Raw genomic sequence first — 54,189 nt, 5'->3', positions numbered from 1 at the left:
TGAAGGTCTTCGACAGGATCACCGCCGAAAAGTCGCGGCGGGCGATGACGAATGCGACGCGCAGAACCTCGCTCATGCGGCTGTCTCCTCCGCTTTTTCTTCCATCTGGCGGGCGGCGGCGGCTCCGGCGATCGACACGAAGGCGTCGTGCAGGCCAGGCCGTTCGATCGACAGGCTTTCGATCCCCGCCTGCCCGTCCAGCAGGGCACGGAGCAGCGGCTCTATGCCTTCATCGGGCATGTCGAAATGCCATGCGCCATCCTCCGCCAGCGTCTCCGCAGGCAGCACTCGCCGCCATGGGCCGTCGCTCGCCCTTGTGCGCAGCCGCACCTGGGGGCGCAGCCTGTCGCGGGCTTCGCCCACCGACCCTTCGAACCGGATGCGGCCGCCAGCGACGATCGCGATACGCTCGCACAGCCGTTCGGCATGGGCGATGACATGGGTGGAAAACAGGATGGTGACGCCGCGCCGCGCCTGATCGCGGATCAGCGTTTCCAGCTTCCCCTGATTGATGGCGTCGAGGCCGGAAAAGGGTTCGTCCAATACGATCAGCCGCGGTTCGTGCACGATGGTGCCGAACAGTTGGACCGTCTGCGCCATGCCCTTCGACAATTGCCGGATCGGCTGGCCGATCGACGCGCCCATGCCATGATCCGTCAGCAGCGCGCGGGCGCGTTCCCGCCCCAGCCTGAGCGGCAGGCCGCGCAGCGCGCCCATGAAGGCGATCGCGTCGGCCGCCTTCATAGACGGGTAGAGGCCGCGTTCTTCGGGCAGATAGCCCACGGACCGCGCCTGCCGCAGCGGCGCGGGGTCGCCCAGCAGGGTGCGGTGCCCCTCATCCGGGTCGATGATGCCGAGCAATGTGCGCAGCAGCGTCGTCTTGCCAGCGCCGTTGGGACCGAGCACGCCATAGATCGATCCGGCGGGCACGGCGATGTCGATGCCGTCGACCGCGCGAAAATCGCCGAATGTCTTGACAAGACCATGGCCTTCGAGAGCATGTAGGGGGGATGGAGCCGGGGTGTCGCCGATCATCCGATCCTGATAGTCGCACGCCATGCCAACGCAAATGGAAACCTTCGAACAACGCCTTAAGGCGGAAGCGCTGCGGCTGGGCTTCGCCGCCTGCGCCATCGCGCGCGCCGGCGCCGCGCCGGAGGCGGGGCGAAGATTGCGGGAATGGCTGGACGCGGGCCGCCATGGCGACATGCTGTGGATGGAGGAACGGGCGGAGCAGCGCGCATCCCCCGCCGGTCTGTGGCCTGACGTGCGCAGCGTCATCATGCTGGGGATGAGCTATGCGCCCGGCCGCGATCCCTTGGCGCTGGCGGAAGCGGGCGGGCGCGGGCGCATATCCGTCTATGCGCAGGGGCGCGACTATCATGACATCGTCAAGAAGGGGCTGAAGGCGCTGGCCCGATGGCTGGTGGAGCAGCAGCAAGGCGCGCTCAAGGTGTTCGTCGATACCGCGCCGGTGATGGAAAAGCCGCTGGCGCAGGCAGCGGGCCTTGGCTGGCAGGGGAAGCACAGCAATCTGGTGAGCCGCGCCCATGGAAGCTGGCTGTTCCTGGGCGCGATCTACAGCGAGATCGCGTTGGAGCCCGATGCGCCCGAACGGGATCATTGCGGAAGCTGCGCCGCCTGTCAGGCCGCCTGCCCCACCGGCGCCTTTCCCGCGCCCTATGTGGTCGATGCGCGGCGCTGCATATCCTACCTCACCATAGAGCATAAGGGGCCGATCCCCGATGCGCTGCGCGTCGGCATCGGCAACCGCATCTATGGCTGCGACGATTGCCTGGCGGTGTGCCCGTGGAACAAGTTTGCCGACAGGGCGGCGGCGAACAGGGCCTTTGTCGGGCGGGCCGAGCTGGCCGCGCCTTCGCTGGCCGACCTGCTCGACCTGGACGATGCAGGCTTTCGCGAGGTTTTTTCAGGCTCCCCCATCAAGCGGATCGGGCGCGGGCGCATGGTGCGCAACGCCGCGATCGCCGCCGGGAACAGCGGGGACAAGGATTTGCTGAACCGGCTGCGTCCCCTGCTGGCCGATGCCGATCCCGTGGTGGCCGAAGCCGCCGCCTGGGCGATCGGGCGGCTGACCGCCCCGCCCGCCTGACGGATCAGCGGCCGCGCAGCGTGGCGGCGCAGGCGGCGGGATCGATATCCGTCCCGGCGGGCGTGCGCGCGTCGACATGGGTGACCACCGGCTCCTTGCCACGCGCCGGGGCATAGAGATAGGTGTCGAGGACGCAGCGGCCATTGGCGAATTGCAGCTTGTGCGCCGTGCTTTCCCTGATGTCGAGGCGGGGCGTGCCGAACATCTGCGTCAGGCCGCGCGCGTCCATGCCCATCAGCGGCCCCGGCTTGGTAAAGGCGCTCGCAGGCGGGCCAGGCGGCGGATTGATCGCCGCGGGCGGCACCATCTGTCCGGCGCAAGCGGCAAGCGGCATGGCGAGCAGGGCGGCCGGTATCAGCCGGGCGTGGGTCATGCGAGCGTCCTCCTGCCATGCAGCATATGCACCGCCATAGCCGCGCTCCAGACCGGCGCAAGCAGGTTGAGCAGCGGAACGAGGAAGATCAGGGCCGAAACGAGGCCCATGAGCCACCGGTTGACGCTGGTGATGGGCGGCAGCGCCGGATGGCGCGGCTCCACCATGTCGGCAAGGTCGCGGCCGAGCAGATAGGCGTTGAGCAGCAGGAACAGCCCCGCCGTGCCCACGCCCGTCGCGAGCAGGGCGAGATAGGCAGGCAGGGCCAGCAGGTTCCAGCCGATGGTCCGCGCCGCCGACGCCAGGGCATAGCGCAGGCTGCGCGCGAACCCCACCGGCCGCGCGGTGGCAGCGGCATCGGGATAGCTTTCCCGCTCCACCGCCTGCACGATGTCGTCGGCGAACAGGTTCATGACGGCCATGGCCGCCGTACGGAACAGCAGCCAGCCCAGCGCGATCGCGCCCAGGGCCGTTGCCGCCGCCTCCGCCATGCCGCCGCCACCCCAGCCGAAATAGACGCGCACGGCATGCACCGCGCTCCACAGGCCCAGCGCCGCCATGGCGAACAGCAGCAGGGTCAGCAGCAGCGTCTTGCCCAAAAGGCGCAGCGCCGACCGGTGGAAGATCGCGGGAAAGGCGCGCAGGGCGGCGATGATGACCATGTCCTGCCTATCCCGCTCCGCCGCCGCCACGTCAATCAGCGCCGTTGCGCCGGGCCGCGCCGCCCGATAGAGACCGCTGCCAAATTCGCTTGTTTTCCGTTCCCCATGCAAAAGGATATCGCGTGACCGCTGCCCCCACGCTTGATGTTGTCGCCATCGGCAACGCCATTGTCGACGTGCTCGCCCCCAGCGATGACGCGTTCCTTGCCGAACATGCGCTGACCAAGGGCGGCATGCAGCTGATCGACGCCGCGACGGCCGAAAGCCTCTATGCCGACATGGCGGCTGGCAAGGAAGTGAGCGGCGGATCGGCCGCCAACACGCTGGCGGGCCTTGCGGCGCTGGGCAAGAAATGCGGCTTCATCGGGCAGGTGTGCGACGACCAGCTTGGCGCGGTGTTCGCCCATGACGTGCGCGCGCTCGGCATCCGCTACGACACGCCCGCCGTGAAGGGCGACGTGCCGACCGCGCGCTGCCTGATCCTGGTGACGCCCGATGCGCAGCGGACGATGAACACGTTCCTGGGCGCGTCGCAGTTCCTGCCAGCATCGGCGCTGGACATGGGCCTGATCCGGTCCGCCTCCATCCTCTATCTGGAAGGCTATTTGTGGGACCCCGAACAGCCGCGCGCGGCGATGCGGGCAGCGATCGACGCGGCGCGGGGCGCAGGGCGCAAGGTCGCCTTCACCCTGTCCGACAGCTTCGTGATAGACCGTCACCGCGATGACTTCATCGACCTGATCGACAAGGGGCTGATCGACATCCTCTTTTCCAACGAGGGGGAAATCCAGTCGCTGGCGCAGATCGACGATTTCGAAAAGGCGGTCACCGCCATCGCCGCGCGCGTGCCGGTGCTGGTGTCGACCCGCAGCGAAAAGGGCGCGATCGCGCTGGTTGACGGCGTGCGCTACGAAACATTGGCCGCGCCGGTCGAAGCGGTGGTGGACACGACCGGCGCGGGCGACCTGTTCGCCGCCGGTTTCCTGGCGGGGCATCTGGAAGGGCTGGATGTCGAGACGTGCCTGAAGCTGGGCGCTGCGGCGGCGGCGGAGGTGATTTCGCACTGGGGCGCGCGGCCGGAGCAGGATCTGCTGGCGATCCGCGCCAGCGTGCTGGGCTAGGCGGCCGCCGGGGCGTCCGGCTTCGCCTTCTGGCGGCGGAACAGGGCCCGGTCGTCCGGGCCGAAGCCCCAGCGCCAGATGACGAGGCCGTAGACGCCAAGGATCGTCACGACGCCGAAGACCAGCTCGACCCATTCCAGGCTGGGCGGCAGCGCGACGAACCCGGCTCCCACCGCGCAGGCCACCGCCGACGCGCCGAGCAGGGGCCAGCGCCACGCATTGACCCGCGCGCCCAGCAGGCGGGAGAGCAAGCGCGCTTTCACGATCGCGCCCACGCCCAGCGCGATGCACAGCGCCAGCGCGGGGGCGGCGGCGATCATCATCTGCGACAGGCCGATGTCGCGCGCCAGCAGGATAAGGCCAAAGCTGAGCAGGGCCTGCAATGCGATCATCAGCAGCGAGATCATGAGGTTGCGGTGGCGCGCGATATAGACCAGCGCCGATTCGCTGACCACGGCGGTGGCGGCGACCACCTCCGCCAGCAACAGGAAGGCGAGCGCGCCGGTGCCGCCGACGAAGTGCGGCCCGACCAGGCCCATGACCGCCTCCCCCGGAATACCCAGCGCCAGCGCGATCCCCGCCTGCGCGGCGATGATCCAGAAGCCGACCTGGCTCACCTGCCGGGCGATGGCGGCCAGATTGCCTTCGGCCAGATTGCGGGTGATGACGGGGCCAAGGATCGGGTCGAAGCTGGTCTTGAGCTTCTGCGGCAGGGACGCAACCTGCTGCGCGACATAATAGATGCCGACCGCCGCCGGGCTGACGAACAGGCCCAGGATCGCTAGGTCCAGCCTGCGCGACCCCCATTCTATGCCGTCCGCCGCCGCCAGCGGCAGATTGCGCCGGGCGAGCCTCCACAAGCGCCCCAGGTCGGGACGCCAGCCATAGGGGATGCCGTAATGGCGCGTCATCGGAATGATCGACGCGACCAGCGCGGCGACCATCGACAGCACATAGGAAAGGATCAGGCCGTCACGCGTCGAATAGAAGGCGAAGGCGAAGGCGCCGATGCTGATCGCCCAGGGTTCTATGATCGATCGCGCACGCACGGTCGCGCCGATGTCGAAGCGATAGGCGCAGGCCGCCAGCGCCACGTCCGACCCGGCGACCGCGATTACGATCAGCGCCAGCAGCCGGTCGAGCCCGTTGACCCCGCTATTGGGGAACATGGCGTGGGGAAAGGCGACCAGCAGCCCGGCGGCCAGCAGCGACGCGGCCAGCGTCACCACCATCGCGTCGGTGACGACATGGCTGTGCGGCCGCTCCGTCTGCGCCAGCGCGCCCGCCAGCCCGCGCTTCAGCCCCAGCGTCGCAAGCTGCGCCGCGAACTCGACGACGAGCACCGCATAAGCGAAACGGCCCAGCGATTCAGCGCCATACCACCGCCCGGCGATGAACAGGAACGGCAGGCGCGCGGCAAGGCGCAGCAGGAAACCCAGAAGGTTCGTCCGGCCGCCCCTGGCAAGAGCCGCAATATCATCCTCTTGCGGAGAAGGCGGGTCCGTGACCGGCAAAGAACAGGAATCCCCTCGTCGCTTCATGTCTGTGGCCGGAATGGTAAACGATAAATGATAGTGGGGCGACGAGATTATTCAGGCCGCAACGGACGCGTGAGCAGCGCGTCGATGACCTGGGCGAGTGGCGATGCATCCTCCAGCAGGGCGCATACGGCCTCCACCACGGGCATGTCGACCCCGGCGGACCGCGCCGCTTCGCGCAGCACGGGCGCGGTGAACGCGCCTTCCGCCACCGTCCGCCGGTTCGCCAGCAATTCGGCGGCCGGACGTCCCTCGCCCAGCCCCTTGCCCAGCGAAAAGTTGCGCGAGTTGGTGGAGGAGCATGTCAGCACGAGATCGCCCAGACCTGACAGGCCCGCCAGCGTTTCGGCGCGCGCCCCACGGGCAAGGCCGAAGCGCGTCATTTCGGCAAAGCCCCGGCTGATGAGCGAGGCGCGGGCGTTGAGGCCGAGGCCCGCCCCGTCCGCCACGCCGCAGGCGATGGCAAGCACATTCTTGACCGCGCCGCCAATCTCCGCCCCCACAACATCGTCGGAGATGTAAGGGCGGAAGGCGGGCCGGGCGATCCGGGCGGCGATGCGCGCGGCAAGATCGGCGTCGGCGCAGGCGAGCGTGATCGCGGTCGGCAGGCCCTTTGCGACTTCATGCGCGAAGGTCGGGCCGGACAGGACGGCGATGGGTGACGCGCCCTGCGCCTGCTGCGCCACTTCCGACATCAAGAGGCCCGTGCCCGCCTCTATCCCCTTGGAACAGAGGATCAGCGGCACGCCCGCCGGAGCGCTGCCCGCGACGCCGCGCAGATGCTGGGCCGGGCTGACGATCAGCAGCATGTCGCGATCAGCCATGTCCGCCATGTCACCGCTGGCGCGCACAGAAGGATTGAGCGTCACGCCGGGAAGATAGAGCGGATTGACCCGGTCGCGATTGATCGCCTCCACCACTTCGGGTTCGAGCGCCCAGAGCCGGACATCCTGCCCATCCGCGGACAATGTCTGCGCAAGGGCGGTGCCCCATGCCCCCGCGCCGATGACTCCTGCCTTCATGCCTTCACCCCCGCCCCACGCGCCTTTTCCGCCGCCGGGTCCAGCGGCCAGCGCGGCCGGGCCGGAACCGTCAGATCATCGACCAGACCCGCAGCATAGCGTTCCGCACCGGCCCAGGCGATCATCGCCGCATTGTCGGTGCACAGCCAGAGCGGCGGCGCGACGAAGGGCAGGCCATGCTGACTGGCAAGCGATTCGAGCGCCGCGCGGATCGACTGGTTCGCGGCGACCCCGCCAGCGACGACCAGCGCGGTGATGTGCCCATGGCTTGCAAGCTGCCGTCCGGTGCGGTCGACCAGGCAATCGATCACCGCCTGCTGGAAGCTGGCGGCGATATCTTCGGTCGAATAGCGGTCCGATTGCGCCGCGCGCATCACGGCGCTCTTAAGCCCCGCGAAGGAAAAATGCGGTTCGGCCGTGCCCACCAGCGGGCGCGGCAGCGGCACCGCCCTGGGATCGCCCCCGGCAGCGGCCTTTTCCACCGCCGGGCCGCCGGGATAGCCAAGGCCGAGCAGCTTCGCGGTCTTGTCGAACGCCTCGCCCGACGCATCGTCGATGGTGGTGGCGAGCCGGGCATAGTCGCCGGGGCCGCGCACGAGAAGCAGCTGGCAATGGCCGCCCGACACCAAGAGGAGCAGATAGGGAAATTGCAGCGCGGGATCGGCAAGCCGTGGGGAAAGGGCATGCCCTTCCAGATGGTTGACAGCGACCAGCGGCTTGCCCGCCGCATGGGCAAGCGCCTTGCCAGTCACAAGCCCCACCATGACGCCGCCGATCAAGCCCGGTCCCGCCGTCGCCGCGATCACGTCCACCTGACCCAGGGCCATGTCCGCATCGGCCAGCACCGCCTCCACCAGCGGGCTTAACGCTTCCACATGGGCGCGGGCGGCGATTTCCGGCACGACGCCGCCATAGGGGCGATGCGCATCTTCCTGCGTGGCGAGGCGATGGGCCAATATCCTGCCGTCTGCCGTAACCAGCGCTGCCGCAGTTTCGTCGCAGCTTGATTCCAGGCCCAGGATGATCGTCATTGCTGCTTCCATCTAATGCCCGCGGTCATTAGAGCAAGCGGGATATGACGCTGCCTTCATCCCTTCCCGGCCGCCCCCTTCGCCTCGGCACCAGAGGCTCCCCGCTCGCGCTGGCGCAGGCCAGGATGACGGCGGAGGCGCTGTGCGCCCGGCATGGCTGGGAAAGCGCCATGATCGAAACGGTGGTGGTGCAGACGAGCGGCGACCGCATTCAGGACCGCGCACTCGCCGAAATCGGCGGCAAGGCGCTGTGGACCAAGGAGCTGGACCGCGCACTGCTGGCGGGGGAGATCGACTTCGCCGTCCATTCGATGAAGGATGTGGAGACGCTGCGCCCCGATGCCATCCGCATCGCTGCCATGCTGCCCCGCGCCGACGTGCGCGACCGGCTGGTGGGCGTGGACAGCTTTGCCGCGCTGCCGGAGCGGCCGGTGGTGGGCAGCAGTTCGCCGCGCCGCGCGGCGCAGGTGAAGCGCCTGCGGCCGGATGCGAAGGTAATTCTGTTCCGGGGCAATGTCGCCACCCGCCTTGCCAAGCTGGCGGCGGGGGAAGCGCATGCGACCTTGCTGGCGGCGGCGGGGCTGGACCGGCTGGGGCAGCATGATGTGGGCACGGCCATTCCCCTTGACGTCATGCTGCCCGCGCCATCCCAGGGCGCTGTCGGCATCGAGACGTTGGGCGATAATGGGGAGATGCTGGCGCTGCTGGCCGCGATCAGCGCCGCGGATACCTATGATTGCGTCATGGCCGAACGTGCGGTGCTGAAAGGCCTGGGCGGCACCTGCCACTCCCCGATCGCGGCGCTCGCGCAACTGGACAGCGGAGCCATCGCCCTGCGTGCCGAGATATTGAGCCCCGATGGCCGCGAGGTGGTGCGCGAGGAGCGCGTGATCGCGCGCGGCGCATCGGCGGATGCGGAAGATCTTGGGCGATCGCTGCTGGAGCGCGCCAGCCCGGAGCTTCGCGCCCTGTTCGAAGCGTGACGCGGGTCATCATCCTGCGGCCTGAACCCGGCGCGGGGGAGACCGCCGCGCGGGCGGCGCGGCTGGGGCTGGACTATCGCCTGTGCCCGCTGTTCGAAGCCAGGCCCGTGCCGTGGACGCCGCCGCCGCCGGAACAGTTCGACGCGCTGCTGCTGACCAGCGCGCAGGGGGCGCGGCTGGCAGGGCCGCAACTGGCCGCCTATCGCGCCTTACCCGCCTATGCGGTGGGCGGGGCGACGGCGCGGGCGTTGCAGGCGCAGGGATTTGAAGAGGTGGTTCCGGGCGATCAGGACGGCAACGCCATCGCGGCCCGCATCGCGGCGGACGGACACCGCCGGGTGCTGCATCTGGGCGGGCGCACCGTGGCTTCGATCGCGCAAGGCCCGCTCTCCATCCAGCGGACGGTCATCTATGAGATGGTCAGCCGCGCGGGGACCGAACTGACGGGGTTGCTGCAACCCGGCGCGGTGCTGCTGATCCATTCGCCGCGCGCGGGGGAGAAGGCCGCGATGCTCGTCCCCCCGCATGAGCGCGCGCAGTTGCACATCGTCGCCATCAGCCCCGCCGCGATCGCCATGTGCGGGAATGGCTGGGCGAGCGCGCAGGCCCCCGATTTCCCGGATGATGAGAGGATGCTGGCCCTGGCCGCCCAATTGTGCGAATGATCCCGCCCGATGGAAGATAGTCTTTCGATGAGCGACGAGGGCGCTGGGGCGAACGCCACGATTCCGCCGCCGCCCCCCGCCAAACGGCGCGGGCCGTGGCTGGTGCTGGCCCTGGCGCTGCTGGCCTTCATCGCCGGTATCGTGATCACCCTGTTTGCCCTGCCCTATTTTCAGGGCCGCTGGGGCAGCGGCGCGCGGCAGACGGCCGTTGCGCCGGACCCTTATCTGCGCGGCATGGCTGCGCCGGGCGCGCCCATGCGCCCCCTGTCGAACGACGCGGCGCAGATGCTGGACGGGCGCGTGGTGCAACTGGAACAGCGGCTCAATCGCATCACGGTGGAGGCGCAGGCCGCGTCCAGCAACGCCGCGCGCGCGGAGGGGCTGCTGGTCGCCTTCGCCGCCCGGCGCGCGCTGGATAGCGGGACGCCGCTTGGCTATATAGAAGGGCAGTTGCGGCTTCGCTTCGGCCAGGCACAGCCGCGCGCCGTCGCCACCATCATCAATGCCGCGCGCGAGCCAGTGACGCTGGGCGACCTGCGCGGCGGCCTTGCGGGCATTGCCGACCGGCTGACGACGCCCGGTCCGAATACGAGCTGGTGGGAAGCATTGGAGCATGAGGCGCGCGAGTTGATCACCATCCGGCGCGCGTCCACGCCTTCCCCCCGCCCGCAGGCCGCGATAGACCGGGCCATCCGCTTCATGGATGCGGGCCGCGTCGCCCCGGCCCTGGCCGAAGTGGAGCAACTGCCCGGCCGCGCCGCCGCCGACCGCTGGATGCAGCTCGCCCGCCGCTATCTGGAGGCCCGCCGCGCGCTCGACCTGATCGAAACGGCGGCAATATTGGAACCGCGCCAGTTGCGGGCCGTTGATGGAGAGCCGGTCGCGCAGACATCCCCGCTCGCGCCCTGACCGTTGTCATAATCGGCGAACCGTTTGCCAAAGGGGTGAAACCTCTGGACGCGCGGTGCATTTGTCATGAGAACGTCATCTTTCGCCATCGTGCTGGAGGATTATCGTCTCGTGCCGCCTTATGCCGACGCCATTGCAAGTTTCTGGAAAGGGCGTTTCGCTGGCGGGCCTCCTGCGGCGGAGCGGCCGCCGCTCCAGCATCTGCTGGGCAATGCGTCCATGCCGTTCGACCTGGCGCGCACCAAGGCGCAGGCCGCGTCACTCGCCGCCACGATAAAGGGTGACGGGCGGCAATTATTGCTGCTGCCCGGCCTGCTGGCGTCGGAGCACAGGATGGAGCCGCTGCGCGCCATATTGGAGGCAGCCGGATTCGAAGCGCATAGCTGGGGCATGGGCCGCAATTTCGGGCCGCGCGTCGACAGCCTGCACCAGATCGACCGCCGCGTGGACCAGATACGGCGCAGCAATGGCGAACCGGTGACGCTGATCGGGTGGAGCCTGGGCGGCCTGTTCGCGCGGGAATATGCCAAGTTCGCGCGCGGCAAGGTGGGCGGCGTCGTCACCATGGGCACGCCCTTTTCCGGCGACCCGCGCGCCAATCACGCCTGGCGGATCTATCAGCTGGTGTCGGGCTTTCCGGTCGACCGGCCTCCCTTCACCTGCCGCAGGGAAGAAAAGCCGGAGGTGCCCACGGTCGCGCTCTGGTCGCGCCGCGACGGGGTGATCCTGCCCGAATGCGCCAGGGGCCGGGCAGGCGAGCGGGATCATGCGATCGAGGTGGACTGCACCCATATGGGCTTTGCCGTCGCCCCCGAAGGCATATTGGCGGTGGGCCGCGCGCTGGAAACTATGCGCGGCTGAGCCGCCGCACCGCTTCTCCCCGGCCGATCAGCGGCAATAGCTGACCCATGTCCGGGCCGTGATCGAGACCCGTGAGCGCCCGCCGCAATGGCAGGAACAGCGCCTTGCCCTTGCGGCCAGTCTCCGCCTTCAATCGATCCGTCAGCCTGCGCCAGATGTCCGCGTCGAAACTCAGCTCCGCAAGGATGGTGGAGGCGAGGTGTAGAAAATCGCCATCCTCCGGCGCGGGCGCGGGCGCCTCGACGGGTCCGGTGACGATGCGCCACCAGTCGCCCGCCTGATCCACCCTTTCCAGATTGGGGCGGATCGCGTCCCATACGGCGGCGTCCATCGCGGCGGGGAGCCTGTCCGCCACCGCAGCATAAGGCAGCATGTGGACGATCTTCTGGTTGAGATGGGCAAGCTCGCCCTCATCGAAGCGCGCGGGGGCGCGGCCGAAATGGGCGAAATCGAAGCTGTCGATAAGCGGCTGGGGACCGGTGAAGGGCTCGATCGCCATGCTGCTGCCCAGCCGCGCCAGCATCGACACGACCGCCATGGGCTCAAGGCCGATCTCGCGGAAATGCGCGACGCCCAGCGATCCCAGCCGCTTGGACAGCTTGCCCTCGCTTCCGGTCAGCAGGGCCTCATGCGCGAAATGCGGCAGGGGCGCGCCCAGCGCGGCGAACATCTGGATCTGCGCCGCCGTGTTGGTGACATGATCCTCTCCGCGCAGCACATGGGTGACGCCCATGCCGCTATCGTCGATCACCGAGGGCAGCATGTAGAGCCAGCTGCCATCCGCGCGGCGGATAACGGGATCGGACAGCAGCCGGGGATCGAAGCGCTGCTCGCCGCGAATAAGGTCGGTCCAGACGATCGGCTGGTCATGATCAAGCCGGAAGCGCCAGTGCGGCCGGCGTCCCTCTGCCTCATAGGCGGCGATCTGGTCAGCGGTCAGCGCCAGCGCGGCACGATCATAAACGGGGGGAAGGCCGCGCCCCAGCAGTATCTTGCGGCGCAGTTCCAGTTCCTGGCTGGTTTCATAGGCGGGGTAGACGTGACCCGATGCCTTCAGCGCTTCGAAGCGCTCCTCGTAAAGGGCGAAGCGGTCCGACTGGCGCTCCTCCCCATCCCAGTCCAGCCCCAGCCAGCGCAGGTCGGCGCGGATCGCATCGGCATATTCGGGGCGCGAGCGCTCCTGATCCGTGTCGTCCAGCCGCAGGAGGAAGCGGCCGCCGCTTTTCCTGGCCCACAGCCAGTTGTGGAGCGCGGCGCGGATGTTGCCGACATGGAGGTGCCCGGTCGGCGAAGGGGCGAAACGGGTGGTGACGGTCATGGGCTTACAGCGTCCGGAAGGCGTTGGTGATCGGATATCGGCGGTCGCGCCCGAAATTGCGGCTGCCGAGCTTCACTCCAGGGGGCGACTGGCGGCGCTTATATTCCGCGACGTAGAGCAGCCGTTCGATGCGCGCGACCATGTCACGCTCGAAGCCGCGGGCCACGAGTTGCTCGACGGACAGTTCCTCCTCCACCAGGCCGTAGAGGATGGGGTCGAGCAGCTCATAGGGCGGCAGGCTGTCCTCATCCTTCTGATCTTCGCGCAGTTCGGCGCTGGGGGGCTTGGTGATCACCCGGTCTGGCATCACCGGACCAGCGGGTCCCTTGCCCAGCGAGGGCATGTGCGCGTTGCGCCAGCGGCTGAGGTCGAACACGGTGGTCTTGTAGGCGTCCTTGAGCACCGAATAGCCGCCCGCCATGTCGCCATAGATGGTGGCATAGCCGACCGACATCTCGCTCTTGTTGCCGGTGGTCAGCAGCATATGGCCGAACTTGTTGGAGAGGCCCATCAGCAGCACGCCGCGAATGCGCGACTGGATATTCTCCTCGGTCAGGTCGCGCTGCCGTCCGGCGAAGACGTCCCCCAGCATGGCGTCGAACGCGTCCACGCCTGGTTCGATCGGGATGACGTCATAGCGGACGCCCAGCAGCCGGGCGCATTCGACGGCGTCGTCCAGACTGTCCTGGCTGGTAAAGCGCGACGGCATCATCACGCACCACACCCGGTCCGGCCCCAGCGCATCGACCGCGACGGCGGCGGACAGCGCCGAATCGATGCCGCCAGAGAGGCCCAGCACCACGCCGGGGAAGCGATTGCGGTCGACATAGTCGCGCAAGGCGATGACCATGGCGTTGTAGATGTCGGCGGGCCGCTCATCCAGACTGTGGCGCTCGCCCGGAAGGCACAGCCACTGGCCGTCCCATTTCTCCCATTCCGTCAGCACCAGCGCCTCTTCCCAATCGGGAAGCTGGTGCGCAATGGAAAGGTCCGCGCCCATGACGAAGGACGCGCCGTCGAAGGCCAGTTCGTCCTGGCCACCGACGCGGTTGACGTAGATCAGCGGCAGGCCGGTTTCCCGCACGCGCGTGCCCGCGACGGCGTTGATACGGCGGTCGTCCTTGTCCACTTCGAACGGGCTGCCATTGGGACTGATCAGCAATTCCGCCCCTTCGGCCCGCAGATGGGCGGTGACGAAGGGAAACCAGATATCCTCGCAGATGGGCACGCCGATCTTCACGCCGCGAAAGTCGATCGGCGCGGGCAGCGGACCGGGCGCGAACAGCCGCTTTTCATCGAACGTCCCATAATTGGGCAGCTCGCGCTTCTGCCGGATCGCCGTGACCGCGCCATTTTCCAGCAGAGCGACGACGTTGAACAGCACGCCCTGCGACGCGACGACCGTGCCCACCAGCATGGCGGGGCCGCCATCGGCCGTCGCCTGCGCCAGCCGGTCAAGCTCCCGATTGGCCCTGTCGACCAGAGCGGGCTTGAGCACCAGATCCTCAGGGGGATAGCCGATCAACTGCAATTCGGGGAAAATGATGAGGTCGGCGCCCGCCGCCCGTTCGCGCCATTGCAGCATCGCATCGGCATTGGCGGCAAGATCGCCCACGGACTGCGTGGTCTGGGCCAGGGCGATCACAAGTTTGTCGGTCATGGGCGAGCGCCCTAGTGCATTTTGCCCCAAGGCGCAAAAGCGCCTTTCCAGCCGCCGCAACCACCGCTAAAGGGGCCGCGTTTCAAGCAGCGTCATCAATTCGTCACGGGGGTCAAGGCCATGAAACTCATGACCGGCAATTCCAACAAGCCGCTCGCGGCCGCCATTGCCGACTATATCGAGATCCCCCTGACCGACGCGAGCGTCCGCCGCTTCGCCGACGAGGAAGTTTTCGTGGAAATCCACGAAAATGTGCGCGGCGAAGACGTGTTCGTGATCCAGTCGACCAGCTATCCCACCAACGACAATCTGATGGAATTGCTGATCATGATCGATGCGCTCAAGCGCGCGTCGGCCAAGCGAATCACGGCGGTCGTCCCCTATTTCGGCTATGCCCGGCAGGACCGGAAGCCCGGCCCCCGCACCCCGATTTCCGCCAAGCTCGTCGCGAACCTCATCACCACGGCGGGCGCGAACCGCGTCCTGTCGGTCGATCTGCATGCCGGGCAGATCCAGGGCTTTTTCGATATCCCGACCGACAATCTGTTCGGCGCGCCGGTGATGTCGGCCGATATACAGGCGCGCTTCGGCGACCGCAACCTGATGGTCGTGTCGCCCGATGTCGGCGGCGTGGTGCGCGCCCGCGCCCTTGCCAAGCGGCTGGACAACGCCCCCCTCGCCATCGTCGACAAGCGGCGCGAGCGGGCGGGCGAATCGGAAGTGATGAACATCATCGGCGACGTGAAGGGCCGTTTCTGCGTGCTGATCGACGACATCGTGGATTCGGCGGGGACGCTGTGCAACGCGGCTGGCGCATTGAAGGCAGCGGGCGCCGAGGATGTGGTCGCCTATGTCAGCCATGGCGTGCTGTCGGGCGGCGCGGTGGCGCGCGTCGAAGCGTCGGAACTCAAGGAACTGGTGATCACCGATTCGATTCAGGGGACTGATGCCGTGTGCACCGCCAAGAGCATCCGCCACCTGCCGATCGCGCCCCTGCTGGGCGAAGCGATCAAGCGCATCGCGGATGAGAGTTCGGTTTCCAGCCTGTTCGACTGAAGGGAGAGCAGGCTGGCGGACGATCCGGGGGATCGTCCGGCCGAACTCTTTCGGTTTCCAGCCTGTTCGACTGATCAGGAAGTTGCGCCGCGCGACTTTGCGGTGGGTGGATGCTGGAGTGAGTTGATACCGGCCTAAGCGGAGGGCAGCAGGATCAGCGGCAAGCAGAAGCACAGGATCAGTCCGCTGACGATCCGCTGCTTGCGCGAAATGCCCAAGGGCTTATCCTGCCAGACCATCGGGCAGGCCAGCAGCGCCAGCAGGAGGAGGATGTTCGACAGGCTGGCCGATCCGCCCACCGGCATGTCCTGCCGCAGCGCCAGCGCGCCCAGCAGCGCGGCAAACGCGAATGTCCAGCCGATCAGCGCCACGTGAAAACTCCCTCTTCGCCGCCCATGTCTAGCGAAGGGGCGTTGCCGAAGGCTTAAGCCTGTCCGGCCCAGGGATCGTAGCTGCCAAAGCTCCAGAGATTGCCTTCGGGGTCGAGCGCTTCATAGCCGCGCCCCGGATAGCCCGCATTGTCATGCGGTTCCGACACGATCACCGCGCCTTCATTGCGGGCGTGGAGGCAATGGGCGTCGGCATCGGGCACGACGACATAGATGCAGCTGGTGACGCCGCCCAGGTTGCGCGCTGTCGTCCAGTTATAGAGGGACTCGGCCTCTCCATCCCGCGCGCTGCCCAGCATGATCATGCCTTCGCCCAGCACCAGTTCGGCATGGTGGATAATGGCCGGATCATGCTCATCTTCGTAGGAAGCGCGCACTTCAAAGCCGAAGGCGGCGCACAGAAAGGCAATGGCGGCGGGCGCATCGGCATAGCGCAGGCCGGGGATGATGGGTGAGCCGGGCATGCTTCTCTCCTTCATCGTCGCGGGCCACAGCCTAGCGCGCGCGGCGCTTTGCCGCTAGGGCCAAGAGCCATGACCACCCGCGATGACCTGGCCCTCGCCAACCGCCTTGCCGACGCCGCTGCAACGGCGATCCGCCCCTTCTTCCGCGCGCGCTATGACATGGAATTCAAGACCGACCAGTCGCCGGTGACGGAAGCGGACAAGGCAGCCGAAGCCGCGATTCGCGCGATATTGGAAAAGGAGCGGCCGCATGACGGCATCATCGGCGAGGAATATGGCGCGACGCGGGACGATGCGGAGCGGGTGTGGATACTCGATCCGATCGATGGCACGCGCAGCTTCATCGCCGGGCGGCCCATCTTTGGCACGCTGATCGCGTTGACGCAGGCGGGCTGGCCGACCATCGGCATCATCGACCAGCCGATCGCCAGGGAGCGCTGGGCCGGAATGGCGGGCCAGGCGGCGACCTTCAACGGGCAGCCGGTCAGGACCCGCGCCTGCCGGTCACTGGAAGACGCGATCGTCGCCAGCACCGGCCCCCAATATTTCCCCGGCTGCACGGGGGAGCATTTTTCCCGGCTCGCGGGCCAGTGCCGCGACACGGTGTGGGGCGGCGACTGCTATAATTACGGGCTGGTGGCGTCGGGCCATGTCGACATCGTCGTCGAAGCGGGGCTGAAACTGCACGACATCGCCGCGCTGGTGCCGGTGGTGGAAGGTGCTGGCGGGCGGATGTGCGACTGGGCAGGCGATCCGGTCACGATGGAAAGCGACGGCCGCGTCATCGCGATCGGCGATCCGGCCCGGCTGGATGACGTGCTCGAAGCGCTGGCGGAGGGGCATCACCAGCATTGAGAAAGTCTGGATAATCGCCCGCCCTAGAAAATTCCCAGAAACTTCTTCTTCTGCTCCTTGCGTTCCTTGCCGCTGCCCTTGCCCTCTTCATCCTTGGCGGTGGTGCCGCGGCCCACATCGTCGCGGGGCTCGCCGCCCTTGGTCCGCTGGGCCGCCGCCGTCGCTCCGGCCAGCACCGGCCCGCACGCCGCGCTCTTGGCGTCGCCCACATCGACAAAGGCCAGCACCGATGCAAGCGGCGTCGCGGCGATGCCAAGGGCAGCGGCCGCTCCACCGCGCGCCATCAGTTCGGGGCTGATGACGTCGATGCCGGGCTTGGCGAAATAGCCGTTGATGCCGACAGGGGACTGGCCGGAAAAGAGGCTGAACTTCTTGCCGTCGGCGCGGAAGGCAAGGTCGAGGCTTTCGTTGCGGAAGGAAAAGCCGCCCCGGCCGAGCATCACATTCTTCTTCGTGTCGATGATGATCGGGTCGGCCGCGGCGATGCCGTTGCGCACGGTGAAGGCGATGAGGCCGCAATTGATCTGGACCGGCTCCTTCAGCTTCTTTTCGAACATCTTGGTGATGAAGGTGCCGATATCCAGTTCCGATAGCTGGACGTTGCGTGCCCACATGGTCCCGGCAGGCAGGATCACGGCGATGCGGCCGTTGGAGGTGCCAAGCGATTCATGGACGGTGTCGCCCAGCCCCGTCATCTGCACCCGCGCCTTGATGGTTCCGGTCGTGCCCGATTCCTCCACGCCCCAGCGGCCGAGCAGCTTCCCCATCGGGGTGGGCGACAGGCGTATGTCATAGCTGGTGCGCACGGGCGTCCCCCGCGCGTTGATCTCTATGTCGGAACTGACATGCCCGCCCGACATATCGAAGGTCAGCGGCGACAGGGTGAGCAGGCTGCGTTGCAGCGCCAAAGTGAGGCTGACATTGGAAATGGGGACGTTGGGCGCGCGGATGCGCCGGACGTCATAGCGCACATCCGCATCGAAATTGCGCAGCGCCTCGACCCGGAGCGGCGCGTCCGGCAGCACGCGTGGCGCGCCGCCCACCGTCTGGATCGCGCCTGCCTTGCCCTGCGCTTCTAGCCTTTGCGGATCATAGCCGATGAAGGGCCCCACATCGATGATGTCGAGCGTCTGTGTGGTGAGGTTCGCCCGCAGCAGCAATCGATTGCCGGGCAGGGACACGGTCATGCGCCCGGCCAGGTCGCTGTCACCAAAACGGCCCTTGAGGTGCGTGAAGCGCCATTCCTCATCCTGCTTCGTCAGCGCCGATGTGAAGCGATAGGCGCGTGTTTCGGGAATGGCGACGCCCAGAAAGTCGAACAGCAGCGCCAGATTGGGTCCATAGGCGGTGAGCCGCAGGTCCGCGCCCTCGATCTGGGTGGCGCCGGGCAGCGTGCCGCTAACTTCAAGATTAGTCGCGCCCGATCGGGCATGGAGCACCAGGCTGTTCTTGCCGCCGGTCACCATTTCGTCGGGCGACAGCAGGCCGCCGCGCAGGGTGAAGGGCCGCGACCGCATCGATCCGTCGCCCTGGAAGCGAATGTCGTTGGCGAAGCGCGTGTCCTGCGCCTTCACCGTGTCGAACCGGATGTCCGCGCTCAACTGCATGCGGGGATCGCGATAGCGCAGCGTGGTGCCCGCCAGCATCGCCCGCTGGATCAGCGGAAGATTGAGCGGCTCGCCCTTCTTGTTCGGATCGCCGAAGGTCCAGCTATTGCTTTTTCCGTCGGGCGACCATTCCAGATCGGTCGCGGCGTTGCGCAGCTCCAGCCAGCGGATGCGATATTTGTCGCCGAAGATAAGGCTGAGCGGCGCGATGCGCATGTCGATAAGGTCAGCGCGGAAGAATTCCGGCCGGCTGGCCCAGGGCGTGTTGGCGACGCGCATCCCTTCGGCCAGGAACTTGATGGTGATGGGTGCGAAATAGAGCTGGAAATCGCCATCCACTTCGACCGGCCGCTCCAGCCTGCTGCTGAGGAAGCGTTCGAACGGATGCTTGAGGAAGCGGCCCTTGGTGATGAAGAGGATCAGCCAGAGGGCGAACAGGACGCCCGCGATCCACAGCAATATGCGCACTGGCAGCGGCAGCTTGCGCCAGCGTTCGCGCGTCTGCGACCAGTAATGATGCACGCCGCCTGCGCGCGAAGGAACTTCGCTCGCCGGGGGAGCCGGACGAAGGGGATCGGCATCGGCCATGCCGCGAACAACGCCGGTCATGCCCTTTGGCTCCCGAATCACCTTGCTTTCCGGCGGCTGGGCGACTATGCGCGCCCCTTCGCGATATTTGGAAGGACCGCCCGGCTAACGAGGGCTGCCGTGGCTGTCCGTAATCGTCGCGCTGTAAAAGGAGACGAAAATGCCCAAGCTCAAGACCAAGAGCGGTGTGAAGAAGCGCTTCAAGTTCACCGCTTCCGGCAAGGTCAAGCACGGCGTCGCTGGCAAGCGTCACCGCCTGATCAGCCACAATGCGAAGTATATCCGCCAGAATCGCGGCACTTCGGTCATGTCCGACGCCGACGTCGCTCACGTGCGCCTCTGGGCGCCCTACGGCCTGAAGTAAGGAGTAGAGGCACATGGCACGCGTAAAACGTGGTACGACCACCAAGGCGAAGCATAAGAGGATTCTAGATCAGGCGAAGGGCTATTATGGCCGTCGCAAGAATACGATCCGTATCGCCCGCCAGGCGGTCGAAAAGGCTGGCCAGTACGCTTATCGCGACCGCAAGGTCAAGAAGCGGACCTTCCGTGGCCTGTGGATCCAGCGCATCAACGCTGGCGTCCGCGCCGAGGGCCTGACCTATTCGCAGTTCATGCACGGCCTGAAGCTGGCTGGCGTGGAATTGGACCGCAAGGTCCTGGCCGACATTGCGATGCACGAAGGCGAGGCGTTTAGCGCCATCATCGCCCAGGCAAAGGCTGCGCTGCCCGCGGCCTGAGCCGGATCGATCGCAAGATCGTCCAAAGGGGCGCCGGGGCAGATGCTTCCGGCGCCCTTTTTGTTTTCCATCACCTTTCGTTTCGAGCGCAGTCGAGAACGTGCCGGATGCACCAGCCGCTTCTCGACCTCCCTCGAAGCGAACGTAGTTGGTGGCTGCCATTTACCAGGACACACCCATGTCACTCCATCTCTGGTGGCTATACGTCACGGCGGTTTTCCTGATCTCGGCCACGCCGGGGCCCAATATGCTGCATGTGATGAGCCAGAGCATCGCCCATGGGCCGCGCAGGGCGCTTGCGGCCATGGCGGGGTTGATGAGCGCGGTGCTGCTGTGCCTGACGGCGTCGGCTCTGGGCCTTGGAGCGTTGCTGAAAACTTCGCCGCTGCTGTTCGATGTGCTGCGCTATGCGGGCGTCGCTTACCTCATCTGGCTGGGCGTGAAAGCCTGGCGGGCACAGGTTACTACCGGAGAGGAAGGGATCAGCCCGCGCCCGGTGCCAGCGCGCGCGCTGTACGGCACCGCGCTGCTGACGGGGCTTTCCAACCCCAAGCTCATCATCTTCGCCGCCGCGCTGTTCCCGCAATTCATCGATACCGCCCGTCCCTTCGGCATGCAGCTTGCCATACTGATCGCCAGTTTCGTGGCGATCGAGAGCTTCTGGTACGGCGCCTATGCGCTGGGCGGCATGAAGCTCAGGCGCTGGCTGGAACCGGCCAACCGGCAGCGGCTGTTCAACCGCGCGACCGGCCTGCTGTTCATAGGCTTTGGCGGCGCGCTGCTGGGGGCGCGGGCCTGACCCTTTCCTTGGGCTGCGCGCCCCGCTAAGGCGCAGCCAGACTTTCCGCCGTCCGGGACCGACGAAGCATATGAGTGAAATTGCCAATCTGAAAGCCGGCCTGATCGCCGATATCGCCGCCGCCGACACGCTGGACGCGCTGGAAGCCTTGCGCGTCGGCGCGATGGGCAAGAATGGCGTCGTGACCGGCCTGCTCAAGACGCTGGGGCCGATGAGCCCGGAGGAGCGGCTTGAAAAGGGTCCGCCGATCCAGGACCTGCGGGAAAGCGTCACGGCCGCGCTGGCGGAAAGGAAAGTGGCGCTGGAGCAGGCCGCGCTCGACGCCAGGCTGGCATCCGAAAAGATCGACATGACCCTGCCTGCCGACATCGGTCCGCAGGGGTCGGTGCATCCAGTGAGCCAGGTGATGGACGAGCTGGCGGAAATTTTCGCAGACCTTGGCTTTTCCGTCGCGACCGGGCCGGAGATCGAGGACGATTGGCATAATTTCACCGCGCTCAACATTCCGGAGACGCATCCGGCGCGGGCGATGCACGACACTTTCTATTTCCCCGGCAGTGAAGACGGGAAAAAGATGCTGCTGCGCACCCACACCTCGCCGGTGCAGATCCGCACGATGATGAATGGAGAGCCGCCGATCCGCATCATCGCGCCGGGGCGGGTCTACCGATCGGACAGCGACGCGACGCACACGCCGATGTTCCATCAGATCGAGGGGCTGGTGATCGACAGGGGCATCACCCTTGGGCACCTCAAATGGACGCTGGAGACGTTCCTCAAGGCGTTCTTCGAGCGGGACGACATCGTGCTGCGGTTGCGGCCGAGCTACTTCCCCTTCACCGAGCCGTCAGTGGAGGTCGATGTGGGCTATACGCTGACTAATGGGCAGCGGGTGATCGGGGGCGATGGCGACAGCCCAGGCGGCGGCTGGCTGGAAGTGCTGGGCAGCGGCATGGTCAACCGCCGGGTGATCGAGGCGTGCGGGCTCGACCCGGACGAGTGGCAGGGCTTTGCCTTCGGTACGGGCGTCGACCGCCTTGCGATGCTGAAATATGGGATGAACGACTTGCGCGCTTTCTTTGACGGCGATCTGCGCTGGCTGAAACATTATGGCTTTTCGGCGCTGGATGTCCCCACGCTGAGCGGAGGAGTGGGCGCATGAAGTTCACGCTGAGCTGGCTCAAGACGCATCTCAACACCGATGCCGGCCTGCCGGAGATTCTGAAAGCGCTGACCAACATCGGCCTTGAGGTCGAAGGGGTGGAGAATCCGGCGGAGAAGCTGGGTGATTTCCGCATCGCCAGGGTGCTGACGGCGAAGCGCCATCCGCAGGCGGACAAGTTGCAGGTGCTGACGGTGGACGCCGGTGAGGGCGCGCTTCAGGTCGTGTGCGGCGCGCCCAATGCGCGCGCTGGCCTTGTCGGCGTGTTCGGCCGCGAGGGCGCGGTGGTGCCGGTCAATGGCATGGTGCTCAAGAAAGCCGCCATTCGCGGGGTCGAATCCAACGGCATGATGTGTTCGGCCCGCGAACTGGAACTGGGCGAGGACCATGACGGCATCATCGAACTGAGCCCGGAAGCGCCGGTTGGGCAGGTCTATGCGCAATGGGCCGGGCTGGACGATCCGGTCATCGACGTGTCGATCACGCCCAACCGGCAGGATTGCATGGGTGTGCGCGGCATTGCGCGCGATCTGGCGGCGGCGGGGCTGGGGACGCTGAACGCCATCGTCATTCCCACCGTCGAAGGAAGCGGCCCCGGCCCGGATGTGCGGGTCGAGGATGCGGACGGGTGCCCCGCCTTCTTCGCGCGGACGGTGCGCGGAGTCGCAAACGGCCAGTCGCCCGAATGGATGGCGAAGCGGTTGAAGGCGATCGGGCAGAAGCCGATCAGCACGCTGGTCGACATCACCAACTATCTGATGATCGATCTGGGGCGGCCGCTGCATGTCTATGACATGGCCACGCTGAAAGGCCCGCTGACGGCGCGCCGGGGCAGGGCGGGCGAAGAGGTGCTGGCGCTCAATGGCAAGACCTATACGGTCGATGAGACGATGACGGTCATCGCCGATGATGTCGCGGTGCACGATATTGGCGGCATCATGGGCGGCGAGCATTCGGGCGCGCAGGACAGCACGACCGACGTGCTGATCGAATGCGCCTATTTCACGCCGGAGCGGATCGCGGTGACGGGGCAGAAGCTGGGGCTCACCTCCGACGCGCGCGGGCGGTTCGAGCGGGGCGTGGACCCGGCTTTCCTGGACGATGGCCTGTCGATCGCGACCGACCTGGTGGTGAAGCTGTGCGGCGGCACGCCGAGCGAGGCGACGCGAGCGGGTGAGCCGCCGGTCGCGGTCAAAACGGTGACCTATGATCCGGCGCAATGCCTGGCTCTGGCGGGCGTGGATGTCGCGGGAAGCGAGCAGCGCCATATTCTCGAAAGCCTGGGCTTTGGCGTCGAAGGCAATGACGCGGCCTTCGGCTATGAAGATGGCCTGCCGGTCGCGACTCCCGCCAACTGGACCGTAACCGTGCCAAGCTGGCGGCGTGACGTCGATGGCTGGCCCGATCTGGTCGAGGAAGTGGTGCGGATCGTGGGCCTGGATCAGGTGCCCTCCACGCCCCTGCCCCGGGCCCCCGGCGTGGCCCGGCCGACGGCGACGGCGGAGCAACTGGTCGAGCGGCGGGTACGCCGGACGGCGGCAGCGCGCGGGCTTGCCGAAGCGATCAACTGGTCGTTCATTTCGGAGAAGGAAGCGGCTTCGGTCGGCGGCGCCGCATGGACGCTGGCCAATCCGATTTCGGAGGATTTGAAGGTCATGCGGCCTTCGCTGCTGCCTGGCCTGTTGTCGGCGACGCGGCGCAACATGGATCGCGGCGCGGCTTCGGTGCGGCTGTTCGAAGTGGGGCGGCGTTATTTCGCGGACAAGGAACGGGCCACGATCGGCTTCGTGCTGGCGGGCGAAAAGGTCGCGCGCGGCTGGCAGACGGGCAAGGCGCAGCCCTTTTCCGCTTTCGATGCCAAGGGGGAAGTGATCGCCCTGCTGGCGGCGGCGGGCGCGCCAGTCGGTAATTTGCAGAATCACGGCGAGGCATCGGCGGCCTATCATCCGGGCCAGTCAGGGACGCTGAGGCTGGGCCCGAAGACGATGCTGGCCGAATTCGGCCTACTGCATCCTTCGCTGGCTAAGCAATTTGGCCTGACCGGCATAGCAGTCGCGGGCGAGATCTTCCTGGATGCCATACCGGCCAAGCGGGCAAGCGGCTTCATGCGTGCGCCCTATGCGCCGCCCCCATTGCAGGCGGTGAAGCGCGATTTCGCCTTTATCGTCGATGAGGCGGTGGAGGCCGATGCGCTGGTCCGCGCGGTCAGGGGCGCGGACAAGAAGGCGATCACCGACGTGCGGCTGTTCGATGTTTTCGTCGGGCCGGGCGTGGATGAAGGGCGCAAGAGCATGGCCGTCGAGGTGACGTTGCAGCCGGGGGAAAAAAGCTTTTCGCAGGAAGAACTTGATGCGATCAGCGCTGCGGTGGTGAAGGCGGCGGAGAAGCTGGGGGGGACTTTGCGGGGCTAAGTCTTTCTCCATCGTCATTCTGGACTTGTTTCAGGATGGCGATGATCGATGGGTTTCTTGACAGGGGGTATGCTGTGGACGAGTTGGTGACAATCGCATCCGGCACGCTCACCGCCGCCATCAACCCTCTAGGCGCAGAGCTGTGGTCGCTTACCGACGCGCAAGGGCGCGAGCTGATGACCGATGCCGATCCGCGCTGGTGGACCGGGCATGCGCCTTTGCTCTTTCCCTTTGTGGGGCGGTCGCGGGGGGATGTGTACCGGGTGGACGGGCGCGAATATGCGATGCCGCAGCACGGCTTTGCGCGGCGCATGGCCTTTGCGCAGGTGGAGCATCTGCCTGAATCGGTGACGTTCCGGTTGGAGGCGGATGCGGCTACGCGGGCGGTCTATCCGTTTGATTTCCGGCTGGACATGCGGTTCGCGGTTGCTGGCGGGACGCTGATGATGACGGCGTCCCTGATGAACCTGGGCGAAGCGGACATGCCTTTTTCCTTTGGCTATCATCCCGCCTTTGCGTGGCCGCTGCCCTATGGCGGGGCGGCGGAGGAGCATCTGATCGAGTTTGAAAAGCCGGAGCCTGCGCTGCTGCGTCAGGTTGGGGACGAACCGGGGCTTATTGCGCGGGATCGCATCCCGTCGCCGGTCGATGGCAACGTGCTGAGGCCGACCTATGCGATGTTTAAGGACGACGCGCTGGTTTGGGATGAGCTGGAGAGCCATAGCCTGATATGGGGTGTGCCGGGACGGACGCGGTTGAAGATCGACTTTCCTGATACGCCCTGGCTGGGGCTGTGGCAGAAGCCGGGCGCGCATTATCTGTGCGTCGAGCCTTGGGCGGGAATGGCGGACCTGGTAGGATTCGAGGGCGATGTCTGGGAGAAGCAGGGTGTCATGCGCCTGTTGCCGGGGGATGAGCGGCGGTTCCGCATGGACGTGACGCTGGTTACCGACTAGTGAGCCGGTGAATCCGTTCGTCCCGAGTAGCTGCTGAGCTTGCCGAAGCAACGTATCGAAGGGCTGATTTGAGCGCGCGGTGCTTCGATACGGCCCTTCGACTTCGCTCAGTCTCTACTCAGCGCGAATGGCTGTTGGAATATCTGGACAACCGAATGACCATCCCATCCCGCCGCACCTTCGCGATCATTTCCCACCCTGACGCCGGCAAGACCACGCTGACCGAGAAGCTGTTGCTGGAAGGCGGCGCGATCCATCTTGCGGGCGAGGTCAAGGCGCGCGGGGCGAACCGGCGGGCGCGGTCGGACTGGATGAAGATCGAGCAGCAGCGCGGCATTTCGGTGACCAGCTCGGTCATGACGTTCGAGCGGGGCGGCATTACCTTCAACCTGCTCGACACGCCGGGGCACGAGGATTTTTCGGAGGATACCTATCGAACGCTGACGGCGGTCGATTCGGCGGTGATGGTGATCGACGCCGCCAAGGGCATCGAGCCGCAGACGCGCAAGCTGTTCGAGGTTTGCCGGTTGCGCAACGTGCCGATCATCACCTTCGTCAACAAGGTGGACCGTGAGGGGCGCGACACCTTTGCCCTGCTGGACGAAGTGGCGGACGCGCTGGCGCTGGACGTATGCCCGATGAGCTGGCCGGTCGGCATGGGCGGGACGTTCGAGGGGATCTACGATTTCGCCAAGAACCGGCTGCGGCAGCCGAGCGGTCCTTCCAAGGAATTTGAGGGCAGGGAAGTGTTTGTCGAGGGCATCGCTGACGATGCGCTGGCCGAGCATATTTCCGCGCAAGGGCTGGAAAAGCTGCGCGAGGAGGCGGAGCTGGCCGTGGGCGGCTATGCCGACTTCGATCTGGCCGCCTATCGCCATGGCGACCTGACGCCGGTCTATTTCGGATCGGCGCTCAAGCTGTTTGGCGTGACAGAACTGATCGACGCGCTCGCCGCCCATGCACCGCCGCCGCGTGCGCAGCCGGCTGAGCCCGCGCCGGTGGAGCCGGAGAATAGCGAAGTCACCGGCTTCATCTTCAAGGTGCAGGCCAATATGGACCCGCAGCATCGCGACCGCATCGCTTTCATGCGGCTGTGTTCGGGCAAGTTCCGGCGCGGCATGAAACTGACCCCTTCGGGCAGCGGCAAGCCGATCGCGGTGCATTCGCCGATCCTCTTTTTCGCGCAAGATCGCGAGATTGCGGATGAGGCCTTTCCGGGCGACATTATCGGCATTCCGAACCACGGCACGTTGCGGGTGGGCGATACGCTGTCGGAGAAGGCGGGGGTGCGGTTCACCGGCCTGCCTAACTTTGCACCGGAAATCCTGCGGCGCGTGGCGCTCAAGGACCCGACCAAGACGAAGCAGTTGCGCAAGGCGCTGGATGACCTGTCCGAAGAGGGCGTGATCCAGGTTTTCTATCCGGAGATCGGCAGCAGCTGGGTGGTCGGCGTGGTCGGGCAGTTGCAGCTGGACGTGCTGATTTCTCGGCTGGAGGCGGAGTATAAGGTCGCGGCTGGGCTGGAAGCTTCGCCCTTCGATACGGCGCGTTGGATTTCAGGCGATGAGGCGGCGGTGAAGGAATTGGTGTCGTTCAACGGCGCGAATATGGCGCGGGACCGGGACGGCAATCTCGTCTTCATGGCGAAAAGCGCGTGGGATGTGGGATATCAGCAGGAGCGGCATCCCAAGGTGAAGTTCAGCGCGACGAAGGAGCGTTGAGGCTTCTCTGATTTGTTCGCGCAGAGGCGCAGAGGACGCAGAAGAGTATTTTTCTCTGCGCCTCTGCGCCTCTGCGCCTCTGCGCGAAAAGATTTTTGAATCACGCGGAGGCGCGGAGAAGCCGCAACAAATCTCCGCGCCTCCGCGTAAATAATGATTTTCGCTGCGCGGCTATTTTCGGAGCAGGAAAACGGCGTGCTCGGCGAACAGGTTCGCGTTCGCGTGGGTGGTTTCCTTGTCGCCCTTGAGGAACCACTGACCATCGATGGTCCAGCCGCGTTCCTTCACCAGGGCGCGGAAATCGTCGACCGTCACATGGTGGATGTTGAGCGTGTCATACCATGTGTCGGGCAGCAGGCGCGTCACCGGCATGCGGCCGCCCCAAAGCAGGGACAGCCGTCCGCGCCAATGGGCGAAGTTGGGGAAGGATACGAACGCCTGACGGCCGATGCGCAGCAGTTCCTCAACCACCAGATCCGGGCGGCGGGTGGTCTGGAGCGTCTGGCTCAAGATCGCATAGTCGAAGCTGGCGTCGGGATAGTAAGTGAGGTCAGTGTCGGCGTCGCCCTGCACGACCGACAGGCCCCGGCCTACGGCGGCGGCGACGTTGCTGGCGTCGAGTTCAAGGCCGCGGGCATCCACTTGCTTGGCATCGCGCAGCGCCGCCATCAGCGCGCCGTCGCCGCAGCCTACGTCCAGCACGCGGGCTCCGGGAGTGACGGTGCGGGCGATGAGGGCAAGGTCGGGCCGCAACCCCTCTTCGCTCATGCGCGGCCGCCCTTGAGGAAGCCGTCGACAACCCGGTTCAGTTCCGGGCATTCCAGCAGGAAGGCGTCATGGCCAAAGGGGCTGGACAGTTCGACAAAGCTCGCCTGAGCGCCGCTGGCGTTGAGGGCGTGAACGATGGCGCGGGACTCCGCCGTGGGATAGAGCCAGTCGGTATCGAAGCTGACCAGACAGAAGCGGGCCTTGGATGGCGCGAAGGCCTTGGCGAGGCTGCCGCCATGATCTTCCGCAATGTCATAATAGTCCATGGCGCGAGTGATGTAGAGATAAGAGTTGGCGTCGAACCGCTCAACGAAGCTGAGGCCTTGGTGGCGCAAATAGGATTCGACCTGAAAGTCGGCGTCGAAGCCGAAGGTCTTGGCGTCGCGGCCCTGCAAGCGGCGGCCGAATTTTTCGGTGAGCCCCGCTTCGGACAGATAGGTGATGTGCGCGGCCATGCGGGCGACGGCCAGGCCAGCGCCCGGCACTCGGCCATCACCATAATAATCACCGCCGCGCCAATTCGGGTCCGCCATGATCGCTTGGCGGCCGACTTCATGGAACGCGATGTTCTGCGCACTGTGGCGGGCGGTGGAGGCGATGACGACGCAGCTTTCGACCCGCTCGGGGAAAATAACCGGCCAAGTCAGCGCCTGCATGCCGCCCATCGATCCTCCAATGACCGTAGCGAGTCGATCGACGCCTAGATGGTCTAGCAGCAGCGCCTGCGCCCGCACCATATCGGCGATGGTGAGAACCGGAAAACGCATCGCATATGGCTCGCCGGTTGCAGGATCGATGCTGGCGGGACCGCTGGAACCCATGCAGCTGCCAATAACATTTGCGCAGATGATGAAATGACGCGCCGGGTCGATGGGCTTATCTTCGCCGACCAACCGCCACCACCAGCCGGGCCTGCCTGTCACGGGATGCTCGGACGCCACATATTGGTCCATAGTCAGCGCATGACAGATGAGGATGACATTGCTCTTGTCCTCATTCATCGCCCCATAGGTTTCATAGGCGATGTCGACGGGCGCGAGCGTTGCGCCGCTGTCCAGCCGCAAGTGGCCGGGCAGGCGTACCTGACGGCGGAGACCGAAACGGCTGTCATCGGGAAGCAGAGCGCTGGCCATGGTGGATGCGGGCTAGGACTGCGGAGGCATGCTGTCAATCGCGCGGCGTCCACCCACTTGCCGGCCAGCGGCGCTTTGCCTTTGGCGCGGATGACGCTAAAGCCCCGCCATGACGAAACCTGCACCCAAGGACTGGATACTCGGCATTTCCCCCTATGTGCCGGGCAAGGCGGCGGCGGATGACGGCCGCCCGCTGATCAAGCTGTCGGCGAATGAGAACCCGCTGGGGACAAGTCCGGCGGCGCGCGCGGCCCTGAACGCTGCGACGGCCGACCTTGCCACCTATCCCGATCCGGGCGCAACGAAGATGCGGGAGGCGATCGCCGCCGTGCATGGGCTGGACCCGGCGCGCGTCATATATGGCACGGGTTCGGACGAACTGCTGCACATCGCCGCGAGCGCCTATGCCGGGCCGGGGGACGAGGTGCTGTACGTACATTACGGCTTTTCCGTCTACGACATCGCCGCGCGGCGGGTGGGCGCGACGCCGGTGATCGCGCCGGACGCGGACTATGCGACCGATGTGGATGCGCTGCTCGCCTGCGTGACGGAAAAGACGAAGGTCCTCTTCCTGGCCAATCCCAACAATCCCACCGGCACCATGACGCCCCGGGCGGAGATTGCGCGCCTGCACGCCGCGCTGCGCCCCGATATCCTGCTGGTCCTGGATCAGGCCTATGCCGAATATCTGGATGCGGATGAGGAAGATGGCGGCATGGAGCTGGCGAAGAATGCGCCCAACGTGCTGGTGACGCGCACCTTCTCCAAAATCTACGGCCTTGCCGCCGAGCGCATCGGCTGGGGCTATTCCAGCGCGGAGATCATCGATGCGCTGCACCGTATTCGCGCGCCTTTCAACGTGACGACGGCGGGACAGGCTGCCGCGGTCGCGGCGATCGGCGACAGCGCCTGGGTGGAGGCGAGCCGCGCGCATAACCGGCAGTGGCGCGAATGGCTGGCGGCGGAGGTCGCTTCGCTGTCCAATCATGGCCTGCGCGCGGTGCCCAGCAAGGCCAATTTCCTGCTGATCCTGTTCAACGGCAGGCTGACCGCGGAAGCGGCGATGAGGGGGCTGTGGGACGAAGGCTTCGCCACGCGATGGCTGCCGGGGCAGGGCCTGCCCAACGGGCTGCGCATCACCATCGGTACGGAGGAGCAGATGCGCGCCGTCGCGGCGAAGCTGCGGGCGATGGCGGAGGCGGCCTGAACCATGCTGCCATTCGCGCGCGTCACCATCATCGGCCTTGGCCTGATAGGCTCATCGCTCGCGCGGGCAATCCGCGAATATATGCCGGCGGTGCGGGTGACGGGGCATGACGCCGACCCGCATGTGCGGCAGATCGCGCGGGCGATCGGCCTGTGCGACGATGTGACCGACACGGCGGGCGCAAGCGTGACCGATGCCGATCTGGTGGTGCTGTGCGTGCCGGTGCGGGCGATGGGCGCGGCGGCGGCGGAAATCGCCGACGACCTGCCCGCCGACGCCGTCATCAGCGACGTCGGATCGTGCAAGGCGGACGTGCTGGCGCAATTGACGGCAGCGCTGCCGGGCCGGGCGATCATTCCCGCGCATCCCGTGGCGGGGACGGAGAATAGCGGGCCGGAGGCGGGTTTCGCATCGCTGTTCCGGGGCCGCTGGTGCATTGTCACGCCCCCGGCCGGTGCCGATCAGGTGGCGGTGGAGCGGGTCGCCGAACTGTGGCGGCGCGTGGGCGCGGATGTCGAGATGATGGACCCGCAGCATCATGACCTGGTGCTGGCGGTGACGAGCCATCTGCCGCACCTGATCGCCTATACGATTGTCGGCACGGCCAGCGATCTGGAGGATGTCACCCAGTCGGAGGTGATCAAATATTCGGCGGGCGGCTTCCGCGACTTCACCCGCATCGCCGCGTCAGACCCGACCATGTGGCGCGACGTGTTCCTGGCGAACAAGGATGCCGTGCTGGAAATGCTCCAGCGCTTTTCGGAGGATCTGTCGGCTTTGCAGCGGGCGATCCGGTGGAATGACGGCGACACGCTGTTCAACCTGTTCACCCGCACCCGCGCCATCCGCCGGTCGATCATCGAACAGGGGCAGGATGATCCCAAGCCGGACTTCGGACGGTCGCATTGATCTGATCCGCTGATGTCCTACGGGCTAATCTGGGCTCCTGCCCTCACAGGAGCATGGCCTTCCTTCGGTCCGTTCAGCGCGTTGATCGCGGCATGGACGCGTGCCTCCGCTTCCCTGCGGTCGAGACCGGCGGGCACCACCTCCCCCACCTTGTAGGTGATGACCCCGGAGCGCTTGAGGAAGCTGCCGCGCGGCGACAGCCGGCCGCTGTCCACCGCGATCGGCACGACCGGCAGGCCCAGCAGGGCATAAAGTCCGGCGAAACCCGCTTTCAGCGGCGGCGCTTCGCCATGGGGGACGCGGGTTCCTTCGGGGAAGAGGCACAGGGGGCGTCCTTCCCCCACCGCCTTGCAGGCGGCCGTGCGCAGGGCGCGCATCGCACTGGCCCCGGCGCTGCGCTCCACCGGGATGAGGCCGTAGCGGCGCGCGACCCGGCCCCACAGCGGAATGTCGAACAACTCCCGCTTGGCGGCAATGGCCGGGCGGTCGAACAGGCAGAGCATGTCGATCGTTTCGAACATGGATTCATGCTTGACGATATAGAGATAGCCGCCGCGCGGCAGGTCTCCTTCCACCCGCACCTTCTGCCCCAGCAGCCAGCGCGCGCAGAAACGGTGGAAATAGGCCCAGGCCGTCGCCACCGGCTGAACGGCGCTGGGCGCGACAAAGGCGGCGGCCAGCGCGGCCAGCACCAGCAGGACGGAGATGCCGTAGAAGACCAGCATATAGGCGAGCGACCGCAGAAGCGTGATCATGTCCCGCCTATATCCCGATCAGGGCCGCGCCGCGCCGCAGCAGATATTTATTATATTCGCGCGCCAGCATGGTGAGGCTGGGGCGGCTGGGCACCGCGTCATAGACGATCGTCACACGTTCCGGCAGCGCCTGCCGCAGTTCCAGCGCTGACCGGCGCATGTGCCAGTCGGTGGTGATCAGGCGGACCGTGCGGTAGTCCCGCCGCTCCAGCCAGTGCGCGGTTTCGATGGCGTTGGACCGCGTGTCGATCGCTTCCCGGCCCAGGGTGATGCAGCAGGAAAACAGCCGTTCGGGCACGTCATATTGGGCGGCGAGTTCAGCCGGGCGGACCGACCGGTCGACGCCGGAAATCAGCATGCGCTTCGCCGCGCCCTCCTGGAGCAGGGCAAGGCCGCGATCGATCCTGCCCGCACCCCCTGTCAGCACGACGATGGCGTCGGTCGGGCGGCCGTCCAACGGTTGGGGAAGAAAGATCGCGAACCATGCGAAGCCCAGCATCCATCCCAGCAGGGTGATCGCAAAGAGCCGGACGATCACAGCAGCCGCCCCAGCGAGCGCAGCACGGTCCAGCGCGCGGCGAGCGTCGCCAGCAGCACGCCGCCCAGCGGCAGCGCGGCCAGGATCAGCCAGCTTGTCCAGGGCAGGCTGATCGCGGCAAGCAGGTCGGAGCCGGTAGCGGTCAGCCGCGCGCCGAGCAGCAGGATCACCAGCAGCGCCACGGCAAAGCCCAACAGTCCGCCGAACAGCACGTCCAGCCCGATCCGCCGCTGGAACAGGCGGGCGATCTGGACATCGGTCGCGCCCATCAGATGCAGAACGTCGATGGTGCCGCGATGGCTGTCATGCGCAGCACGCGCCGCCAGCACCACGATCGCGGCGGTGGCGATGGCCATGAGCAGCACGATTCCCGCCGCCAGCCCGCCGAGCGCGGCGAGCAACCGCCCAAGCGGCTGGAGGAAGGCGGCATGCGGTTCGATACGGATATTGGGGGACAGAGCGGCCATTGCCTTGCGCAGGCGATCCACGCGGGCATGTGCCGATCCGGGCGTGAGTTCGACGTCGATCAGCGCGGGAATGGGCAGGTCGCCGCTCACCGCCTCTTCGCCCAGCCAGGGCTTGATCTGGTCGGCGAGGGCGGCGGGATCGACCGGATGCACCGCCTGCACATCTCCGCTTTCCCGCAGCAGGCGGGCGGCGCGTCCGCTCAGCTCCTCACGCCGGTCGGCATTGGCTTCGACGATCTGCACGGTCACCCGCCCGGCCAGTTCAGCGCCCACCGACTTGACCGCCGTGCCAAGGCCCAGTCCGGCGGCGGCGGCGAGCACGGTCAGGAACATCATGATCGCGATGACCCAGGGCATGGGGCCCGCTACCCGGCCTTCGGGCAGCAGCCGGTGCCGCGCGGCGGCGGCGGCGCGGCGGTCCGCGCCGGTCATGATTCGGCCGCCGCTTGGCTGCGCGGCGGGTAGCGCAGCAATCCGGTTGGGTCCGACAGCCGCCCCTTGTCCAGCCGCATCATCTGCGCGCCTTCCACCTGACCGATCAGCGGCAGGTCGTGGGTGGCGACGACGATGGTGGTGCCAAGGCGGTTGAGCGCTTCGAACAGGGTCAGCAGGCGGCGGGCCATATCAGCGTCGACGTTGCCGGTCGGCTCGTCCGCCACCAATATTTCAGGCCGGGCGATGACCGCGCGCGCGATGGCGACGCGCTGCTGCTCTCCGCCCGACAAGGTCGCGGGACGCGCTTCGCCCCGGTCGCCCAGCCCTACCCAGTTCAGCATTTCCGACACCGACGCATGGGTTTCCGCCTCCGCCATGCCGGCGACGCGCAGGGGCAGCGCGATATTGTCATAGGCGGACAGATGCGGGACCAGACGGAAGTCCTGGAAGACGACGCCGATGCGGCGGCGGAAACCGGGCAAGCGGCTGCGGGGCAGCGTCACCACATCCTCACCGAACAGGCGGATGACGCCCCTGCTGGGCCGCTGCGCAAGGTAAAGGAGCTTCAACAGCGACGTCTTGCCCGCGCCCGATGCGCCGGTAAGGAAGTAGAAGCCGCCGCCGTGCAGGGAGAAGCTGACGTCGGACAGGGTCTCGCTGTCCAGACCATAGCGCAGGCCGACATTTTCGAACTGGACGATCGCCGACATGGTTCAATGAATGCGCCTGCGCGCTCCCTGCTTCCCCGTGGGTTCAGCCATGGCACAGCGGGCAGGGAGCCGTAAAGCCCAAGCCGCGCAGGCTGGCGAGTCGCGGCATGTCGCGGCCCGCTGACGATGCTGCTTGCCCTCGAGTCCAAGCCATGCCTATGAAGCGTCATGATCCTGGTGTGTCCCAATTGCGCCACGCGCTATATTGTGCCGGACAGCGCCGTCGGCCCCCATGGCCGCCAGGTTCGCTGCGCCTCCTGCAAACATAGCTGGTTCCAGGAAGGACCGGCGCTGGACATGCGGAAGGAGATGGCGCCTGCCACCGTCCCGGCCGTTGAGGACGCGCCGCCGCCAGCCCCGCCACCGCCGCCTCCACCGCGTCCGGCCGCCCCCCCCGTTTCTCCTGCGCCATCCGTGGAACCAGAGGCAGAGGAACCGGCGCGCCCGGCACCTTCCGCAGCTCGAACGCCCGCGCCGCAGGCCGTGGCGGAGGAGCCCGCGCGGGCTCCGGCGGCCGCTGCCTATCGCGACTATCGCACCGACGATATCTATGGCCGCGCCGCGCCGGAAGAGGTGGAGGAAGCCGCGCCCCCTGCCCGGCCGCACCGCAATCGCCTGAAACTATGGACCTATGCAGCGGTCGCCTTCTTCCTGGCCGTGGGGGCGCTGGGGGGCAGCCTCTGGTATTTCGGCGCGCCGAGTTGGGCCGTCAACCTTGGCCTTGTGGCGGAAGAGGGCGATCCCGACCTGCTTTTCTACCTGTCCAAGCCTGCCGAGCGCCGGAAGCTGCCGACCGGCGAGGAATATTTCGCGTTCGGCGCGCGGATCGTGAACAGCGGCAAGGAAACGCTGCCGGTGCCGCCGGTGCTGGTGCAACTGCGCGACCAGCAGAACCGGCTGGTGTTCAGCTGGACAACGAAGGCGGATCGCAACAGCCTGAAACCCGGCGAGGAAGCGTCGATCAACGAAAGCCGGATCGATATCCCTAAAAATGCCGAAAATCTGTCGCTGACCTTCGTTCAGTAGCTGCTTTGCCGGGGAAGCAGGGCGGCATGCCGTCAAGCGCTGTACCGGATCTGCCCTAATCAACGGGTAAAATGCCGCCTGGAGGGCTCTTGCGCAGGCATCGGAACCGGGCTCCCGCCTGCGCAGGAGCGCGGTTCTCATATTCCCATTAGTGAGGTTGCGCTAAGGATAGCTCACCGTCTTGGGGCGGCCTTTCGGGATCGGGATGAATTCCTGATCGTCGCCGGGGATCAGGGGGAAGCGCATCGCTTCCCAATCCTCGCGCGCCTGATAGAGGCGCTCGGTGGTCGATGAGACGAAATTCCACCAGACATGGCGCGGCGTTTTGAAGGCTTCCCCGCCGCAATAGATGACCCTGCCGCCATCGACGCTCATCAGCGTGGCGCGCGTGCCTGGGCGCAGGACATAGAGGGTCTGGGGCAGCAGGGCCACGCCGTCCAGCGCCGCGTCGCCGCCCGCGACATATATTGCGCGCTCATCGGCATCGGTGTCGATCGGAACCTTGCCGCCGGGCGATAGCTGGATATCGGCATAGATGGTCTCCGCATAGGTCGTGACCGGCGCGCTTTCGCCCCATAGCGTGCCCATGATCACCCGCGCGCGGGCGTGGCCGCAATCCACGATGGGCAAGCCGCCCTCGCTCACATGCTCGAAAGCGGGCTCCATCTCCTCCCGCCCGTCGGGAAGGGCAAGCCAGGTCTGGATCGCCGAAAGCTTGGATTGCTTCGCCCGCTCGGCATCCGGCGATCGTTCGGAATGGACGATGCCGCTGCCCGCCGTCATCAGATTGACCGCGCCCGGCTCGATCAGCTGCTCCGTACCCAGCGAATCGCGATGCAGGAACGCGCCTTCGAACATATAGGTGACGGTGGCGAGGTTGATGTGCGGGTGGGGCCGCACATCGATGCCCTGCCCCGGCCCGATCCGCGCCGGGCCCGCCTGATCGAAGAAGATGAAGGGCCCCACCATCGTCCGCTCTCGCGCTGGCAGCGACCTGTGGACACGAAAGTCGCCCAGATCATGCGTGGTGGGCGTGATCGTCTGGATGATGAGTTCGTCAAGGATCATGGGGCGTCCAGTTCGGGATAATGGCGGAAGACGCCTTGATCGTTGAACGAAAGACGCCGGTTGCTGCCGAAATAATCCTGCAATTCGGGCAGCGCGGCAACCCGCCCATGCAAATCCTCGACGCGGGCATAGCGTCGCGCCAGCGTCGCCATGCGCAGCGGGAAGGCGTAGCGCAGCCCTTCGACCAGATGGAAAAGCGACAGGTCCGCATAGCTCCATCGCTCCCCAGCCAGCCATCCGCCCGCTTCGCTGGCGAGCGCATGGTCGAAATAGGCCAGATATTTGGGAATGCGCTGATCACGAAAGCCATGGGCGGCGCGCAGCGCTTCGGCCTTCTGCTCCTCATAATAGAGCGCGGAGGACAGGGGATGGTGCACGTCATGCGCTTCGGCCACCATGTCCATGATGGTCAACTGCACCTGCAACAGCCAATAGCGCGCCTTGAGACCGGAAGGCCCGCATTCATGCCGTTCGGCAAGGTAGAAGAGGATATTGGCCGTCTGGGCGATCGTCCGTCCGTCGGTGGCGATATAGGGCGGCGCGAAGGCGGGCCCGGCGTCGTGGCGGGCCATGTCGGCGATCAGCGCCTCCGCGCCGTCCTCCCGCGCGCGGTCGCGATAGGGGATCGCGCACGCCTCAAGGGTCAGGCGGACAAATTCGCCGCGGCCCGGAATGGAGGGCCAGTACCAGAAATCATAAGCCATGCGCCGCTCCTCGCCCCGCATCAAGCAGGGCGTGAACGCATGACGCGCGCTTTCGTCTCCTTAGGCTTCGCCCGGCGCGCGCGCCTTGATCGCGAGGGCATGCACCTTGTCGCGCAGCAGTTCGGCGAGCGCGGCGTTCACCATGCGCTGGCGGGCGACACGGCTCTGCCCTGCGAATTGGGCCGACACGATTTCCACCGTGAAGTGACTTTCGCCCGATCCGTCATGACCGGCATGGCCGCGATGCTTGTCGCTGTCGTCGAGAACGGCGAGATGTTCGGGTGACAGGGCGGCGCGCAGCCGCGCTTCGATTTCCGTGGCCACCGGGCCTTTCAGTTGGATGCTCATGGCCCCTATATAGGGGTTTTGCATGAACCCTGCACAGGACAATCTTGGCCAGCGATCCTTTCTCGACCCGCCGTTTCAACCGTTTCCATGGCCGCGTGGAAAGCGACCGCCCCTGCGCGGTCGAAGGCTGCCCGGAGCCGGGCGAATTCCGCGCGCCGCCGCTGGAAGGCAGCCGGTCCAGCCAGGAAGGGCCGCGCTGGCGCTGGCTGTGCCTGGACCATGTCCGCGCCTTCAACCAGGGTTATAATTTCTTCACCGGCATGAGCCCGGAAGAGATCGCCGCCGCCCAGCGCCCCTATGCGGGGTGGGAAAGGGAGACGCGGGCCTTTTCCTCCAACGCCGCCAGCCCGCCGCCGCGCTGGTCGGACTTTCAGGACCCGCTCGACGCGATCGGGGCCAAGTTCAAGGAACGGGTGGCGAAGGCGCGCGCCGACAATCAGATGCGGCAGGACGGCAAGTTCCTGTCGAACGAGGACCGCAAGGCGCTGTCGGTGATGGGCCTTCCCATCGACGCGGATCGCAAGGCGCTGCGGCAGCGTTATACCGAACTTCTGCGCCGCTACCATCCCGACCATAATGGCGGCGACCGCAGCCATGAAAGCGCGTTGCAAGGCGTGATCGAGGCCTATGGCCTGCTGCGCAAGGCGGCGGCCTTCGCCTGAAATATCAGAGGAGAAACCAGCCAATCAGGAGTCCGGCCTGCACAACAGTGATGATCATCAGCTGGGTGGAAAATGGCTCCTTGCGGGTCTTGTGACGGAACCACCGGCGGGCGAGCAGCGCCCCTGGTGATCCGCCCAGCATGGCTAAGCCCAAAAGATCGGACTCCCTGATCCGGCGGCCTCCTGCGATGGCCCGGCTCTTATCATGCCAAAAACAGAGAATCGTCCAGCTGTTGATGGCCATCAGAAACAGGACCGCGAAGAGAGCTTTCATGACCCAACCCTATCAGCACCGGATTAACAGGAAGCAACCAGACCCCCCGATCAGGACCAAGAAGGCCAGTTCGGCTCAAGGGGCCGCTTGATCGCCGGAGAATGAGGCCCCACTCTATCGACAGGCCGGTCTCCGATCGTTTAGGGGCTGGAGCAAATTGACGAGAAAGACCAGGAAATGACCGACATTCCCAACGTCCAGCCCGATACCCGGTCCGAAACGCTGCTGGCCGCGCCCGACCGCGAGGTGGACGCGCGGGAAGTGTTCGGGGTGGATGTCGACCTCAAGATCCCGGCCTTTTCCGAAGCCGACGAGCGCGTGCCCGATCTGGACCCCGCCTATGTGTTCGACCCGGACACGACGCTGGCGATCCTGGCGGGCTTCGCCTTCAACCGCCGCGTGATGGTGCAGGGCTATCACGGCACCGGCAAGTCGAGCCATATCGAACAGGTCGCCGCCCGCCTGCGCTGGCCGTGCATCCGCATCAACCTGGACGCGCATATCAGCCGCATCGACCTGGTCGGCCGCGACGCCATCGTGCTGCGCGAAGGTCAGCAGGTCACCGAATTCCGCGAAGGCCTGCTCCCCTGGGCGTTGCAACGGCCTGTCGCGCTGGTCTTCGACGAATATGATGCGGGGCGCCCGGACGTGATGTTCGTGATCCAGCGCGTGCTGGAAACCGACGGCAAGATGACGCTGCTCGACCAGAATCGCGTCATCCGCCCGAACCCCTGGTTCCGCCTGTTCGCAACGGCCAATACGGTAGGCCTGGGCGACACCACCGGCCTTTATCACGGCACGCAGCAGATCAACCAGGGCCAGATGGACCGCTGGAACCTGGTGGTGACGCTGAACTATCTGCCCGCCGCGACCGAAGCGCAGATCGTCCTCGCCAAGTCGGGCGAATATGATCATGAAGGCGGCCGCAAGGAAGTTGAGAATATGATCAAGGTGGCGGAACTCACCCGCCAGGGCTTCATCAACGGCGACATTTCTACGGTGATGAGCCCGCGCACCGTGATCAGCTGGGCGCAGAACGCGCTGATCTTCAAGAATGTCGGCTTCGCCTTCCGCCTTTCCTTCCTCAACAAGTGCGACGAGGCGGAACGGCCGCTGGTGGCGGAATATTATCAGCGGGTATTCGGCAAGGACCTGCCGGAGAGCGTGGCGCACCGGGCGGCCTGACGGCATGGCCGAACGTTCGCCCCTGGACGCATTCAAGGACGTGCTGTCCGGCACGGCGCGGGCGATCGCGCGCGATGCGGAGGTGGAGGTGGGCTTCACCGCCGACGCGCCGCATCTGGCGGGCAAGGCGATCAAGGTGCCAACGCCCGGCCGCAACCTGCCCGCCGATCAGGTGGCGCTGGCGCGCGGGTTCGCCGACGCCAACGCCCTGCGGCTGCGGCATCACAACAGCCGCCTGCACAACAGCGCCGCGCCCGCCGACGCCACGGCGCGGGCGGTCTATGACGCGGTGGAGCAGGCGCGGGTCGAAGCGATCGGGTCGCGCGCGATGGAAGGGGTGCGCGCCAACCTCAATCATGCGCTGGACCTGAAACTCAAGTCCGACCCGCTGCGCCGCGCGCGGTCGGCGGACGAAGTGCCGCTGTCCACGGCGCTCGCGCTCAAGGTGCGCGAGCGGCTGACGGGCCAGGCCATCCCCAAGGAAGCCGCCGCGGGCATGGCGATGGTCGATCAATGGATCGAGGACAAGGCCGGTGCGGACCTCGACGCGCTGGGCCTCGCGATCGACGACCAGCGCGCCTTTCAGAAGATGGCGCAGGCAATGCTGGAGCATCTGCAACTCGTCGAAGCCGACATGCCCCCCGAACCGGACGAGCCGGAACCCGACGAGCAGGGCGAGGATGAGGAAGACGCGCCCGACGAAGGCGATTCGGGCGAGGATCAGGCTGGCGACAGCGACATGAACGCCGAAGCGCGCGCCGACGACAGCGGCGGCGACACGGAGGAAGGCGACACCGACTATAGCGAGGAGTTCGACGCCGACAGCGACGAAGGCGCCGATGACATGGGCGAGGAAGGCATGATGCCGGTCCGCCCCAACCGGCCGCTGTCCGACCTGCCGCCCGGCTTCGACTACAAGCCCTATACCCAGTTGCATGACGAGATCGTCACGGCGGAGGATCTGTGCGACGAGGATGAGCTGCTGCGGCTGCGCGGCTTTCTGGACCAGCAGCTCACCAGCCTTCAGGGCGCGGTGACGAAGCTCGCCAACCGGCTGCAACGGCGGCTGATGGCGCAGCAGTCGCGGTCCTGGGACTTCGATCAGGAGGAAGGGCTGCTGGATGCGGCGCGGCTCGCCCGGATCGTCATCGATCCCACCCGTTCGCTGTCCTACAAGGTGGAGCGCGACACGGAGTTTCGCGACACGGTCGTGACGCTGCTGATCGACAATAGCGGATCGATGCGCGGGCGGCCGATCAGCATCGCTGCGATCAGCGCCGACATATTGGCGCGCACGCTGGAACGCTGCGGCGTCAAGACGGAGATCCTGGGCTTCACCACCCGCGCCTGGAAGGGCGGGCAGAGCCGGGAAGACTGGCTGGCGGCGGGCCGTCCGCCCATGCCGGGGCGGCTCAATGATCTGCGCCACATCATCTACAAGAAGGCGGACGAGCCCTGGCGGCGCGCGCGCAAGAATCTGGGCTTGATGATGCGCGAGGGGCTGCTGAAGGAGAATATCGACGGCGAAGCGCTGCTATGGGCGCATAACCGCCTGATCGCCCGGCACGAGGAACGCCGCATCCTGATGGTGATTTCCGACGGCGCGCCGGTCGATGATTCCACTTTGTCGGTGAACAGCGGCACCTATCTGGAGCGGCATTTGCGGCAGGTGATCGAATGGATCGAGGCCCGGTCGCCGGTCCAACTGGTGGCGATCGGCATCGGTCATGACGTCACCCGCTATTACCGCCGCGCCGTGACCATCATGGATGCCGAACAATTGGGCGGCACGATGGTGGAGCAGCTTGCGGGGCTGTTCGACGAGGATTGAAAGCCGCTCGCGCGCTTCCAATCTCAACCCTTTGTCAGGAGAGTGCCATGAGCGTCGCCTTCCGCCGCGAGAGCGACGAGGAGCATCTGGAACCCAGCTTCGAACTGCCGCTGCCACTTGGTCCCAATTGGGTGACGGCGCGCGGCCTGCGGCTGACGCGGGAGAGGGTGGACGCGCTGGAGGCGGCCCTTACCGGGGAGATGTCCGAGGAGGACGCGAAGAAGCTCAAGCGCGAACTGCGTTACTGGCGCACCCGGCTGGCGACGGCGGAACTGCGGCCGGTGCCTGACGGAGAGACGGTGGCGTTCGGCACATGCGTTACCTACCGGCAGAATGGCGCCGAAAAGACGGTCACTATCGTCGGCGATGACGAGGCGGACCCCAATGCGGGGCTGATCAGTTTTTCCTCCCCCCTCGCCCGCGCGATGATGGATGCGGAAGCCGGTGAGCAAGTGGAGTTCGGCCCCAGGGGCGGCATGCTCGACATCATCGCGATCAGCGCCGTCCAGCAGGACTGAAGGCGCAGAGGCCGCAGAGAACAACCCCCACGCCCTCCGCGCCTCCGTGTGAAAATATTTTAACGGCCGGTCAGGCGTTCCTGCCCGCTTCGAACAGGAACCAGGCCCGTTCCTCCGCTTCGTCGGTCCAGTCGTCGACAATGCCTTCGGTCGCATTGTCGCCTGCCTCGGCCGCCGCGGCCTTCGCGGCGCGGAGCGATTCGACAAGGCGCAGATTATCTTCGCGCAGTTCGTTCAGCATGTCGCCGGGGCTCACATAATCGGCGTCATTGTCCTTGAGCGATTGATGGCGGGATATGTCGCCGATCGACCGCAGCGTCGTGTTGCCGGTCTTGCGCACGCGTTCGGCAATGGCGTCGGTCGTGGCCAGGATCTGCGCCGCCTGCTCGTCGAACATCAGATGATAGTCGCGGAAATGCGGGCCGGACACGTGCCAATGGAAATTCTTGGTCTTGAAATACAGCGCATAGCTGTCCGCCAGCACGCCGTTCAGCGCTTCAGCTACCGACTTGGTGGCGTTGCTGCGCAGGTCCGTCGGGGTTTTGAGATCGGGTGCGGTCATGCCTTGCTCCTGAGTCCAAATGGTTTCGGCCGTATAATGATCTGCTCACGAGAAGGTGCCATGACAAGAGCGGAAATTCCTCCTGAAATCCTCGCTTAGTCTGATGAAGCGGATCGATCAGTCGGTCAGGCCAAGTGCCGACACCGCCGCGCCCAGCCCTGACGCCAGGAAGATGGCCGCTCCGCCAATGCGGATGGCGCGCAGGGGAATGGCCCTGGTCAGCTGGTCACGCAGCAATATGGCGGGAATCAGCGCCGCCATCATGCCCAGCGCTCCGCCCAGCCCCGCCAGCACCGGATCAGCGGTCCGGGCGGCGATGCCCAGGATCAGGAATTGCGGCCCGTCGCCAAAGCCCAGGATGAAAAGCCCCAGCGCCGATGTCAGGAAAGGCCCGGTGGGCCAGTCGGCCAGCGGATCGGGCTGCTTGACCGGCCACAGCATTCCGCCGCCCAGCATCAGCAGGGCGAGCGCCAGAAACAGCAATCGCGCCTGCGAACCGAGCATGGGGCCGATCAAGGCTCCGGCAAATGCGGCGAGCGTTGCGTTCGCGGCGACGGCCAGGGCCGCTCCCGCGATCACCGCGCCGTCGCTGCGGAAGCGGGCGCTCAGCATCAGCGCCAGAAGCTGGCTCTTGTCGCCGATGCCGCCCAGCAGGCACCCCAGCAGCGCGGTCAGCAACGCATCCATCAGTGGCGGTCAGAGGTCAAAGCGCGATCGAGGGCCCGGCGCTGGCGGCCGGTCTTGCCGCCACCGGCAGCGGAACGACGTCCCCGCCGGGGCGCTCGGCAGCGATCGCGTCGCGCATCAGGTCCAGATAGGACAGCACTACCGGACCCATGCCCTGCAACGACAGCGCCGATTGCAGCGTGCAGGCCAGGCCTTCGACGCTGTCTATATGATAGGCGCGTGACAAATGGCGGATCTGGTCAAGCTCCTCGCGCAGCCGCAGGTCGCTCCAATGGCCCCGCTGCCCGGCAAGGCCGTCGACCCGCGCGAGCAGATCTGCAAGAATGGCCAGCATCGGATCATGTCGCATGGAGAATTCTCCCCTGTCCCCTTGGCGTCTTCCATGCAGGATGCCTGGGGAAGGTTAAGGCCGCGTAAAGTCTAAGCCCGGCGCTTGCCCGCCAGCGGCTTCGTCTTGACATGGCGCCGAATCTCCCCCATGGGCGGCTGCTGAAACGGGGCGGCCCTTTTTCGAAAGATTGAGGGGGCCGCTTTTCTTTTTCACGATATTACGACCAGGAACCAGGGCCATGGCCAAGCCAGCAACCGTCAAGATTCGCCTCGTCAGCTCGGCTGACACCGGCTTCTTCTACGTCACCAAGAAGAATCCGCGCACGAAGACCGAGAAGCTGAGCTTCCGTAAATATGACCCGGTCGTGCGCAAGCATGTCGAGTTCAAGGAAGCCAAGATCAAGTGATCCGAAGGCGGGTTCGCCCGCCTGGGTCCCTTTGAGCGGCTGAACGAAAAGGCCCGTCCCATGTGGGAGCGGGCCTTTCCTTGTTCATGCCGGACGTTCCGCGACGCTCGGTTCGAACGTGGCCGAGAGCAGGGTGAGCGGCCGCCCGGCGGCCATCGCGGCGAAGGGAGGAGGGAACATGCGCCCCCTCCTCCGGCTGATCAGTTGCCGACCGGCTGGCCGTCATTGCGGGTGATGACGACAGTCGACGAACGCGGCTGCTGCCCCGCGACCGGCCAGTTGCCCGTGGGATGCTGGATGTTGACGAAGAAGGTCTTGAGGTCCGGCGTATAGGCGATGCCTGTGATCTCGCAGCCCTCCGGCCCGACCAGGAAGCGCTTGGATTGCTTGCTGGTCTGATCGACATAGAACATCGCATTGTGACCGAAAGCCTGGTCGATGGTCGTGCCGGTCACGCCCGAATTGCCGGGAACGCTATGGTCGGTCTGCACCCAGAGGCGGCCCTGCGGGTCGATACGGATGCCATCGGGGCTGGAGAAGGTATCGCCCTTGATGTCGCCCACCAGGTTCGATCCGCCAGCGGACAGGCCGGGATCGCCCGCCAGCAGGAAGATTTCCCAGGTGAAGGTCGTCGCCAGCGGCGAATTGTCCTTCTCCTTGAACTTGATGATGTGGCCGTGAAGGTTGCGGATGCGGGGATTGGCCGCGTCGGCGACCCGGCGGCTGCTATTGTTGGTGAGCGTGCAGTAGACGGCGCTGTTGTCGGGCGCGACGGTCAGCCATTCCGGCCGGTCCATCACAGTGCCGCCAGCAACGCGCGCCGCCGACTTGGTGTTGATTAGCACATCGGCATCGGTGTTGAAGTTGACGATCACAGGGGTAGGCGGCGTCGTGCTCTGGCTGACATTGCCGGGGTCCGAAGCGCCGGGCAGCAGGCCATTCTGTCCCTGCACCAGCGCCCGCCATTCGCCCGATCCGTCCGCATTGAAGCGCGCGACATAGAGCGTGCCATGGTCCAGCATATCGGTATTGGCGGCGCGATTGCTGGAGTTGTAGGCGCGGTCGCACACGAATTTGTAGATGCAGCCGGGTGTGCTGTCATCGCCCATGTAGAAGGCAACGCGCTTGTTGCTGTCGGTCATGTGCGCGACATTTTCGTGGTCGAAGCGGCCGAGGGCCGTGCGCTTGGTCGGCTGCGCCAATTCCTGATAGGGATCGATTTCCACGACCCAGCCGTAATTATTCTCAGGCTGCGTGGGGTCGAGATAATTGTCGGTGGTTTCCTCGCAGGTGAGGTAGGTGCCCCAGGGCGTGCGGCCCGACGAGCAGTTGTTCAGCATGCCCTTGATCGTGTTGGACAGCAGGCCCGAAGCCGGACCGCTCGCCTTGTAACTGCTGTTGCCGGTGTAGCGCTTGTTATAGCGCGAACCCGCCTTCACCGCCCATTTGCCGTCCGTCCCCTTGGCCACTTCGACGACCGAGATGCCGACGGCGGAAAGCGCCAGCGCCTTCTGATCCGCGCTGGCGGTCGCGGCATCGTAGCTGCCGGAAAAAAGGATGTTGTAGTCGGCAAGCTCATGGTTGATGGCCAGCAGCCCGCCCTGATTGGCGTCGGTGCCCGACAGCTCGAAATATTCCATGCCGTCATGATTGCCGCCTGCCCATTTTTCGGCGTCGGCGGGCGTCGGATAGCTGCCCGAATAGGGCGTGCCCGCCTCGACGGAATCGCCGGCCTTCAGCAGCACGTCGACCGTATAGCCGTTGGGCACGGTGACCGTGTCATTCTGATTGGCCGCAACCGAGGCGAACGCGATCGAATAACTGGGCGCGGGCGCCGGAGTGGGCGTCGGGCTGGGGGTGGGCGAAGGCGATCCCGAATTATCGTCGTCATCGTCGTCACAGGCGGCAAGCGCGCCGAGCATCGGCAGGATGGACAGGCCCAGAAGGCCATTCTTCAGGACGGAACGGCGGCCCGGATTGGCCGCGACAATGGCTTCCAGGCTATCGTCGCCCGCCGTGATCGTCGGCTGGGCATCACGAAACGGCGCGCGCGCTTCGTCGGTCAGATGAGACATGCTGTTACCCCTATTGCAAATCGGGCTGTCCGCCGCTTGCGGCGCCCATGGCGAAGGGGGTTGGCAGAGCCGGATGAAATCAGGACTTCATTTCAGAGACACGGCGATGAAAGCCGCATGACGGTCCGATGACGATCTTGGCCCGGACGTTACAGCAGCGCGTTCACCTGCTCCATGAAGCGCAGCACGGAAATCGGCTTTGACACATAGGCTTGCGCCCCCGCGCCGCGAATCCGGTCTTCATCGCCCTTTCCGGCATAGGCGGTGACGGCCATGACCGGCACGGCCGACAGGCGCGGATCGCGCTTCAACGATATGATGAGGTCAAGGCCGCTGACATGCGGCAGGTGGATGTCGGTGATCACCAGGTCCGGGCGAAACTCCAGCGCCTGCGCCACGACATCGCGGCCATCGCGCAAGGGCAGCACTTCATGCCCGTGCGCGCGCAACAGATCGCAAAAAAGTTTGAGATTGAGTTCGTTGTCCTCGACAACGAGCACGCGCTTTGCCACCAGTCACCCGCGTTTCGATCATGCGCACAGGATATGCGCTTTTATACATCAGCCTCTCGCCGAGAATTCATCATGCGTTCCCATGACCCCGAAGGCAAGCAGGATAGCCAGGACGATGCCCAGGAAGCAGGAACGCTGGCGCTGCTGGCGCTCGCCTGGACATTGAGCGACGAGCGCCGGGCGGATCGCCTGCTGGCGCTCACCGGGCTGGACGCCGATGCCCTGCGCGCGGGCGTCGGCAATCCGGCGGTGCTGGGCGCAGTGCTGGATTTCCTGGCCGATCATGAGCCCGACCTGATCGCCTGCGCCGAATCGATCGGCACGACGCCCACGCAGTTGATCGGGGTCAAAGCGAGGCTCCGTTCATGACCCGTCCCCTCATCATCACCGATTGCGACGAAGTGCTGCTGCACATGGTGGTTCCGTTCCGCCAGTGGCTGGACGAGCATCACAATGTCCATTTCGACATGCGCGAGCCCGGCTTCGTCGAAGCGTTGCGCCACAAGGACAGTGGCGTGCCGCTTGAACGCGAGCTGGTCTGGCGGCTGCTCATCGGCTTCTTCGATACGGAAATGCACCGGCAACGGCCGATCGCGGGCGCGATCGAGGCGCTTGGCCGCTTGTCGCGCATCGCCGACATCGTCGTGCTCACCAATATCGGCGAGCGTCATCACGGGCTGCGAATCGAGCAACTGGCCGCGCACGGCCTGCATCATCCGGTCCACTGGAACCAGGGAGGCAAGGGCCCGCCGCTCGCCGCCATCGTCGCTGACCGCAAACCTTCCGCCGCTCTCTTCATCGACGATCTGGCGGAACATCATGCCTCCGTGGCCCAGCATGCGCCGGACGTCTGGCGGCTGCACATGGTCGGCGAGCCCGAACTGGCCCCCGCCATCGCGGCCGCGCCGCTTGCCCATGCGCGGATCGACAACTGGCATGCGGCCGAACAATGGATCGCCGAGCGGCTGGCCCAAGGCCCCGCTCCTTCCGACACCCCGCCATCCGATGGAGCCCTGCATGAGCGTTGAAGCCCGGCTTGCCGAACTGAATATCACCCTTCCCGAAGCCGCCGCGCCTGTCGCCGCCTATGTCGCCACTGTCGAAGCGAACGGGCTGCTGCATATTTCCGGGCAGATCTCGCTGTCCGAAGGGCAGTTGATGACTGGCCGTCTGGGTGAGGACCGCGACCTCGACTTTGGCATCAAGGCGGCGCGCGCCTGCGGCCTCAACCTCATCGCGCAGATAAAGGCGGCGCTCGGCAGCCTGGATCGCGTCGAACGAATCGTAAAGCTGGGCGCGTTCATCAGCAGCGCGCCCGGCTTCACCGACCAGCCCAAGGTCGCCAACGGCGCGTCGGAACTGATGGTCGAAATATTCGGCGAAGCGGGCAAGCATGCGCGCAGTGCGGTGGGCGTCCCCGTCCTGCCGCTGGGCGCTGCGGTCGAAATCGACGCTGTGGTCCTTGTCCGGCCCGCTGCCTGATCGAATCGCCTTCCTGACTGAACGGCCCTTTGCCCATCGCGGGCTGCATGGGCCGGGGGTCAGTGAAAACGGCATGGCGGCTTTCCGCGCGGCGATCGCTGCGGGGCATGGCATCGAATGCGATGTGCGGCTGAGCCGGGACGTCGTGGCCATGGTTTTCCACGACGCGGCGCTGTCGCGCATGACCGGAGTGGAAGGCGAGCTGTCCGCATGGACCGCTGCGCGGCTTGATCAGGTGACGCTGCGTGACGGCGGAACCATCCCACGGCTCGACGCCTTGCTCGCGCTGTGCGGGACGGAGGTGCCGCTGCTGATCGAAATCAAGGTGATGGGGCGGCATGCCGGCCCGGCCTGTGAAGCGGTCGCGCGCGATCTGGCCCGGCACAGCGGCGCGAAGGCGGCGGTCATGTCCTTCAATCCGATCGCCATGCGCTGGTTTGCCCGGCGCATGCCCCGGATGGCGCGCGGGCTGGTCGTAACGGAGCAAGGGGCTCAAGGCTGGCGCGCGCAGGCCCGGCGCGGACTTGCGCTTTGGCTTGCCCAACCCGATTTTGTGGCCTGTGACATTCGCGACCTGCCTTCCCCCCTTTCCACCCGTGCCCGCGTTGAAGGGCTGCCGGTGCTGACCTGGACCGTGCGCACGGATGATGATCGCGCGCGCGCCGCGCGCCATGCCGATCAAATCATTTTCGAGGCCGCGGGTGACTGAGTGCGTAGCCAGGGTCGCGAGCGGCATCGCGGAACTGCCGCGCGACCAATGGGACGCGTGCGCTGGCACCGCCAATCCCTTCATGAGCTGGGACTTTCTGGCAGCGCTGGAAAAATCGGGCAGCGTCGGCCCCGGCACGGGGTGGCAGCCGCTGCCGCTGCTGATCGATGGCGCTGACGGGCGGATCGCCGCAGCAGCGCCGCTATATGGCAAGACGCATAGCCAGGGCGAATATGTGTTCGACCATGGCTGGGCCGATGCGTGGGAGCGCGCCGGGGGACGCTATTATCCCAAGATTCAGCTTTGCGCGCCCTTTTCGCCCGTATCAGGCCCTCGCCTGCTGCTGCGCGATCCTTCGCTCGCACCCGCGTTGATCGCGGGGATCGAAACGGTAGTCGACCGCAATACGCTCTCATCGGCGCACGCGACCTTCATCGAACCGGTGCAGCTTGTGCTGTTCGAAGCGGCGGGCTGGTTGATCCGGGAGGACATCCAGTTTCACTTCACCAACAAAGGCTATCGCGATTTCGATGATTTCCTCACCAGCCTGTCCAGCGCGAAGCGGAAGAATATCCGCAAGGAACGGGCGCGAGCGGTCGAAGGACTCGACATCGTCCACCTGACCGGGGCTGACCTGCGCGAGGAACATTGGGACGATTTCTGGCGCTTCTATCAGGATACGGGCGCGCGCAAATGGGGACGGCCCTATCTCACCCGCGCCTTCTTCTCCCTGCTGGGCGAAAGCATGCCGGATAGCGTTCTGCTGGTGGTAGCGCAGCGGCAGGGCCGGTCCATCGCGGGCGCGCTGAACCTGATCGGCGAAGATGCGCTCTACGGCCGCTACTGGGGCTGTACCGAAGACGTCCCCAACCTGCATTTCGAGCTATGCTATTATCAGGCGATCGATGCCGCCATCGCGCGGGGCCTGTCGCGTGTCGAGGCTGGAGCGCAGGGCGGCCATAAACTGGCGCGCGGCTATGCGCCCGAACCGACCTATTCCGCTCATTATCTGCCCAATCCCTCTTTCCGCCGGGCCGTGGCCGATTTTCTAGCGGAGGAACGGGCCAGCGTGGAACGCGATCGCGCCTGGCTGTCCGAGCGCGCGCCGTTCCGCAAGCCCGGCTGAGCTTCTAGGCGGCGCGGAGCTGCGCCGTGGCGATCATGGCACGCGCCTGGCGTTGCGCCTCGGCGATTTCCCGCGCGGTCATTTCCTCGGCAATCTCGGCGCGCATCGCCTGGGCCTCTTCACTGCCCTGCAAGGCGGCGAGGTTGAACCATTTATGCGCCTCCACCAGATCGACGGGCAGGTCGCCGGTGCCGCAGCTATAGGCGACACCCAGTTCGAAACAGACTTCCGCCGATTCGAACGCCGGGTTCGACCTGCGGCTTTCGATCAGAAATTGCGCACTTTTCAGACTGTTCGCCATTACCGAATCCCCCTCATGGATTTCGACTGCATGGTTCTCCACGAGGGGCAAAATGGACGGACCGTGATAAAAAATGGTTAACGCGGCTTTTGGAAATGCGGCGGCGCGCGCGGGCAGGCTTGGAGCAGCAGGGTTAATGCGCTGAAATTCCGATCAGGGGGTGGCGCATGCGGGGGATTATCCCCATAGTCAGCCGCATGACCGCTTCCCCGGAAATCACAGCGCCGGTCCGGCCGAAAAAGGACATACCGTTTCGCGAGTTCGTTCTCCTTTCCGCCTGCCTGATCGCGATGAATGCCCTGTCGATCGACCCGATGCTGCCTGCCCTGCCGGACATCGGCCGGGACCTTGGCATCGCGCAACCCAATGACCGGCAGCTGATCATCAGCGTCTATTTCATGGGGCTGGGGATCGGGTCGCTGCTGTTCGGCGTGCTGTCCGACCGTTTTGGCCGCAAGAAGGTGCTGGGCAGCGCGATGGCGCTGTTCATCCTGTCCTCGGTCGTTTGCGCCAGCGCGCAGAGCTTCGCCATGATGCTCAGCGGGCGCGCGATGGCGGGCTTTTTCGCGGGGTCCAGCAGGGTGATCGCCGTCAGCATCATCCGCGACCGGTTCCGCGGCGACGCCATGGCGCGCGTCATGTCGTTGATCTTCGCCGTCTTCATGCTGATCCCGGTCATCGCGCCCGCCTTCGGGCAAGCGATTCTGTGGATAGCGCCGTGGCGCTGGATCTTCTGGATATTGTCCATCCTGACGACGCTGATCCTGCTGTGGATGCTGATCCGCCTGCCTGAAACATTGGCGCGCGAAAATCGCATTCCCATCAGCATTTCGTCCCTGCTGCGTACAGTAAAGCTGATCGTCACCACCCGCAGTTCGATCGGCTATATGCTGGCCAGCGGTGTGGCGATGAGTGGGCTGATCGGCTTCATCCTCTCCATCCAGCAGATTTTCTTCGACGTGTTCGACGCGCAGGCCATCTTCCCCTTCGCCTTCGCGGCGATGGCGGGCAGCATGGGGATCGGCAGTCTGGTGAACAGCCGCCTCGTCTCGCGCTTCGGCGCGCGGCGGCTGAGCCAGGGCGCGCTGCTGGGCCTGATCCTCACTAATATCGTGCATGTGATTGTCATACTGACGGGCCTTGAGACGCTGGTCAGCTTCCTCATCCTTCAGTCCGTGACCATGCTGATGGTGTCGTTCACCGCTTCCAATTTCAGCTCCATTTCCATGGAGCCCTTCTCCAGGGGAGCGGGCGCGGCCTCGTCCTTTCAGTCCTTTCTGACGACCGCCGTCTCCAGCGCGCTCGGCAGCCTGGTCGGCCTGTCCTTCGACGGATCGACCCTGCCGCTGACAGTCGGCATGCTGAGCTTCGGCATATTGTCCCTGCTGGTCATCCTTTGGGCGGAACGCGGGAAGCTGTTCACTCGCCCCCATCTTGGTGAGTTGCGCGAACCGGAGATCGGCGCGGTTCGCTGACAAAAAAGGGGGAGACAGCGCTCCCCCCTTTCCTCACCCCTCAAGCGTCACGCCCGCCTGGCGTCGGCGCGCCGGGCATCGGCGGCACCGGCTGCGGCGGAATGCCGCTGTCCTGCTCATGCGTTTCGATCAGCCCCCGCGCCACATGGCTCTTGCGATGGCCATAGAGGAAATAGAGCAGCAGCCCCAAGCCGCCCCAGACCGGCAGCACCAGTTGCGCGTCGACTGGCAGGTTAAAGAACAGGAACACGCACCCGAAGCCTGCCGCCGGCGCGATCAGCCAGATGAAGGGCGTCCTGAATGGACGCGCGCGATGGGGGTCCCTGACCCGCAGGACCATGACGGCGATCGACACCATGAAGAAGGCAAAGAGCGTGCCGGAATTGGAAATGTCGGCCAGTTGCCCCACGGGCAGCAGGGCGGCGGCGATCGCGACAAAGACCCCGGTCACCATCGTCACGACATGCGGCGTCTTGAAGCGGGGATGGATGCTCGCGAGCTTTTCGGGCAGCAGCCCGTCACGCGCCATGACGAAGAAGATGCGCGTCTGGCCGAACATCATCATCAGGATGACCGAAGGCAGCGCCAGATTGGCGGCGAGGCCCAAGGCGTTGCCAACGACCGTCCAGTTGATCGACCGCAGCACATGGGCCAGCGCCTCGTTCGAACAGACCAGATCATTGGCATGGGCCGCGGTGGCGCAGGCGGCGGCAAAGCCCTGCGATCCGGGCGCGACGACCGAACCATCGGGCCCAAGCACCGGCTGGGCGCCAATGGCCCCGATCGCCCCGGCGGCGACCAGCAGATAGAAGATGGTGCAGAGCGCGAGGCTGCCGATCAGGCCGATCGGCACGTTGCGCTGCGGGTTCTTGGTTTCCTCAGCCGCCGTCGAAACAGCGTCGAACCCGACATAGGCGAAGAAGATGGACGCCGCCGCGCCCACGATGCCCATGCCGCTGGTCCCTTCGGGGCCGAACCATCCGTTGGGCGCGAAGGGCGAGAAATTGCCGGTGTCGAGCGCGGGCAGCGTCAGGAGGATGAAGGCGGTGAGCGCCGTCACCTTGATCGCCACCAGAACCGCATTGACACGGGCGCTTTCCGTGGTGCCGATCACCAGCAACGCGGTCACTGCCAGCGCAACGACGATGGCAGGGATATTGATCATGCCATGCGTGAAGTCGGCATGGGGGATCAGGCCATTCATCGTCCAGACGGGCCCCGCAGACAAAGCCTGTGGTAATTCCAGCCCGGTAAGGCTTTTCATGAGGCCCATGAAATAGCCTGACCACCCCACCGAAACGGCGCTGGCGGCGACGGCATATTCTAGTATCAGCGCCCATCCTACCATCCAGGCCAGCAATTCGCCGACCACGGCATAGGTATAGGTATAGGCCGAGCCGGAGACCGGCACCATCGACGCGATTTCGGAATAGCAGAGCGCCGCGAAGGCGCAGACCGCGCCCGCTATGACGAAGCTCCACATCATGCCCGGCCCCGCCTTTTGCGCGGCGGCGGCGGTCAGCACGAAAATGCCGGTGCCGATGATCGCGCCGACGCCCAGCAGCGTCAGTTGGACCGGCCCCAATGTGCGGACGAGGGATTTCTTTTCGGCTGTTGCCAATATGGCGTCCAGCGGCTTGATGCGCCCGAAGATCATGAATGGAGCCCTTTGTCTCGATGCCTTGCCCGGGGGCGGCCAGGTGGCCGCTCTCCTCTTTTCTATGGTCATGAGACTATCGCCTAATCGAGCGCGCGCAAGTATGTTGCGCAACGCCGACACAGAATAAGGAAGCCAATGATGATCGAACTGCTGCGGGCGGCGTCCCTTGGCGATGTGCCCCATGGTTTCGCGGGCCGCCAAGGGGGTGTGTCTGGCGGAATTCATGCCGGTCTGAATGTCGGCCTGGGATCAGAGGATGAGCGGGACGCCGTCTTGCGCAACCGCGAGCTGGCGCGCGACGCTCTCCTCCCCGGCGCTCAGCTGGTGACGGTGCGTCAGGTTCACTCCCCCGATGTGGTGACCGTCACGGCGCCAATTCCCGAAGTGGACCGCCCGGCCGCCGATGCGATGGTAACTGATCGTCCAGGGCTGATATTGGGCATATTGACGGCGGATTGCGTACCCGTGCTGCTCGCCGATCCCGAGGCTGGCGTGATAGGCGCGACACATGCGGGCTGGAAAGGAGCGCTCAACGGCGTCACTGACCGGACCGTCGAGGAGATGGAGGCGCTGGGGGCGAGGGCCGGGCGAATTCGCGCCGCTATCGGGCCCTGTATCGGGCGCGCATCTTATGAAGTGACATTGGACTTTGCTCGGACCTTCGAAGATCAGGATGGCGGAAATGCGCGCTTCTTCAGCGCGGGGCGGGAAGGCCACTGCCAGTTCGACATTGCCGCCTATGTCGCCGCACGGCTCGCGGACGCTGGGCTGGAGCGGGTCGAGTTGTTGGACGAGGACACCTACAGCCAGCCCCACCGCTTTTATAGCTACCGCCGCTCCTGCCATCGCGGCGAAAGCAGCTACGGCCGCCAGATTTCGATGATCGCGGTGGGATGAGTGCCGTGAATGAACCCCTCGTCCCCAGCAGCTTCGAACGTTGATTGCCTTTGCCGATCCCCGCAACGCGGGGTGATCCGCCTCCCCCACCAGCTGCGAGGCGGTGTATCGCATCGCCATCGCCGAGATGGACCAGTATTGGGCAACGTGAGACGCCAGCGCCTCGCGCAAAGCAATCCGCAGGCTGATCGAGGCGATGGTCGTCCATGGCGGCAACGGTAGAGGCGGCAGGCATTGTCGACTGGAACTGCACGGCGATCTGTTCAGGATGATTGAGCTTGCTGAGACTGCTGCTGCTGCTGGCGGAAGCGGCAGGGTCCCGAACGCACGAAAGCCTCAGGGCATGGGCGCTGAGGCTTTCGTGTGACCTCGTTTTGGTTGCGGGAGTAGGATTTGAACCTACGACCTTCAGGTTATGAGCCTG

59 protein-coding genes (1 of these 59 only partly in view) are annotated in these 54,189 nt (G+C 65.9%); 30 read left to right on the top strand and 29 right to left on the bottom strand.

Annotated features, from left to right (window positions below):
- Both ET21_RS0118425 and ET21_RS0118420 read right to left on the bottom strand, forming a co-directional pair.
- A protein-coding gene (locus tag ET21_RS0118425) for an ABC transporter permease (protein WP_030540813.1) crosses the window boundary here: on the bottom strand, positions 1-76 show its 5' end (the start). The gene continues 1,121 nt to the left of window position 1, outside the view; 76 of the gene's 1,197 nt are visible here — the first part of the coding sequence; its start codon is at positions 74-76; its stop codon lies beyond the left edge, outside the window.
- Positions 73-1,035: an ABC transporter ATP-binding protein gene (locus ET21_RS0118420; RefSeq protein ID WP_030540812.1), complete on the bottom strand. Its 963-nt coding sequence runs from the start codon at positions 1,033-1,035 to the stop codon at positions 73-75. Before ET21_RS0118420 ends, ET21_RS0118425 begins: the two co-directional genes overlap by 4 nt.
- A 34-nt stretch (positions 1,036-1,069) precedes the next feature.
- Between ET21_RS0118420 and queG the strand changes: the two genes are divergently transcribed.
- Positions 1,070-2,113, top strand: coding sequence for a tRNA epoxyqueuosine(34) reductase QueG (queG, locus tag ET21_RS0118415; RefSeq protein ID WP_037471367.1), 1,044 nt, complete (start codon positions 1,070-1,072; stop codon positions 2,111-2,113).
- Positions 2,114-2,117: 4 nt separating this feature from the next.
- On the opposite strand, the gene ET21_RS0118410 is transcribed toward queG, so the two are convergent.
- Both ET21_RS0118410 and ET21_RS0118405 read right to left on the bottom strand, forming a co-directional pair.
- Positions 2,118-2,486, bottom strand: coding sequence for a hypothetical protein (locus ET21_RS0118410; protein WP_030540810.1), 369 nt, complete (start codon positions 2,484-2,486; stop codon positions 2,118-2,120).
- Positions 2,483-3,148, bottom strand: coding sequence for an EI24 domain-containing protein (locus ET21_RS0118405; RefSeq protein WP_030540809.1), 666 nt, complete (start codon positions 3,146-3,148; stop codon positions 2,483-2,485). The genes ET21_RS0118410 and ET21_RS0118405 overlap by 4 nt, the downstream gene beginning before the upstream one ends.
- 122 nt (positions 3,149-3,270) lie before the next feature.
- On the opposite strand from ET21_RS0118405, the gene ET21_RS0118400 reads away from it, so the two are divergent.
- A complete protein-coding gene (locus ET21_RS0118400; RefSeq protein WP_030540808.1) occupies positions 3,271-4,269 on the top strand; it encodes an adenosine kinase in 999 nt (332 codons plus the stop codon).
- On the opposite strand, the gene ET21_RS0118395 is transcribed toward ET21_RS0118400, so the two are convergent.
- From ET21_RS0118395 to tsaD, 3 genes are all read right to left on the bottom strand, one after another.
- Positions 4,266-5,783: a lipopolysaccharide biosynthesis protein gene (locus tag ET21_RS0118395; protein WP_021237806.1), complete on the bottom strand. Its 1,518-nt coding sequence runs from the start codon at positions 5,781-5,783 to the stop codon at positions 4,266-4,268. The genes ET21_RS0118400 and ET21_RS0118395 overlap by 4 nt on opposite strands.
- 74 nt (positions 5,784-5,857) lie before the next feature.
- Positions 5,858-6,829 carry an NAD(P)H-dependent glycerol-3-phosphate dehydrogenase gene (locus ET21_RS0118390; RefSeq protein ID WP_030540807.1) on the bottom strand — a complete coding sequence of 324 codons (972 nt, stop codon included), beginning with the start codon at positions 6,827-6,829 and terminating at the stop codon, positions 5,858-5,860.
- Positions 6,826-7,860, bottom strand: coding sequence for a tRNA (adenosine(37)-N6)-threonylcarbamoyltransferase complex transferase subunit TsaD (tsaD, locus tag ET21_RS0118385; RefSeq protein WP_030540806.1), 1,035 nt, complete (start codon positions 7,858-7,860; stop codon positions 6,826-6,828). The genes ET21_RS0118390 and tsaD overlap by 4 nt, the downstream gene beginning before the upstream one ends.
- 44 nt (positions 7,861-7,904) lie before the next feature.
- On the opposite strand from tsaD, the gene hemC reads away from it, so the two are divergent.
- From hemC to ET21_RS0118365, 4 genes are all read left to right on the top strand, one after another.
- Positions 7,905-8,843 carry a hydroxymethylbilane synthase gene (gene hemC / locus ET21_RS0118380; protein ID WP_030540805.1) on the top strand — a complete coding sequence of 313 codons (939 nt, stop codon included), beginning with the start codon at positions 7,905-7,907 and terminating at the stop codon, positions 8,841-8,843.
- On the top strand, positions 8,840-9,508 hold the full coding sequence (locus ET21_RS0118375; protein WP_021237802.1) for a uroporphyrinogen-III synthase: 669 nt from the start codon (positions 8,840-8,842) through the stop codon (positions 9,506-9,508). Before hemC ends, ET21_RS0118375 begins: the two co-directional genes overlap by 4 nt.
- A gap of 9 nt (positions 9,509-9,517) precedes the next feature.
- Positions 9,518-10,417, top strand: coding sequence for a hypothetical protein (locus ET21_RS0118370; protein WP_021237801.1), 900 nt, complete (start codon positions 9,518-9,520; stop codon positions 10,415-10,417).
- Positions 10,418-10,528: 111 nt separating this feature from the next.
- Complete coding sequence (locus tag ET21_RS0118365) at positions 10,529-11,278, top strand: alpha/beta fold hydrolase (protein WP_030540804.1); 750 nt, start codon at positions 10,529-10,531, stop codon at positions 11,276-11,278.
- Here ET21_RS0118365 and gltX read toward each other — a convergent pair.
- Both gltX and ET21_RS0118355 read right to left on the bottom strand, forming a co-directional pair.
- Positions 11,265-12,596 carry a glutamate--tRNA ligase gene (gene gltX, locus ET21_RS0118360; RefSeq protein WP_030540803.1) on the bottom strand — a complete coding sequence of 444 codons (1,332 nt, stop codon included), beginning with the start codon at positions 12,594-12,596 and terminating at the stop codon, positions 11,265-11,267. The two genes, ET21_RS0118365 and gltX, sit on opposite strands and share 14 nt — an antisense overlap.
- A 4-nt stretch (positions 12,597-12,600) precedes the next feature.
- On the bottom strand, positions 12,601-14,256 hold the full coding sequence (locus tag ET21_RS0118355; RefSeq protein WP_030540802.1) for an NAD+ synthase: 1,656 nt from the start codon (positions 14,254-14,256) through the stop codon (positions 12,601-12,603).
- A 120-nt stretch (positions 14,257-14,376) separates the two neighbouring features.
- Between ET21_RS0118355 and ET21_RS0118350 the strand changes: the two genes are divergently transcribed.
- Complete coding sequence (locus ET21_RS0118350) at positions 14,377-15,312, top strand: ribose-phosphate pyrophosphokinase (RefSeq protein WP_021237797.1); 936 nt, start codon at positions 14,377-14,379, stop codon at positions 15,310-15,312.
- 134 nt (positions 15,313-15,446) lie between these two features.
- Here the strand turns inward: ET21_RS0118350 and ET21_RS0118345 are convergent, their stop codons facing one another.
- Positions 15,447-15,683 carry a hypothetical protein gene (locus ET21_RS0118345; protein WP_030540801.1) on the bottom strand — a complete coding sequence of 79 codons (237 nt, stop codon included), beginning with the start codon at positions 15,681-15,683 and terminating at the stop codon, positions 15,447-15,449.
- Between the two features lie 53 nt (positions 15,684-15,736).
- Positions 15,737-16,165, bottom strand: coding sequence for a VOC family protein (locus tag ET21_RS0118340; RefSeq protein WP_030540800.1), 429 nt, complete (start codon positions 16,163-16,165; stop codon positions 15,737-15,739).
- Between the two features lie 69 nt (positions 16,166-16,234).
- On the opposite strand from ET21_RS0118340, the gene hisN reads away from it, so the two are divergent.
- Entirely contained in the window at positions 16,235-17,020 is a 786-nt protein-coding gene (hisN, locus tag ET21_RS0118335; RefSeq protein ID WP_030540799.1) for a histidinol-phosphatase, read from the top strand.
- A 23-nt stretch (positions 17,021-17,043) separates the two neighbouring features.
- Here the strand turns inward: hisN and ET21_RS0118330 are convergent, their stop codons facing one another.
- Positions 17,044-19,215 (bottom strand): AsmA family protein, encoded by a 2,172-nt coding sequence (locus tag ET21_RS0118330; RefSeq protein ID WP_030540798.1) that lies wholly within the window; start codon positions 19,213-19,215, stop codon positions 17,044-17,046.
- A gap of 160 nt (positions 19,216-19,375) precedes the next feature.
- Between ET21_RS0118330 and rpmI the strand changes: the two genes are divergently transcribed.
- The 7 genes from rpmI (at position 19,376) to ET21_RS0118295 (ending at position 27,004) form a co-directional block, all read left to right on the top strand.
- Positions 19,376-19,579 (top strand): 50S ribosomal protein L35, encoded by a 204-nt coding sequence (rpmI, locus tag ET21_RS0118325; protein WP_007689506.1) that lies wholly within the window; start codon positions 19,376-19,378, stop codon positions 19,577-19,579.
- 13 nt (positions 19,580-19,592) lie between these two features.
- Entirely contained in the window at positions 19,593-19,955 is a 363-nt protein-coding gene (gene rplT / locus ET21_RS0118320) for a 50S ribosomal protein L20 (RefSeq protein WP_007689504.1), read from the top strand.
- Positions 19,956-20,133: 178 nt separating this feature from the next.
- A complete protein-coding gene (locus ET21_RS0118315) occupies positions 20,134-20,754 on the top strand; it encodes a LysE family translocator (RefSeq protein ID WP_030540797.1) in 621 nt (206 codons plus the stop codon).
- Between the two features lie 70 nt (positions 20,755-20,824).
- The gene (gene pheS / locus ET21_RS0118310) at positions 20,825-21,916 is read left to right on the top strand and encodes a phenylalanine--tRNA ligase subunit alpha (RefSeq protein WP_030540796.1); all 1,092 of its coding nucleotides are present in this window, start codon (positions 20,825-20,827) and stop codon (positions 21,914-21,916) included.
- A complete protein-coding gene (gene pheT, locus ET21_RS0118305; RefSeq protein WP_030540795.1) occupies positions 21,913-24,327 on the top strand; it encodes a phenylalanine--tRNA ligase subunit beta in 2,415 nt (804 codons plus the stop codon). The genes pheS and pheT overlap by 4 nt, the downstream gene beginning before the upstream one ends.
- A 41-nt stretch (positions 24,328-24,368) precedes the next feature.
- Entirely contained in the window at positions 24,369-25,283 is a 915-nt protein-coding gene (locus ET21_RS0118300) for an aldose 1-epimerase family protein (protein WP_051768221.1), read from the top strand.
- A gap of 155 nt (positions 25,284-25,438) precedes the next feature.
- On the top strand, positions 25,439-27,004 hold the full coding sequence (locus ET21_RS0118295) for a peptide chain release factor 3 (RefSeq protein WP_030540793.1): 1,566 nt from the start codon (positions 25,439-25,441) through the stop codon (positions 27,002-27,004).
- A gap of 171 nt (positions 27,005-27,175) precedes the next feature.
- On the opposite strand, the gene metW is transcribed toward ET21_RS0118295, so the two are convergent.
- Both metW and ET21_RS0118285 read right to left on the bottom strand, forming a co-directional pair.
- On the bottom strand, positions 27,176-27,772 hold the full coding sequence (gene metW, locus ET21_RS0118290; RefSeq protein ID WP_021238419.1) for a methionine biosynthesis protein MetW: 597 nt from the start codon (positions 27,770-27,772) through the stop codon (positions 27,176-27,178).
- Positions 27,769-28,905 carry a homoserine O-acetyltransferase gene (locus ET21_RS0118285; protein ID WP_030540792.1) on the bottom strand — a complete coding sequence of 379 codons (1,137 nt, stop codon included), beginning with the start codon at positions 28,903-28,905 and terminating at the stop codon, positions 27,769-27,771. The genes metW and ET21_RS0118285 overlap by 4 nt, the downstream gene beginning before the upstream one ends.
- Before the next feature lie 109 nt (positions 28,906-29,014).
- Here ET21_RS0118285 and hisC point away from each other — a divergent pair, with 109 nt between their 5' ends.
- Positions 29,015-30,112 carry a histidinol-phosphate transaminase gene (gene hisC / locus ET21_RS27830; protein WP_030540791.1) on the top strand — a complete coding sequence of 366 codons (1,098 nt, stop codon included), beginning with the start codon at positions 29,015-29,017 and terminating at the stop codon, positions 30,110-30,112.
- Positions 30,113-30,115: 3 nt separating this feature from the next.
- Positions 30,116-31,021 (top strand): prephenate/arogenate dehydrogenase family protein, encoded by a 906-nt coding sequence (locus ET21_RS27825; protein WP_021238422.1) that lies wholly within the window; start codon positions 30,116-30,118, stop codon positions 31,019-31,021.
- Positions 31,022-31,038: 17 nt separating this feature from the next.
- On the opposite strand, the gene ET21_RS0118270 is transcribed toward ET21_RS27825, so the two are convergent.
- The 4 genes from ET21_RS0118270 to ftsE are packed head-to-tail and all read right to left on the bottom strand — an operon-like array spanning position 31,039 to position 33,926.
- Entirely contained in the window at positions 31,039-31,776 is a 738-nt protein-coding gene (locus tag ET21_RS0118270; protein WP_051768220.1) for a 1-acyl-sn-glycerol-3-phosphate acyltransferase, read from the bottom strand.
- Between the two features lie 7 nt (positions 31,777-31,783).
- Complete coding sequence (locus ET21_RS0118265; protein ID WP_021238424.1) at positions 31,784-32,314, bottom strand: YdcF family protein; 531 nt, start codon at positions 32,312-32,314, stop codon at positions 31,784-31,786.
- Positions 32,311-33,213 carry an ABC transporter permease gene (locus tag ET21_RS0118260; RefSeq protein WP_030540789.1) on the bottom strand — a complete coding sequence of 301 codons (903 nt, stop codon included), beginning with the start codon at positions 33,211-33,213 and terminating at the stop codon, positions 32,311-32,313. Before ET21_RS0118260 ends, ET21_RS0118265 begins: the two co-directional genes overlap by 4 nt.
- Positions 33,210-33,926, bottom strand: coding sequence for a cell division ATP-binding protein FtsE (gene ftsE / locus ET21_RS0118255; protein WP_021239160.1), 717 nt, complete (start codon positions 33,924-33,926; stop codon positions 33,210-33,212). Before ftsE ends, ET21_RS0118260 begins: the two co-directional genes overlap by 4 nt.
- A 168-nt stretch (positions 33,927-34,094) precedes the next feature.
- Here ftsE and ET21_RS0118250 point away from each other — a divergent pair, with 168 nt between their 5' ends.
- Positions 34,095-34,952, top strand: a complete 858-nt coding sequence (locus ET21_RS0118250) for an MJ0042-type zinc finger domain-containing protein (protein ID WP_030540788.1) — start codon at positions 34,095-34,097, stop codon at positions 34,950-34,952.
- A 162-nt stretch (positions 34,953-35,114) separates the two neighbouring features.
- Here the strand turns inward: ET21_RS0118250 and ET21_RS0118245 are convergent, their stop codons facing one another.
- Genes ET21_RS0118245 through ET21_RS0118235 form a run of 3 tightly spaced genes read right to left on the bottom strand, consistent with a single transcriptional unit; the run spans position 35,115 to position 37,072 of the window.
- Complete coding sequence (locus ET21_RS0118245; protein ID WP_030540787.1) at positions 35,115-36,020, bottom strand: pirin family protein; 906 nt, start codon at positions 36,018-36,020, stop codon at positions 35,115-35,117.
- Complete coding sequence (locus ET21_RS0118240) at positions 36,017-36,724, bottom strand: glutathione S-transferase (RefSeq protein WP_030540786.1); 708 nt, start codon at positions 36,722-36,724, stop codon at positions 36,017-36,019. Before ET21_RS0118240 ends, ET21_RS0118245 begins: the two co-directional genes overlap by 4 nt.
- Before the next feature lie 60 nt (positions 36,725-36,784).
- Entirely contained in the window at positions 36,785-37,072 is a 288-nt protein-coding gene (locus tag ET21_RS0118235) for a BolA family transcriptional regulator (RefSeq protein WP_030540785.1), read from the bottom strand.
- Positions 37,073-37,116: 44 nt separating this feature from the next.
- Between ET21_RS0118235 and ET21_RS0118230 the strand changes: the two genes are divergently transcribed.
- Positions 37,117-37,734: a J domain-containing protein gene (locus ET21_RS0118230; RefSeq protein WP_030540784.1), complete on the top strand. Its 618-nt coding sequence runs from the start codon at positions 37,117-37,119 to the stop codon at positions 37,732-37,734.
- A 4-nt stretch (positions 37,735-37,738) separates the two neighbouring features.
- Here ET21_RS0118230 and ET21_RS0118225 read toward each other — a convergent pair whose 3' ends face one another.
- A complete protein-coding gene (locus ET21_RS0118225) occupies positions 37,739-38,008 on the bottom strand; it encodes a DUF1294 domain-containing protein (RefSeq protein WP_030540783.1) in 270 nt (89 codons plus the stop codon).
- A 177-nt stretch (positions 38,009-38,185) separates the two neighbouring features.
- On the opposite strand from ET21_RS0118225, the gene cobS reads away from it, so the two are divergent.
- Genes cobS through ET21_RS0118210 form a run of 3 tightly spaced genes read left to right on the top strand, consistent with a single transcriptional unit; the run spans position 38,186 to position 41,542 of the window.
- On the top strand, positions 38,186-39,193 hold the full coding sequence (cobS, locus tag ET21_RS0118220; RefSeq protein ID WP_021239154.1) for a cobaltochelatase subunit CobS: 1,008 nt from the start codon (positions 38,186-38,188) through the stop codon (positions 39,191-39,193).
- Positions 39,194-39,197: 4 nt separating this feature from the next.
- Positions 39,198-41,024: a cobaltochelatase subunit CobT gene (cobT, locus tag ET21_RS0118215; protein ID WP_030540782.1), complete on the top strand. Its 1,827-nt coding sequence runs from the start codon at positions 39,198-39,200 to the stop codon at positions 41,022-41,024.
- A 47-nt stretch (positions 41,025-41,071) separates the two neighbouring features.
- Complete coding sequence (locus tag ET21_RS0118210) at positions 41,072-41,542, top strand: GreA/GreB family elongation factor (protein ID WP_030540781.1); 471 nt, start codon at positions 41,072-41,074, stop codon at positions 41,540-41,542.
- A 70-nt stretch (positions 41,543-41,612) separates the two neighbouring features.
- Here ET21_RS0118210 and ET21_RS0118205 read toward each other — a convergent pair whose 3' ends face one another.
- From ET21_RS0118205 to ET21_RS0118195, 3 genes are all read right to left on the bottom strand, one after another.
- Positions 41,613-42,104, bottom strand: coding sequence for a Dps family protein (locus ET21_RS0118205; RefSeq protein ID WP_021239151.1), 492 nt, complete (start codon positions 42,102-42,104; stop codon positions 41,613-41,615).
- Positions 42,105-42,221: 117 nt separating this feature from the next.
- On the bottom strand, positions 42,222-42,791 hold the full coding sequence (locus tag ET21_RS0118200; protein ID WP_030540780.1) for a TMEM165/GDT1 family protein: 570 nt from the start codon (positions 42,789-42,791) through the stop codon (positions 42,222-42,224).
- Positions 42,792-42,807: 16 nt separating this feature from the next.
- Entirely contained in the window at positions 42,808-43,140 is a 333-nt protein-coding gene (locus ET21_RS0118195) for a hypothetical protein (protein ID WP_030540779.1), read from the bottom strand.
- Positions 43,141-43,360: 220 nt separating this feature from the next.
- Here ET21_RS0118195 and rpmG point away from each other — a divergent pair, with 220 nt between their 5' ends.
- A complete protein-coding gene (rpmG, locus tag ET21_RS0118190; RefSeq protein WP_007687342.1) occupies positions 43,361-43,528 on the top strand; it encodes a 50S ribosomal protein L33 in 168 nt (55 codons plus the stop codon).
- 200 nt (positions 43,529-43,728) lie between these two features.
- Here rpmG and ET21_RS0118180 read toward each other — a convergent pair whose 3' ends face one another.
- Both ET21_RS0118180 and ET21_RS0118175 read right to left on the bottom strand, forming a co-directional pair.
- Positions 43,729-45,603, bottom strand: a complete 1,875-nt coding sequence (locus ET21_RS0118180) for a PhoX family phosphatase (RefSeq protein ID WP_030540778.1) — start codon at positions 45,601-45,603, stop codon at positions 43,729-43,731.
- A gap of 149 nt (positions 45,604-45,752) precedes the next feature.
- Positions 45,753-46,115 carry a response regulator gene (locus tag ET21_RS0118175; RefSeq protein ID WP_021239147.1) on the bottom strand — a complete coding sequence of 121 codons (363 nt, stop codon included), beginning with the start codon at positions 46,113-46,115 and terminating at the stop codon, positions 45,753-45,755.
- 72 nt (positions 46,116-46,187) lie between these two features.
- Here ET21_RS0118175 and ET21_RS0118170 point away from each other — a divergent pair, with 72 nt between their 5' ends.
- From ET21_RS0118170 to ET21_RS0118150, 5 genes are read left to right on the top strand one after another with little or no spacing between them, the layout of a single operon-like run.
- Positions 46,188-46,484 carry a DUF3572 domain-containing protein gene (locus ET21_RS0118170; RefSeq protein ID WP_030540777.1) on the top strand — a complete coding sequence of 99 codons (297 nt, stop codon included), beginning with the start codon at positions 46,188-46,190 and terminating at the stop codon, positions 46,482-46,484.
- Positions 46,481-47,143, top strand: coding sequence for a hypothetical protein (locus tag ET21_RS0118165; protein WP_021239145.1), 663 nt, complete (start codon positions 46,481-46,483; stop codon positions 47,141-47,143). Before ET21_RS0118170 ends, ET21_RS0118165 begins: the two co-directional genes overlap by 4 nt.
- Complete coding sequence (locus ET21_RS0118160) at positions 47,133-47,597, top strand: RidA family protein (RefSeq protein WP_030540776.1); 465 nt, start codon at positions 47,133-47,135, stop codon at positions 47,595-47,597. The genes ET21_RS0118165 and ET21_RS0118160 overlap by 11 nt, the downstream gene beginning before the upstream one ends.
- Positions 47,598-47,610: 13 nt before the next feature.
- Complete coding sequence (locus ET21_RS0118155) at positions 47,611-48,306, top strand: glycerophosphodiester phosphodiesterase family protein (RefSeq protein WP_272945224.1); 696 nt, start codon at positions 47,611-47,613, stop codon at positions 48,304-48,306.
- Positions 48,299-49,432, top strand: coding sequence for a GNAT family N-acetyltransferase (locus ET21_RS0118150; protein WP_030540774.1), 1,134 nt, complete (start codon positions 48,299-48,301; stop codon positions 49,430-49,432). Before ET21_RS0118155 ends, ET21_RS0118150 begins: the two co-directional genes overlap by 8 nt.
- A 4-nt stretch (positions 49,433-49,436) precedes the next feature.
- Here ET21_RS0118150 and ET21_RS0118145 read toward each other — a convergent pair whose 3' ends face one another.
- Positions 49,437-49,733 carry a hypothetical protein gene (locus ET21_RS0118145; RefSeq protein WP_021239141.1) on the bottom strand — a complete coding sequence of 99 codons (297 nt, stop codon included), beginning with the start codon at positions 49,731-49,733 and terminating at the stop codon, positions 49,437-49,439.
- Between the two features lie 197 nt (positions 49,734-49,930).
- Between ET21_RS0118145 and ET21_RS0118140 the strand changes: the two genes are divergently transcribed.
- Positions 49,931-51,208, top strand: coding sequence for a multidrug effflux MFS transporter (locus ET21_RS0118140; protein WP_030540773.1), 1,278 nt, complete (start codon positions 49,931-49,933; stop codon positions 51,206-51,208).
- A gap of 40 nt (positions 51,209-51,248) precedes the next feature.
- Here ET21_RS0118140 and ET21_RS0118135 read toward each other — a convergent pair whose 3' ends face one another.
- Positions 51,249-52,865, bottom strand: a complete 1,617-nt coding sequence (locus ET21_RS0118135; protein WP_021239139.1) for an amino acid permease — start codon at positions 52,863-52,865, stop codon at positions 51,249-51,251.
- 141 nt (positions 52,866-53,006) lie between these two features.
- Between ET21_RS0118135 and pgeF the strand changes: the two genes are divergently transcribed.
- Positions 53,007-53,765 (top strand): peptidoglycan editing factor PgeF, encoded by a 759-nt coding sequence (gene pgeF, locus ET21_RS0118130; RefSeq protein WP_030540772.1) that lies wholly within the window; start codon positions 53,007-53,009, stop codon positions 53,763-53,765.
- Positions 53,766-54,189: the final 424 nt, after the last annotated feature.

The sequence above is a fragment of the Sphingobium sp. DC-2 genome (genome assembly GCF_000722555.1).
In the GTDB taxonomy this organism is placed as follows: Bacteria; Pseudomonadota; Alphaproteobacteria; order Sphingomonadales; family Sphingomonadaceae; genus Sphingobium; species Sphingobium quisquiliarum.
Note: the sequence above shows the minus strand (reverse complement) of the source record. Positions and strands in the feature narration are given on the sequence as shown.

What these genes read in the sequence shown, in the direction of transcription:
- ET21_RS0118420 (WP_030540812.1), bottom strand. Translation starts at nt 1,035, where the DNA reads ATGATCGGCGACACCCCGGCTCCATCCCCCCTACATGCTCTCGAAGGC.
- queG (WP_037471367.1), top strand. Translation starts at nt 1,070, where the DNA reads ATGGAAACCTTCGAACAACGCCTTAAGGCGGAAGCGCTGCGGCTGGGC.
- ET21_RS0118410 (WP_030540810.1), bottom strand. Translation starts at nt 2,486, where the DNA reads ATGACCCACGCCCGGCTGATACCGGCCGCCCTGCTCGCCATGCCGCTT.
- ET21_RS0118405 (WP_030540809.1), bottom strand. Translation starts at nt 3,148, where the DNA reads ATGGTCATCATCGCCGCCCTGCGCGCCTTTCCCGCGATCTTCCACCGG.
- ET21_RS0118390 (WP_030540807.1), bottom strand. Translation starts at nt 6,829, where the DNA reads ATGAAGGCAGGAGTCATCGGCGCGGGGGCATGGGGCACCGCCCTTGCG.
- tsaD (WP_030540806.1), bottom strand. Translation starts at nt 7,860, where the DNA reads ATGACGATCATCCTGGGCCTGGAATCAAGCTGCGACGAAACTGCGGCA.
- hemC (WP_030540805.1), top strand. Translation starts at nt 7,905, where the DNA reads ATGACGCTGCCTTCATCCCTTCCCGGCCGCCCCCTTCGCCTCGGCACC.
- ET21_RS0118370 (WP_021237801.1), top strand. Translation starts at nt 9,518, where the DNA reads ATGGAAGATAGTCTTTCGATGAGCGACGAGGGCGCTGGGGCGAACGCC.
- gltX (WP_030540803.1), bottom strand. Translation starts at nt 12,596, where the DNA reads ATGACCGTCACCACCCGTTTCGCCCCTTCGCCGACCGGGCACCTCCAT.
- ET21_RS0118355 (WP_030540802.1), bottom strand. Translation starts at nt 14,256, where the DNA reads ATGACCGACAAACTTGTGATCGCCCTGGCCCAGACCACGCAGTCCGTG.
- ET21_RS0118350 (WP_021237797.1), top strand. Translation starts at nt 14,377, where the DNA reads ATGAAACTCATGACCGGCAATTCCAACAAGCCGCTCGCGGCCGCCATT.
- ET21_RS0118340 (WP_030540800.1), bottom strand. Translation starts at nt 16,165, where the DNA reads ATGCCCGGCTCACCCATCATCCCCGGCCTGCGCTATGCCGATGCGCCC.
- hisN (WP_030540799.1), top strand. Translation starts at nt 16,235, where the DNA reads ATGACCACCCGCGATGACCTGGCCCTCGCCAACCGCCTTGCCGACGCC.
- ET21_RS0118330 (WP_030540798.1), bottom strand. Translation starts at nt 19,215, where the DNA reads ATGGCCGATGCCGATCCCCTTCGTCCGGCTCCCCCGGCGAGCGAAGTT.
- rpmI (WP_007689506.1), top strand. Translation starts at nt 19,376, where the DNA reads ATGCCCAAGCTCAAGACCAAGAGCGGTGTGAAGAAGCGCTTCAAGTTC.
- rplT (WP_007689504.1), top strand. Translation starts at nt 19,593, where the DNA reads ATGGCACGCGTAAAACGTGGTACGACCACCAAGGCGAAGCATAAGAGG.
- ET21_RS0118315 (WP_030540797.1), top strand. Translation starts at nt 20,134, where the DNA reads ATGTCACTCCATCTCTGGTGGCTATACGTCACGGCGGTTTTCCTGATC.
- pheS (WP_030540796.1), top strand. Translation starts at nt 20,825, where the DNA reads ATGAGTGAAATTGCCAATCTGAAAGCCGGCCTGATCGCCGATATCGCC.
- pheT (WP_030540795.1), top strand. Translation starts at nt 21,913, where the DNA reads ATGAAGTTCACGCTGAGCTGGCTCAAGACGCATCTCAACACCGATGCC.
- ET21_RS0118300 (WP_051768221.1), top strand. Translation starts at nt 24,369, where the DNA reads ATGATCGATGGGTTTCTTGACAGGGGGTATGCTGTGGACGAGTTGGTG.
- ET21_RS0118295 (WP_030540793.1), top strand. Translation starts at nt 25,439, where the DNA reads ATGACCATCCCATCCCGCCGCACCTTCGCGATCATTTCCCACCCTGAC.
- metW (WP_021238419.1), bottom strand. Translation starts at nt 27,772, where the DNA reads ATGAGCGAAGAGGGGTTGCGGCCCGACCTTGCCCTCATCGCCCGCACC.
- ET21_RS0118285 (WP_030540792.1), bottom strand. Translation starts at nt 28,905, where the DNA reads ATGGCCAGCGCTCTGCTTCCCGATGACAGCCGTTTCGGTCTCCGCCGT.
- hisC (WP_030540791.1), top strand. Translation starts at nt 29,015, where the DNA reads ATGACGAAACCTGCACCCAAGGACTGGATACTCGGCATTTCCCCCTAT.
- ET21_RS27825 (WP_021238422.1), top strand. Translation starts at nt 30,116, where the DNA reads ATGCTGCCATTCGCGCGCGTCACCATCATCGGCCTTGGCCTGATAGGC.
- ET21_RS0118270 (WP_051768220.1), bottom strand. Translation starts at nt 31,776, where the DNA reads ATGATCACGCTTCTGCGGTCGCTCGCCTATATGCTGGTCTTCTACGGC.
- ET21_RS0118260 (WP_030540789.1), bottom strand. Translation starts at nt 33,213, where the DNA reads ATGACCGGCGCGGACCGCCGCGCCGCCGCCGCCGCGCGGCACCGGCTG.
- ftsE (WP_021239160.1), bottom strand. Translation starts at nt 33,926, where the DNA reads ATGTCGGCGATCGTCCAGTTCGAAAATGTCGGCCTGCGCTATGGTCTG.
- ET21_RS0118250 (WP_030540788.1), top strand. Translation starts at nt 34,095, where the DNA reads ATGATCCTGGTGTGTCCCAATTGCGCCACGCGCTATATTGTGCCGGAC.
- ET21_RS0118245 (WP_030540787.1), bottom strand. Translation starts at nt 36,020, where the DNA reads ATGATCCTTGACGAACTCATCATCCAGACGATCACGCCCACCACGCAT.
- ET21_RS0118240 (WP_030540786.1), bottom strand. Translation starts at nt 36,724, where the DNA reads ATGGCTTATGATTTCTGGTACTGGCCCTCCATTCCGGGCCGCGGCGAA.
- ET21_RS0118235 (WP_030540785.1), bottom strand. Translation starts at nt 37,072, where the DNA reads ATGAGCATCCAACTGAAAGGCCCGGTGGCCACGGAAATCGAAGCGCGG.
- ET21_RS0118225 (WP_030540783.1), bottom strand. Translation starts at nt 38,008, where the DNA reads ATGAAAGCTCTCTTCGCGGTCCTGTTTCTGATGGCCATCAACAGCTGG.
- cobS (WP_021239154.1), top strand. Translation starts at nt 38,186, where the DNA reads ATGACCGACATTCCCAACGTCCAGCCCGATACCCGGTCCGAAACGCTG.
- cobT (WP_030540782.1), top strand. Translation starts at nt 39,198, where the DNA reads ATGGCCGAACGTTCGCCCCTGGACGCATTCAAGGACGTGCTGTCCGGC.
- ET21_RS0118210 (WP_030540781.1), top strand. Translation starts at nt 41,072, where the DNA reads ATGAGCGTCGCCTTCCGCCGCGAGAGCGACGAGGAGCATCTGGAACCC.
- ET21_RS0118205 (WP_021239151.1), bottom strand. Translation starts at nt 42,104, where the DNA reads ATGACCGCACCCGATCTCAAAACCCCGACGGACCTGCGCAGCAACGCC.
- ET21_RS0118200 (WP_030540780.1), bottom strand. Translation starts at nt 42,791, where the DNA reads ATGGATGCGTTGCTGACCGCGCTGCTGGGGTGCCTGCTGGGCGGCATC.
- ET21_RS0118195 (WP_030540779.1), bottom strand. Translation starts at nt 43,140, where the DNA reads ATGCGACATGATCCGATGCTGGCCATTCTTGCAGATCTGCTCGCGCGG.
- rpmG (WP_007687342.1), top strand. Translation starts at nt 43,361, where the DNA reads ATGGCCAAGCCAGCAACCGTCAAGATTCGCCTCGTCAGCTCGGCTGAC.
- ET21_RS0118180 (WP_030540778.1), bottom strand. Translation starts at nt 45,603, where the DNA reads ATGTCTCATCTGACCGACGAAGCGCGCGCGCCGTTTCGTGATGCCCAG.
- ET21_RS0118170 (WP_030540777.1), top strand. Translation starts at nt 46,188, where the DNA reads ATGCGTTCCCATGACCCCGAAGGCAAGCAGGATAGCCAGGACGATGCC.
- ET21_RS0118165 (WP_021239145.1), top strand. Translation starts at nt 46,481, where the DNA reads ATGACCCGTCCCCTCATCATCACCGATTGCGACGAAGTGCTGCTGCAC.
- ET21_RS0118160 (WP_030540776.1), top strand. Translation starts at nt 47,133, where the DNA reads ATGAGCGTTGAAGCCCGGCTTGCCGAACTGAATATCACCCTTCCCGAA.
- ET21_RS0118145 (WP_021239141.1), bottom strand. Translation starts at nt 49,733, where the DNA reads ATGGCGAACAGTCTGAAAAGTGCGCAATTTCTGATCGAAAGCCGCAGG.
- ET21_RS0118140 (WP_030540773.1), top strand. Translation starts at nt 49,931, where the DNA reads ATGACCGCTTCCCCGGAAATCACAGCGCCGGTCCGGCCGAAAAAGGAC.
- ET21_RS0118135 (WP_021239139.1), bottom strand. Translation starts at nt 52,865, where the DNA reads ATGATCTTCGGGCGCATCAAGCCGCTGGACGCCATATTGGCAACAGCC.
- pgeF (WP_030540772.1), top strand. Translation starts at nt 53,007, where the DNA reads ATGATCGAACTGCTGCGGGCGGCGTCCCTTGGCGATGTGCCCCATGGT.